This window comes from Rossellomorea vietnamensis (assembly GCF_001305855.1).
GTDB classification, from domain to species: Bacteria; Bacillota; Bacilli; order Bacillales; family Bacillaceae_B; genus Rossellomorea; species Rossellomorea vietnamensis_A.
In genome coordinates this window covers 1-57,671 of record NZ_LIXZ01000012.1, presented here as the reverse complement: position 1 = coordinate 57,671, position 57,671 = coordinate 1, and the positions used below count along the sequence as shown (strand labels likewise).

General features: G+C 41.2%; 55 protein-coding genes, 1 tRNA gene and 1 other annotated feature (1 of these 57 running past the window's edge). Of the genes, 49 read left to right on the top strand and 7 right to left on the bottom strand.

Going from position 1 to position 57,671, the window contains the following annotated elements; genetic code table 11:
* The 6 genes from AM506_RS14935 to AM506_RS14910 form a co-directional block, all read left to right on the top strand.
* Window positions 1-1,053, top strand: partial view of an NCS1 family transporter gene (locus tag AM506_RS14935; RefSeq protein ID WP_060673288.1) — the 3' portion only. It extends 420 nt beyond the left edge of the window; 1,053 of the gene's 1,473 nt are visible here — the last part of the coding sequence; its start codon lies beyond the left edge, outside the window; its stop codon occupies window positions 1,051-1,053.
* Window positions 1,054-1,097: 44 nt separating this feature from the next.
* Entirely contained in the window at window positions 1,098-1,307 is a 210-nt protein-coding gene (locus tag AM506_RS14930; protein ID WP_060673287.1) for a hypothetical protein, read from the top strand.
* A gap of 16 nt (window positions 1,308-1,323) precedes the next feature.
* Window positions 1,324-1,503, top strand: coding sequence for a hypothetical protein (locus AM506_RS14925; RefSeq protein ID WP_060673286.1), 180 nt, complete (start codon window positions 1,324-1,326; stop codon window positions 1,501-1,503).
* A 59-nt stretch (window positions 1,504-1,562) separates the two neighbouring features.
* Window positions 1,563-3,164, top strand: coding sequence for a PucR family transcriptional regulator (locus AM506_RS14920; RefSeq protein WP_060673285.1), 1,602 nt, complete (start codon window positions 1,563-1,565; stop codon window positions 3,162-3,164).
* A gap of 165 nt (window positions 3,165-3,329) precedes the next feature.
* Window positions 3,330-4,796 (top strand): CoA-acylating methylmalonate-semialdehyde dehydrogenase, encoded by a 1,467-nt coding sequence (locus AM506_RS14915; protein WP_060673284.1) that lies wholly within the window; start codon window positions 3,330-3,332, stop codon window positions 4,794-4,796.
* A 21-nt stretch (window positions 4,797-4,817) separates the two neighbouring features.
* Entirely contained in the window at window positions 4,818-6,173 is a 1,356-nt protein-coding gene (locus AM506_RS14910; RefSeq protein ID WP_060673283.1) for an aspartate aminotransferase family protein, read from the top strand.
* A gap of 33 nt (window positions 6,174-6,206) precedes the next feature.
* Here AM506_RS14910 and AM506_RS14905 read toward each other — a convergent pair whose 3' ends face one another.
* A complete protein-coding gene (locus AM506_RS14905; protein ID WP_060673282.1) occupies window positions 6,207-7,133 on the bottom strand; it encodes a VanW family protein in 927 nt (308 codons plus the stop codon).
* A gap of 131 nt (window positions 7,134-7,264) precedes the next feature.
* Between AM506_RS14905 and AM506_RS14900 the strand changes: the two genes are divergently transcribed.
* From AM506_RS14900 to mutL, 4 genes are all read left to right on the top strand, one after another.
* On the top strand, window positions 7,265-8,083 hold the full coding sequence (locus AM506_RS14900; RefSeq protein ID WP_235576120.1) for a hypothetical protein: 819 nt from the start codon (window positions 7,265-7,267) through the stop codon (window positions 8,081-8,083).
* Between the two features lie 118 nt (window positions 8,084-8,201).
* Complete coding sequence (locus tag AM506_RS14895) at window positions 8,202-8,819, top strand: DedA family protein (protein WP_060673281.1); 618 nt, start codon at window positions 8,202-8,204, stop codon at window positions 8,817-8,819.
* Window positions 8,820-8,984: 165 nt separating this feature from the next.
* Window positions 8,985-11,606 (top strand): DNA mismatch repair protein MutS, encoded by a 2,622-nt coding sequence (gene mutS / locus AM506_RS14890; protein ID WP_060673280.1) that lies wholly within the window; start codon window positions 8,985-8,987, stop codon window positions 11,604-11,606.
* 12 nt (window positions 11,607-11,618) lie between these two features.
* A complete protein-coding gene (gene mutL, locus AM506_RS14885; RefSeq protein ID WP_060673279.1) occupies window positions 11,619-13,490 on the top strand; it encodes a DNA mismatch repair endonuclease MutL in 1,872 nt (623 codons plus the stop codon).
* Between the two features lie 41 nt (window positions 13,491-13,531).
* Here mutL and AM506_RS14880 read toward each other — a convergent pair whose 3' ends face one another.
* The gene (locus AM506_RS14880) at window positions 13,532-13,978 is read right to left on the bottom strand and encodes a DUF4385 domain-containing protein (RefSeq protein ID WP_060673278.1); all 447 of its coding nucleotides are present in this window, start codon (window positions 13,976-13,978) and stop codon (window positions 13,532-13,534) included.
* Between the two features lie 231 nt (window positions 13,979-14,209).
* Between AM506_RS14880 and AM506_RS14875 the strand changes: the two genes are divergently transcribed.
* The 6 genes from AM506_RS14875 to spoVK all read left to right on the top strand — a co-directional run bounded on the left by AM506_RS14875 (window position 14,210) and on the right by spoVK (window position 21,511).
* Window positions 14,210-15,664, top strand: a complete 1,455-nt coding sequence (locus tag AM506_RS14875) for an FAD-binding oxidoreductase (RefSeq protein WP_327205546.1) — start codon at window positions 14,210-14,212, stop codon at window positions 15,662-15,664.
* A complete protein-coding gene (locus tag AM506_RS14870; protein WP_060673277.1) occupies window positions 15,661-16,221 on the top strand; it encodes an MFS transporter in 561 nt (186 codons plus the stop codon). Before AM506_RS14875 ends, AM506_RS14870 begins: the two co-directional genes overlap by 4 nt.
* 129 nt (window positions 16,222-16,350) lie before the next feature.
* Window positions 16,351-18,735, top strand: coding sequence for a penicillin acylase family protein (locus tag AM506_RS14865; protein WP_440480354.1), 2,385 nt, complete (start codon window positions 16,351-16,353; stop codon window positions 18,733-18,735).
* Window positions 18,736-18,954: 219 nt separating this feature from the next.
* Window positions 18,955-19,914, top strand: coding sequence for a tRNA (adenosine(37)-N6)-dimethylallyltransferase MiaA (gene miaA, locus AM506_RS14860; protein ID WP_082386389.1), 960 nt, complete (start codon window positions 18,955-18,957; stop codon window positions 19,912-19,914).
* A 27-nt stretch (window positions 19,915-19,941) separates the two neighbouring features.
* A complete protein-coding gene (gene hfq, locus AM506_RS14855; protein WP_034759923.1) occupies window positions 19,942-20,175 on the top strand; it encodes an RNA chaperone Hfq in 234 nt (77 codons plus the stop codon).
* Window positions 20,176-20,554: 379 nt separating this feature from the next.
* Entirely contained in the window at window positions 20,555-21,511 is a 957-nt protein-coding gene (gene spoVK / locus AM506_RS14850) for a stage V sporulation protein K (RefSeq protein ID WP_060673276.1), read from the top strand.
* A 52-nt stretch (window positions 21,512-21,563) separates the two neighbouring features.
* On the opposite strand, the gene AM506_RS14845 is transcribed toward spoVK, so the two are convergent.
* The gene (locus tag AM506_RS14845; protein WP_060673275.1) at window positions 21,564-22,172 is read right to left on the bottom strand and encodes a trimeric intracellular cation channel family protein; all 609 of its coding nucleotides are present in this window, start codon (window positions 22,170-22,172) and stop codon (window positions 21,564-21,566) included.
* A gap of 200 nt (window positions 22,173-22,372) precedes the next feature.
* On the opposite strand from AM506_RS14845, the gene hflX reads away from it, so the two are divergent.
* The 4 genes from hflX (at window position 22,373) to glnA (ending at window position 26,849) form a co-directional block, all read left to right on the top strand.
* Entirely contained in the window at window positions 22,373-23,629 is a 1,257-nt protein-coding gene (gene hflX, locus AM506_RS14840; protein ID WP_060673274.1) for a GTPase HflX, read from the top strand.
* A gap of 14 nt (window positions 23,630-23,643) precedes the next feature.
* On the top strand, window positions 23,644-24,912 hold the full coding sequence (locus AM506_RS14835; protein ID WP_060673273.1) for a methionine gamma-lyase family protein: 1,269 nt from the start codon (window positions 23,644-23,646) through the stop codon (window positions 24,910-24,912).
* 148 nt (window positions 24,913-25,060) lie between these two features.
* Window positions 25,061-25,477: a MerR family transcriptional regulator gene (locus AM506_RS14830; RefSeq protein WP_060673272.1), complete on the top strand. Its 417-nt coding sequence runs from the start codon at window positions 25,061-25,063 to the stop codon at window positions 25,475-25,477.
* 37 nt (window positions 25,478-25,514) lie between these two features.
* Entirely contained in the window at window positions 25,515-26,849 is a 1,335-nt protein-coding gene (glnA, locus tag AM506_RS14825) for a type I glutamate--ammonia ligase (protein WP_060673271.1), read from the top strand.
* A 187-nt stretch (window positions 26,850-27,036) separates the two neighbouring features.
* Here glnA and lexA read toward each other — a convergent pair whose 3' ends face one another.
* A complete protein-coding gene (gene lexA / locus AM506_RS14820) occupies window positions 27,037-27,657 on the bottom strand; it encodes a transcriptional repressor LexA (protein WP_060673270.1) in 621 nt (206 codons plus the stop codon).
* A 154-nt stretch (window positions 27,658-27,811) separates the two neighbouring features.
* Here lexA and yneA point away from each other — a divergent pair, with 154 nt between their 5' ends.
* The 7 genes from yneA (at window position 27,812) to AM506_RS14785 (ending at window position 33,618) form a co-directional block, all read left to right on the top strand.
* Window positions 27,812-28,138, top strand: coding sequence for a cell division suppressor protein YneA (gene yneA / locus AM506_RS14815; RefSeq protein ID WP_060673269.1), 327 nt, complete (start codon window positions 27,812-27,814; stop codon window positions 28,136-28,138).
* Between the two features lie 11 nt (window positions 28,139-28,149).
* Window positions 28,150-28,800: a YneB family resolvase-like protein gene (locus AM506_RS14810; RefSeq protein WP_060673268.1), complete on the top strand. Its 651-nt coding sequence runs from the start codon at window positions 28,150-28,152 to the stop codon at window positions 28,798-28,800.
* A gap of 106 nt (window positions 28,801-28,906) precedes the next feature.
* On the top strand, window positions 28,907-29,140 hold the full coding sequence (locus AM506_RS14805; protein WP_060673267.1) for a DUF896 domain-containing protein: 234 nt from the start codon (window positions 28,907-28,909) through the stop codon (window positions 29,138-29,140).
* A gap of 187 nt (window positions 29,141-29,327) precedes the next feature.
* Window positions 29,328-31,331 carry a transketolase gene (gene tkt / locus AM506_RS14800; RefSeq protein WP_060673266.1) on the top strand — a complete coding sequence of 668 codons (2,004 nt, stop codon included), beginning with the start codon at window positions 29,328-29,330 and terminating at the stop codon, window positions 31,329-31,331.
* A gap of 234 nt (window positions 31,332-31,565) precedes the next feature.
* Window positions 31,566-32,003: a sporulation inhibitor of replication protein SirA gene (sirA, locus tag AM506_RS14795; protein ID WP_060673265.1), complete on the top strand. Its 438-nt coding sequence runs from the start codon at window positions 31,566-31,568 to the stop codon at window positions 32,001-32,003.
* Between the two features lie 84 nt (window positions 32,004-32,087).
* Window positions 32,088-32,309 (top strand): YneF family protein, encoded by a 222-nt coding sequence (locus AM506_RS14790; protein WP_034759902.1) that lies wholly within the window; start codon window positions 32,088-32,090, stop codon window positions 32,307-32,309.
* Window positions 32,310-32,496: 187 nt separating this feature from the next.
* Window positions 32,497-33,618 carry a CamS family sex pheromone protein gene (locus tag AM506_RS14785; RefSeq protein ID WP_060673264.1) on the top strand — a complete coding sequence of 374 codons (1,122 nt, stop codon included), beginning with the start codon at window positions 32,497-32,499 and terminating at the stop codon, window positions 33,616-33,618.
* 89 nt (window positions 33,619-33,707) lie between these two features.
* On the opposite strand, the gene AM506_RS22215 is transcribed toward AM506_RS14785, so the two are convergent.
* Window positions 33,708-33,887 (bottom strand): aspartyl-phosphate phosphatase Spo0E family protein, encoded by a 180-nt coding sequence (locus AM506_RS22215; RefSeq protein WP_082386387.1) that lies wholly within the window; start codon window positions 33,885-33,887, stop codon window positions 33,708-33,710.
* Between the two features lie 266 nt (window positions 33,888-34,153).
* Here AM506_RS22215 and AM506_RS14780 point away from each other — a divergent pair, with 266 nt between their 5' ends.
* The 4 genes from AM506_RS14780 to AM506_RS14765 all read left to right on the top strand — a co-directional run bounded on the left by AM506_RS14780 (window position 34,154) and on the right by AM506_RS14765 (window position 36,593).
* On the top strand, window positions 34,154-34,861 hold the full coding sequence (locus AM506_RS14780) for a cytochrome c biogenesis CcdA family protein (protein ID WP_060673263.1): 708 nt from the start codon (window positions 34,154-34,156) through the stop codon (window positions 34,859-34,861).
* A gap of 126 nt (window positions 34,862-34,987) precedes the next feature.
* On the top strand, window positions 34,988-35,347 hold the full coding sequence (locus tag AM506_RS14775; RefSeq protein ID WP_060673262.1) for a response regulator: 360 nt from the start codon (window positions 34,988-34,990) through the stop codon (window positions 35,345-35,347).
* Between the two features lie 121 nt (window positions 35,348-35,468).
* The gene (locus AM506_RS14770; RefSeq protein WP_060673261.1) at window positions 35,469-35,948 is read left to right on the top strand and encodes a CcdC family protein; all 480 of its coding nucleotides are present in this window, start codon (window positions 35,469-35,471) and stop codon (window positions 35,946-35,948) included.
* A gap of 165 nt (window positions 35,949-36,113) precedes the next feature.
* Window positions 36,114-36,593 carry a site-2 protease family protein gene (locus AM506_RS14765; RefSeq protein WP_060673260.1) on the top strand — a complete coding sequence of 160 codons (480 nt, stop codon included), beginning with the start codon at window positions 36,114-36,116 and terminating at the stop codon, window positions 36,591-36,593.
* Between the two features lie 150 nt (window positions 36,594-36,743).
* Here AM506_RS14765 and AM506_RS14760 read toward each other — a convergent pair whose 3' ends face one another.
* Window positions 36,744-37,169 (bottom strand): DUF2621 domain-containing protein, encoded by a 426-nt coding sequence (locus AM506_RS14760; RefSeq protein WP_060673259.1) that lies wholly within the window; start codon window positions 37,167-37,169, stop codon window positions 36,744-36,746.
* A 198-nt stretch (window positions 37,170-37,367) separates the two neighbouring features.
* Between AM506_RS14760 and AM506_RS14755 the strand changes: the two genes are divergently transcribed.
* Entirely contained in the window at window positions 37,368-38,690 is a 1,323-nt protein-coding gene (locus tag AM506_RS14755; protein WP_060673258.1) for an ATP-binding protein, read from the top strand.
* A gap of 58 nt (window positions 38,691-38,748) precedes the next feature.
* Here AM506_RS14755 and AM506_RS22555 read toward each other — a convergent pair.
* A tRNA-Sec gene (locus tag AM506_RS22555) sits at window positions 38,749-38,844 on the bottom strand.
* A 294-nt stretch (window positions 38,845-39,138) separates the two neighbouring features.
* On the opposite strand from AM506_RS22555, the gene AM506_RS14750 reads away from it, so the two are divergent.
* The 17 genes from AM506_RS14750 to AM506_RS14670 all read left to right on the top strand — a co-directional run bounded on the left by AM506_RS14750 (window position 39,139) and on the right by AM506_RS14670 (window position 57,643).
* Window positions 39,139-39,663: a hypothetical protein gene (locus AM506_RS14750; protein WP_060673257.1), complete on the top strand. Its 525-nt coding sequence runs from the start codon at window positions 39,139-39,141 to the stop codon at window positions 39,661-39,663.
* Window positions 39,664-39,802: 139 nt separating this feature from the next.
* Window positions 39,803-39,940, top strand: a complete 138-nt coding sequence (locus AM506_RS14745) for a YvrJ family protein (RefSeq protein ID WP_060673256.1) — start codon at window positions 39,803-39,805, stop codon at window positions 39,938-39,940.
* Between the two features lie 155 nt (window positions 39,941-40,095).
* On the top strand, window positions 40,096-41,241 hold the full coding sequence (locus tag AM506_RS14740) for an exonuclease SbcCD subunit D (RefSeq protein WP_060673255.1): 1,146 nt from the start codon (window positions 40,096-40,098) through the stop codon (window positions 41,239-41,241).
* On the top strand, window positions 41,238-44,372 hold the full coding sequence (locus AM506_RS14735) for an AAA family ATPase (protein ID WP_060673254.1): 3,135 nt from the start codon (window positions 41,238-41,240) through the stop codon (window positions 44,370-44,372). The genes AM506_RS14740 and AM506_RS14735 overlap by 4 nt, the downstream gene beginning before the upstream one ends.
* Window positions 44,373-44,520: 148 nt before the next feature.
* Entirely contained in the window at window positions 44,521-45,600 is a 1,080-nt protein-coding gene (locus tag AM506_RS14730) for an endospore germination permease (protein ID WP_060673253.1), read from the top strand.
* A 56-nt stretch (window positions 45,601-45,656) separates the two neighbouring features.
* Window positions 45,657-47,135 carry a spore germination protein gene (locus tag AM506_RS14725; RefSeq protein WP_060673252.1) on the top strand — a complete coding sequence of 493 codons (1,479 nt, stop codon included), beginning with the start codon at window positions 45,657-45,659 and terminating at the stop codon, window positions 47,133-47,135.
* Window positions 47,116-48,276 (top strand): Ger(x)C family spore germination protein, encoded by a 1,161-nt coding sequence (locus AM506_RS14720; protein WP_060673251.1) that lies wholly within the window; start codon window positions 47,116-47,118, stop codon window positions 48,274-48,276. The genes AM506_RS14725 and AM506_RS14720 overlap by 20 nt, the downstream gene beginning before the upstream one ends.
* Window positions 48,277-48,385: 109 nt before the next feature.
* Window positions 48,386-48,682, top strand: a complete 297-nt coding sequence (locus AM506_RS14715; RefSeq protein ID WP_060673250.1) for a hypothetical protein — start codon at window positions 48,386-48,388, stop codon at window positions 48,680-48,682.
* A gap of 154 nt (window positions 48,683-48,836) precedes the next feature.
* Complete coding sequence (locus tag AM506_RS14710; protein ID WP_060673249.1) at window positions 48,837-49,433, top strand: SCO family protein; 597 nt, start codon at window positions 48,837-48,839, stop codon at window positions 49,431-49,433.
* 424 nt (window positions 49,434-49,857) lie between these two features.
* Window positions 49,858-51,747: a selenocysteine-specific translation elongation factor gene (gene selB, locus AM506_RS14705; protein ID WP_060673248.1), complete on the top strand. Its 1,890-nt coding sequence runs from the start codon at window positions 49,858-49,860 to the stop codon at window positions 51,745-51,747.
* A gap of 96 nt (window positions 51,748-51,843) precedes the next feature.
* Window positions 51,844-52,395, top strand: coding sequence for a VanZ family protein (locus AM506_RS14700; protein WP_060673247.1), 552 nt, complete (start codon window positions 51,844-51,846; stop codon window positions 52,393-52,395).
* Window positions 52,396-52,524: 129 nt separating this feature from the next.
* On the top strand, window positions 52,525-53,736 hold the full coding sequence (gene cls / locus AM506_RS14695) for a cardiolipin synthase (RefSeq protein WP_060673246.1): 1,212 nt from the start codon (window positions 52,525-52,527) through the stop codon (window positions 53,734-53,736).
* Window positions 53,737-53,852: 116 nt separating this feature from the next.
* Entirely contained in the window at window positions 53,853-54,032 is a 180-nt protein-coding gene (locus AM506_RS14690) for a hypothetical protein (RefSeq protein ID WP_060673245.1), read from the top strand.
* 218 nt (window positions 54,033-54,250) lie between these two features.
* Entirely contained in the window at window positions 54,251-54,907 is a 657-nt protein-coding gene (locus AM506_RS14685; protein ID WP_060673244.1) for an HAD family hydrolase, read from the top strand.
* Window positions 54,904-55,557, top strand: coding sequence for an NUDIX hydrolase (locus AM506_RS14680; RefSeq protein WP_082386386.1), 654 nt, complete (start codon window positions 54,904-54,906; stop codon window positions 55,555-55,557). The genes AM506_RS14685 and AM506_RS14680 overlap by 4 nt, the downstream gene beginning before the upstream one ends.
* A 92-nt stretch (window positions 55,558-55,649) precedes the next feature.
* The gene (locus tag AM506_RS14675; protein ID WP_060673243.1) at window positions 55,650-56,276 is read left to right on the top strand and encodes a metal-dependent hydrolase; all 627 of its coding nucleotides are present in this window, start codon (window positions 55,650-55,652) and stop codon (window positions 56,274-56,276) included.
* Window positions 56,277-56,342: 66 nt separating this feature from the next.
* Window positions 56,343-56,585, top strand: a binding site (T-box leader).
* A 59-nt stretch (window positions 56,586-56,644) separates the two neighbouring features.
* Window positions 56,645-57,643, top strand: coding sequence for a tryptophan--tRNA ligase (locus AM506_RS14670; RefSeq protein WP_060673316.1), 999 nt, complete (start codon window positions 56,645-56,647; stop codon window positions 57,641-57,643).
* The last annotated feature ends 28 nt before the right edge of the window (window positions 57,644-57,671 follow it).

Sequence of the window (57,671 nt, the reverse complement as noted above, 5' to 3'; positions counted from 1 at the left end):
TTTCTGATTTTTGCTATTCTTCAATTGGTGAATACTGCGCTTGGGATTAAGGCTGTAGAACGTTTTGCAGACCTTGCTGCCCCAGTCATCATTCTCATCTCAGTCTGGATGTATTCGTCATTGTCAGACTCCGCAGCTTCTCATGGAAGAGATATATGGAGCTGGGTTGAAAGTCCGGTGACGGGAGCAGCCACTTTTACCGCTTTCCTTGTCGTGATTTTTAGTAATATGGGATTTTGGGCAACACTTTCAGCAGATATTCCTTCCATTTCACGCTTCATGAAGGCTCCAAGCAATGAAAGGAATTGGTTCAAGAGAAACCGGAGTGCTCTTATTGGTAATCTTATAGCCCTGCCGATAACTCAAGCATTTATGGTATTAATCGGCGGTATTTCGTATATAGCCGTTCTGAATTATGATCCTGTAGTTGCCCTGCAGGAGGCAGCAAGCGGATTTGTCTTGGGAATCCTGCTCCTGATGATCGTCCTGGCACAATGGTCCACGAATATTGCGGCCAATATAGTACCTGCAGCTACCATCTTTTCAAATGTTGGGGGGCCAAAGTTTCCATTTTGGGCCGGTGTGTTAACTGCCGGGGTCGTAGGGACGATCGTCCAGCCATGGAACCTTTTCGATATCATCATTCCCGTTCTTCTGTTTGTAGGGGGGATTTTATCCGCGATCGTCGGAATATTGATATCAGATTACTATTTTATAAGAAAACGCCGGGTCAATGTGCCGGCATTATATGAAGATAGTGGACAATTCAGCTACATGAAAGGAATTAATCTTGCGGGCTTCATCTCATGGATCTTTGGGGCAGTCGCTTCATATTTTGTTCCTAACTTTTCGTTTTTGGTTGGATTTGGTATAGGAGCCCTCTGCTATTACGTATTGGCTAAATATTGGTGGTTCAAAAAGTATGAGCAGGCCGAGCTTTCCGATCCCAGTGATGAGAAATATCTGGGCATGTCGGTAGGACGTGATTGGATCATTGAAGAATCAGAAGAAAACGTTATCGAAAAATCCCCAACGGGCACAAGCTTTTCTTGAATGGGCTACAGTGGTTCCAAATAGGAGAATGGGAGGGTGTTGAAATGTCCGATTATCAAGAGTTCTTAAGTGAAAGGGATAAGATTGATTTTCTCCTGCAAAAGGGCTTTAAGATAGAAAAGGTCACCGAAAATCTCAGTGGAGCTTTTGTTGTTTTTAAACATACAGAAAATAAAAGAAGCGCTACTTTGCATGTGAAAACGGCGAATGCGCGAAAGTATTTTTCAAATCTTTTATTTCATACCCATCCTTGAAAGGGGGCTAAGCGGCATGAGGGATCTGTCCGCAGATAAAGATTTGACGCTCTGCCCCAGAAATATGCAAACGACGGATGAATTAATACACTGGGTATTATCCGTCTTGTCTTCGAATCACTTGACTGAAGAACAATTAGTGAAGTGGTGGGGTGAAGAGATACAGTTTGCAATCCCCCATACTGAAGCGGATTGAAGGATTGGTTCTTCCAATCCTTTTTCTCCATTTACTACGCCGAATAAAAGGAGAGAAAGATGAGAAGTCATTACTATTTTTCAGTGAAAGATATCCTGGAAAGAAAGTACTTTGAACATGCTAAGGTTATGGCTGGGCACAGAGGTCTCTCCAGACAAGTAAAATGGGTCCACATTGTCGAAGTCACTTCCATTAAAAATCTTCTTAACGGGAACGAATTGATCCTTTCAACTGGTCTTGCCCTAAAGGAGGAAGGCAGTTTCCTTTCTCTCATACATCAGTTGGGAGCCTGTGAAGCAGCAGCACTTTGTATCGAACTTGATACAAATATCTCTACCATACCATCAGCTGTCCTCGAGTGGGCGGATGAATTTGATTTCCCCATTATTGTTTTTGAAAAAGAAGTTCCCTTTGTCAGTATCACTCAGGATATACACGCGGTTATAATCAATCAGCAATATGAGATGATCAAGAAACTTGATTTCTATGCTCAGAACCTGAATAAATTGCTGCTTTCAGTTAAACACTGGAGGGATATTCTTCAAGTGTTACATAAAGAATTGGATGTTCCGGTACTTTTTCAGTTGAAAGAACAAGATGTAAAGGTTCATCCCTTAATGTGCTCCTCTGAAGAAGAGCTCTTCCTACAAAACTACTATAGGGACAAAGACAGTAAGGATCATCATATTGTTTCGACGAAAGTCATTCTGTTTGATCAGGAGTATGCGGAGCTGTGCATCTATCGGTACAATCACCCGTTTAGTGAATATGAGCTATTAATCCTTGACCGGACGTCCACTGCCCTTGCTCAATATTTGATGAGGGAATTGTATTTTGATGAACAAAAACGCTTGGAAGAATCAAAGTGGATCATGTCGTGGTTAAAAGGAGATCAATCATACGACAGACTTGCCACTTTTATGGATGAACTAAACGTATCGGTCCATGGGGGTGTCGTATGTATTTGCAAGACGAATACACTGGATGAGAAAGAAATGCTTGATTTCACCTTCTTTAACCTTGTAACAAAAAGTATATTTGAGCAATATGGATTCAAAGTGGTGCCCGAAAGGATAGATCATGATTTAATCTTCATACTTCTTGATACCAGGAATGCCGGTAATTGGAAGGGCAGATTGATAAAAGCATACGGAAAAATAGGAAGATCGGGATTTTTTGAAAAGTCGTCACATTCAGTATTCGCCACAGGTAAATATCAATTCGAAATGATGGATATCCATAAAAGCTATGAAACTGCGAAAGATACCCTTGCATTTCGAACAAAAGTCGAAGGTGGAGACCACTATTATTTCTTCGATGACCTACATTTATTCAGGTTGATCTCAATCGTTAATGAAAATGTGAACATGGGGGAAATGATCGAAGAGTTTCTTTCTCCATTGATAGATTATGACCGGGAACATGATGGGAATTTAATGATGACACTTAAAGTTTTCCTATCTTGTCAGGGATCAAAACAAGAAACCTCTAAAAGGTTATTTATCGTAAGACAAACGCTCTATCATCGATTGAAAAAAATAGAAGATTTGCTGGGTGAGGATTTCATGAGATCGGATAAACGGGTGGCAATCGAATTTCTATTGGCCGCTCATGAGTATTTACAGCCTCAAAGCTTATTGAAGAAGACCAAGATACAGTAAATCAAGCAATTAGTTATAGTGTCAAGCGTAATACCCTGGTTATGTTACACAATGTCTAATGAATGACCAGACGTTTTCTTTCATAATGAAAGTATCAAGTATACAGAAAGTTCTGAACTTCTTTGGGAATATCTTATCGAAAAAAGGAATAAGGAGGAACTGAATATGACTGTAATAAAAAAGGATGTAGAAGTTTTGAAAAATTATATTGGTGGTAAGTGGGTGGACTCCCTCAGCTCACAAACATTGGAAGTCTTAAATCCTGCCAAAAACGAAGAAATTGCAAGGGTGCCGATATCCACTAAGGAAGATGTGGCGATGGCTGTGAAAGCTGCGAAGCTTGCCTCAGAAACGTGGAAAAAGACCCCGGTGCCAAAACGTGCGCGAATTCTCTATAAATATCATACATTGCTTTCTGACAATCACGAGGATCTGGCCAGACTGGTGGTACAGGAAAATGGAAAGTCATTCAAAGAAGCGTATGGTGAAGTACAGCGTGGATTAGAATGTGTGGAATTTGCATGCGGTGCACCCACACTCATGATGGGAGAGACGCTCAGTGGGATAGCGGAAGATATCGACTCCGAAATGTTCCGCTATCCACTCGGAGTTGTAGGAGGGATCACTCCATTTAACTTCCCTATGATGGTCCCGTTATGGATGTTCCCCCTTGCCATCGCATGTGGAAATACGTTCGTATTGAAGCCGTCTGAAAGAACCCCGATCTTAGCCAATAGACTTGCAGAGTTGTTAACAGACGCGGGTATGCCCGACGGGGTCCTCAACGTGGTGCACGGCGCCCATGATGTGGTGAATGGCTTACTGGAGAATAAGGACATTGCGGCCATCTCATTTGTCGGTTCCCAGCCGGTTGCCAAATATGTGTATCAACAGGCCGCCTCACAAGGAAAAAGGGTCCAGGCACTATCGGGAGCAAAAAATCATCATGTCGTCATGCCTGATGCGGATTTCAATAAAGCGGCTGAACATATCATCAGTTCAGCATTTGGCAGTGCAGGACAGAGATGCATGGCATGCAGTGCAGTAGTGGTCGTCGGTGACAATGAAAAGTTCGTGAAGGCTTTAAGTAAAAAAGCAGACGAATTATGTATAGGGAATGGGATGGATGAGGAAGTTCTGCTAACTCCGGTCATTCGAAAGGAAAATCGGGAGAAGACCCTCGGTTATATTGAAAAAGGCATACAAGAAGGAGCGTCACTCATTAGGGACGGCCGTCAAGAGATGGAAGATTTCAAGGAAGGGAACTTCTTGGGGGCGACGATCTTTGACCAAGTGACACCGGAAATGACGATCGCGAAAGAAGAGATGTTTGCACCTATCCTCAGTCTTTTAAGAGCTGAAGACCTGGACCAGGGACTGGATTACATCCGCCAGTCAAGATACGGTAATGGTGCAACGATCTATACGAAAGACGCCGGCGCCGTAAGACAGTTCAGGGAGGAAGCAGACGCAGGGATGCTGGGAATTAATGTGGGGGTTCCTGCAACTATGGCATTCTTCCCATTTTCAGGGTGGAAGGATTCTTTCTACGGAGATATGCATGTAAATGGTAAAGACGGAGTAAATTTCTATACTAGGAAGAAAATGATCACTTCTCGATTTGATTTTTAATCAGGGTTAGGGGGAATCTTCATGGTAAAAGCTGGTCACTCTCAAGATGTATGGTTAAAGCAGGACGAGAAACTCATTTGGCACTCCATGAAACCATATAATCCCGAGGGAACGATGGTTGTCACAGAATCTCACGGGTCGTGGATTACTGATCAGGAGGGACAGAAGTATCTTGATGGTATGGCAGGATTATGGTGTGTTAACGTTGGGTATGGACGACAGGAGTTAGCGGAGGCTGCTTACGAGCAGCTGAAGAAAATGGCTTACTTTCCACTAACACAAAGTCATCAACCAGCCATTGAGCTTGCAGAGAAGTTAAATCAATTACTTGGTGATGACTATGTGATTTTCTTCTCTAACAGTGGATCAGAAGCCAATGAAACGGCCTTTAAAATCGCCCGCCAGTATCACCAACAAAACGGTGATCACGGAAGATATAAAATTTTCTCCCGATATAGAGGATATCACGGTAATTCTATGGGAGCATTGGCTGCTACAGGGCAGGCTCAGCGGAAATTTAAGTATGAGCCATTGGCGCCTGGATTTCACCATATTGCTCCTCCGGACGCATACCGCGACGAAGTGACGGGGGGAAATCCCCATGACCTTCCGGGGGTGAAGGCAATTGATCAGGCCATGACGTGGGAACTAAGTGAAACAGTCGCTGCACTGATCATGGAACCAATTATTACAGGCGGAGGAATCCTCATGCCGCAGGATGGCTATATGAAGGCGGCCAAAGAAGTGTGTGTGAAGCATGGTGCTCTCTTAATAGTGGATGAAGTGATTTGTGGCTTTGGACGGACCGGAAAGGCATTCGGCTTTATGAATTATGATGTGAAGCCTGATATCATTACAATGGCCAAGGGTATCACCAGTGCTTACCTCCCATTATCCGCCACAGCTGTAAAACGAGAGATCTATGAAGCTTTTAAGGGATCTGAAGAATATGATTATTTCCGTCATATTAACACATTCGGAGGAAATCCTGCAGCTTGTGCGCTTGCTTTGAAGAACATTGAAATCATGGAAAACGAGAAACTCTTTGACCGGTCAAAAGACCTCGGGGAAAAAACGTTAAATTCCTTGAAAAATCACCTCCAGGATCACCCCAATGTAGGGGACGTGAGAGGGAAGGGATTATTGATCGGAATTGAGATGGTGACTCATAAGGATACCAAGGAACCATTGGAGCTGGATAAAGTAAACGCAGTCATCGGATATTGTAAGCAGAATGGAGTCATCATCGGAAAAAATGGTGCTACAGTGGCAGGGTTCAATAATGTCCTGACCATATCACCTCCATTAAATATCGAAGAAGAAGATCTGGAACGGCTGGTATCGACTGTCATTGAAGGGATTCAACACCTTAAATAAACTGGGGAAAGGCGTCTGCAAGTGCAGATGCCTTTAATTTTGTATGGAATGATCGACTTGTTTTTCCTCTGGTAATTTATGGGAGGCGCTGGGGACCTTTCTTTTTTTCACATTGATAAGATCTGATGAATGTACGGTTATGATCACTTGTCCACCTGCAATTTTTGCCCGAATGAGAAGCGGCTGATTATAAGCGTTTTTAAAGGTGAAATCGGGACCGTACCAGCTCACGGTTGCATCCCTGCCCTCAGGGACATATGGCACTCGTTTCGAGTGATGATACCTTTCCAATATGGTTACGCCCGCTTGATCCACCGCATTATATAAGGTCGAGGATACCTGGCAGATACCACCGCCGATATCCTCAGAAAGTTCCCCTCTTACAATGACGGGGGCTTTTTTATAACCCTTTTCTTTCGTTCTTTTTCCGACCACGCCATTAAAAGAGAACACTTCCCCTGGAAACACGACCGTATTGTTGATTTTCTTGGCTGCCAGGCTAATATTTTGCGTTCGCTCTTCATTATGTTTATTAAAGAACGTAACATACTGACCTATTTTTTGTGTTCGTATGTGAGCGAGAATTTCACTATCCACCTTTGGATATAACGTCAATAAAGGAGGTTCGATCAATCCCGATCCCTTTGAGAACAAGAAACCTTCGACCAGATTACGAAATTTCCTTTCATGGAGCTTATATCCTGCCACTTCGGGGACTATCCGGTCAAGTTCATTAATATAGGCATTATGTGGAGGGGAGTAGACCATATTCTGAACTTGGGAAACAAAATCCTCATAGTGTTTCTCATTCATTAATGGTTCATCCACCAATGGTACTTCCAGGTAGTGACGGTCAACTGAAACGGGTGTGTGATTTGGTGATTGAATATGTAGGTGATCATGACTTCCCATTGCCGGAAACACTAACAGACCTATCGCAGTCAGTTTAATCAAAAGCATTTGAATCCTCCCTTTCCTTGGTAGTATCCGTATAAGAGAGTTATTTCATGTTCGGATACCACTTCCAAAAATTGAGTGAATGAACCGGCAACAGGGGGACCAAAACTAAGGAAAAAAATGAGGTTTCGTACATGCTTTTTATGATGAGATTCATAATCGTCCTTTCAATGCTCCTTGTCTTTGGAGCAAAATCGGCCGAAGCCATACCGAGTTTTCAAGTTGAGATTCTTCCATGGGAACAAGTAAAGGGAATCATTCCAAACCATTCTTATTTTACAATCATTGATGTAGATACAGGGTTGTCTTTCAGAGTGCAGAGAAGGGCAGGTAGTAAACATGCGGATGTGCAGCCGGTCACAGAAAAAGACACGAAAATAATGAAAGCCATTTACGGAGGAGAGTGGAGTTGGGATCGTCGTGCGATTCTGGTATTGGTTCATGACCAGCTCATCTCTGCTTCCATGAATGGAATGCCTCATGGTGCCGGAGCACTCCAAAATAATTTTCCAGGGCATTTCTGTGTCCATTTCTACGGCAGTACGACGCATAAGACGCCCACCCCAGACTTAGCCCATAAAGTCATGATATTGAAAGCTGGTGGCAAACTGGACAGGTATTTATACCAATTAGATCCATATGAATTGATCAGTGTACTGGAGATTGCCTTTAATCAACAGGATGAAAGACTTCTTTCCCAAATAATGACCGGAAACAATCGTTCATTAAAAAAGACACTTGCTTCGGTGAATCATATCCAGATTACCCAAAGATCGATCCTACCTGTAGAGGATTTACCTGTCCTTGTGGCGATGAAATTACAATTCAGGGTGAAATGGATTCGCTCCAATCATTCTCAAGACGAAAAAAATGTTGTATTTTATTTACACAGGGATTCATTGGAAAATCAGTGGAGAATAGACGGCCGTACATTCGTTGACGAAATTCAATAATGGACTCCCTACGTTAGCATTAATTCCCTCCAGTGGATGAAATCTTATCCTTCAAATGCGTTTTTAATAAACAAAATAGGGAAAAGGGTATATAAATGAATCGTGGAGGGAAAGACCGATGTTAGAGTTTGTCTTGAAATTAATTAAGGAGTTAGGAATGTGGGGTTTATTCGCTGGAAATGCGATTGAAGCGTCCTCTTTGCCTTTTCCAGGCGCCCTAGTGACCCTGGCTTATGGATACGTACTTGATCCCCCCCTGCTAAAGCTTTTTATTTTAGCCCTTACAAGCAGTGTCATCTATACCATTTTTAGTTTTATCCCCTATGGTATTGGATACAAGCTGAAGGATAAAATCAAAGAGAAAACCAGCTCGAAGAAAATTGAAAAAGGGCAAAAATGGTTCCGGAAATGTGGTTTGTGGAGTATAGCGATTACGAGACCCCTCGGCATCGGTAATTATGTCTCATATGTTGCAGGTATCAGTAAAGTGAATAAGTGGAAATTTGGAGGCTTAACTTTCATAGGGATATTTCCGATTACCCTGACGATGTTAATAGTCGGGAAAAATGGGAATTTGAAATCTGTGCAATCATTGATAAGTCAGATTCAGACCTATCTTCTCATCGGAGGGGCGGTGCTCATTGTCGGTTATCTGTTATATAAATTCATGTATAAACCAAAAGCAAAGTCCAATTGTTTGCACGATGAATCAAGCATCGCCAAGCAGGCAGAATAGATAAGGTGAAAGTTCGCTCCTGAATATAGGAAGCGGATTTTTTTTGAAGAAAAAGGGCCATTTCAAATGCGCTTCCTCAATCTGCTACATGCTTCCACCCTGATCCGTATGATATAATGAATAGTCGAGAATAGCAGATTTACTTGGAAAGGTTTGAATGAAACCATGACACAATATACTCCAATGATAAAACAATACTTACAAGTAAAGGCAGAATACCAGGATGCCTTTTTATTTTTTCGTTTAGGCGATTTTTATGAAATGTTTTTTGATGATGCCATTGCGGCATCCCAGGAACTTGAAATAACCTTAACAAGCCGTGATGGGGGTGGAAAGGAACGAATTCCCATGTGCGGTGTACCTTATCATTCCGCTCCTAATTACATAGAGCAACTCATTGATAAAGGTTATAAAGTAGCGATATGCGAACAGACGGAAGATCCAAAGCAAGCCAAGGGTGTCGTGAAGAGGGAAGTCGTCCAGCTCATTACACCCGGTACGGTTATGGATGGGAAAGGTCTGAATGACAAAGAAAATAACTATATTGCTTCAGTAACCGATTTTGAAGATGATACGTTTGGCCTTGCTTATAGTGATCTGACAACCGGGGAAACCAAGGTGACGGTCGTGTCAGATGGACTGCAGGCATTGATGAATGAATTATCCACCATTGGGGCGAAAGAAGTTGTCATTCATCCTGAACTTTCTGATGAGGTTCAGGGGAGAATCAAAGAAAGAACAGATGTTACATTATCGTATGAGCAGGACTCCGGTCTTGGGCATAGCTTCACTCATCTGGTGGAACCTCTGAAACAAGAAAAACTCATAAAAGCCTCTTCCCTCCTGTTTCATTATTTATTCCGGACACAGAAAAGGAGTTTGGATCATCTGCAAATCGTGGAGACGTATCAGCTTCACCAATTTATGAAAATGGACTATTATTCGAAACGTAATCTGGAATTGACAGAGACCATCCGTTCCAAAGGGAAAAAAGGGTCACTTCTTTGGCTTTTGGATGAAACGATGACAGCGATGGGGGCAAGGCTTTTAAAGCAATGGATCGATCGTCCACTCATTCATAAACAGGAAATCGAAAGACGTCAGGCAGTGGTGGAAGTATTATTGGAACGTTTCTTTGAAAGGCAGGACCTGAGAGACCGCCTGAAAGAAGTGTATGATCTTGAGAGACTGGCGGGCCGCGTCGCTTTCGGGAATGTAAATGGTCGTGATTTGATCCAGTTGAAAAAATCCCTGCAGCAAGTACCCGTATTAAAGCAATTGATCCAATCATTAGAGAATGATGCAACCGATGAGCTTGTCGCCAGGCTCGACCCATGTGAAGAGTTGACAGACCTTCTCGAAAAGGCATTGATAGAAAATCCTCCATTGTCCATAAAAGAAGGAAGCCTGATTCAGGATGGGTATCATGCCGAACTGGATCAATATCGTGATGCAAGCAAAAATGGTAAATCGTGGATTGCAAAGCTTGAACGGGACGAAAGGGAAAGGACTGGAATCAGGTCCCTTAAAGTAGGATTTAACAGGGTATTTGGTTACTACATCGAAGTAACGAGAGCGAATCTGCAGCACTTGGAAGAAGGACGCTATGAACGGAAGCAGACTTTAACAAATGCTGAAAGATTTATCACACCAGAATTAAAAGAGAAAGAATCCCTTATCCTTCAGGCTGATGAAAAGAGTGTGGATTTAGAATATGAATTGTTCCTGGGGATACGTGAAAGGGTTAAGGAATTTATCCCCCGCTTGCAAAAACTAGCGAAACTCGTCAGTGAACTGGACGTTCTCCAGTGCTTTGCAACCGTCAGTGAGAAACGTCATTACACACGTCCTTTGTTCAATGATGAGAGAAAAATCTTCTTGAAAGATGGAAGGCATCCCGTTGTCGAAAAGGTAATGGGCGCACAGGAGTATGTTCCGAATGATTGCTATATGGATGAGGAACGGGAAGTCTTTCTTATTACCGGTCCGAATATGTCGGGTAAAAGTACTTATATGAGACAGGTGGCGCTAACGAGCATCCTCGCCCAAATCGGATGTTATGTGCCTGCAAGCGAGGCGAACCTTCCTGTATTCGATCAAGTATTCACCCGCATTGGAGCAGCGGATGACCTGATTTCCGGACAAAGCACATTCATGGTAGAGATGCTTGAGGCGAAGAATGCGATCATTCACGCCACTCAACAAAGTCTGATACTGTTTGATGAAATTGGACGGGGCACTTCCACTTATGATGGGATGGCACTGGCACAAGCGATCATTGAATACATTCATGAACATATCGGGTCGAAAACCCTTTTCTCTACTCACTACCATGAATTGACGGTTCTTGAGGAAGAATTGCCAAAAGTGAAAAATGTTCATGTCAGTGCGATGGAGCAAAACGGAAAACTTGTTTTCCTTCATAAAATCAAAGAGGGTGCGGCAGATAAAAGTTATGGAATACATGTTGCCGAACTCGCTGAACTGCCCCAAGCCTTAATTCAAAGAGCGAATGAAATTCTTCTTGAGCTTGAAAGGAAGGAAGAGCCCTCATCTTTCACCGAAGTAGCCGCTTCAAGGGAATCGGCTGCAGAAAAGCAGGAAACAAGTGAAGAAGATTTGGCACAGCTGTCCTTCTTTGGTACTGAGAAATCAGAAAAGAAAGCAACGTTGAATACAAAAGAAAAGAAATGTATAGAGGAATTAAAAAAATTGGATATCCTCGAAATGACGCCATTAGATGCGATGAATACGCTATACGGAATCCAAAAAAAGTTAAAGCATTAAGGAGGTGGAACTGTGGTGAAAATATTTCAGCTTGATGATTCCCTTTCTAATAAAATTGCGGCCGGGGAAGTGGTGGAACGACCGGCTTCTGTGGTGAAGGAACTCCTTGAAAATAGCATTGATGCCGGTGGGACCGTCATTGAAATCCATATCGAGGAAGCAGGTTTACAATCCATACGCATCATCGATAATGGCGACGGAATTGAGAAGGAAGATGTCCAAACAGCCTTTAAGCGGCATGCAACGAGTAAAATCAAAGACGAAAATGACCTTTTCCGCATCCGGACATTGGGATTCAGGGGAGAAGCCTTGCCGAGTATCGCTTCTGTTTCTCATTTCATGTTAAAAACAAGTACGGGTGAAGGTCCGGGTACGAGCATTGAACTCCAAGGTGGAGAAGCAAAATCGATTGAAAGCACATCGTCTAGAAAAGGAACAGATATCACAGTTTCACAACTATTCTTCAATACACCTGCCCGGTTAAAATACATGAAGACCATTCATACGGAGCTTGGGAATATAACGGATGTCGTGAACCGGATCGCCCTTGCTCATCCTTTTGTCTCGATCAAGCTTCTCCATAACGGCAAGTCGCTTTTGCACACGAATGGAAATGGTGATGTCAGGCAGGTCCTTGCAGCCATTTATGGAGTCGGGATAGCGAAGAAAATGGTGCCGATCGAAGTAGAGTCACTGGATTTCAAAGTGAAGGGCTATATATCCCTTCCAGAGGTCACCCGGGCATCGAGGAATTACATTTCGACGATGATCAACGGGAGATTCATTAAAAACTATGCATTGGCGAAAGCGATCGGAGAAGGATATCACACTCTTCTTCCCATCGGACGTCATCCCATCGTGCTCCTTAGTATCGAGATGGATCCGATCCTGGTGGATGTGAATGTGCATCCTTCCAAGATGGAGGTCCGCATCAGTAAGGAAGCAGAGCTCAATACGTTGGTAACCGAAGGAATCAAGAAGGTGTTTAAAGGAAAGGAACTGATTCCATCAGGATCCATCCCACCAAAACCGGCTCAGCCAAAATCGGAGCAGACATACATGGATCTTGAACACGCGGCTAAGCGACAAGAAGTTAGATATGATAACAGAGAATCCGTCCGGGAGCGGCTGCTGCCTAAAGAAGAGATGGTAAAGCTGTATGAGCCCGAACCACCTGTCATGGATACGAGTGAACCATCGAGTATCGTATCTGATGAAGAACTTCTTCAAAGGTACTCTATCGAGGAAGAGGAAGCCCGGGAACAACCCGTTCAAGCCATCGACGATGAAACGGAAACACCGCGGGTTCCCACTCTTTATCCTGTCGGGCAAATGCATGGCACATATATATTTGCCCAGAATGAACGCGGTCTTTATATCATTGATCAGCATGCAGCTCAAGAACGGATCAAGTATGAATTTTATAAAGAGAAAGTGGGGGAGGTCGCGAACGAGCTTCAGGAGCTCCTCGTCCCCCTAACCCTTGAATTTTCAACGGATGAGTATATTAAAATCAATGAATATCGTTCTCTACTTGAAGAAGTAGGGGTTTTCCTTGAGGATTTCGGACACAACAGTTTCATCGTACGCAGTCACCCACAGTGGTTCCCTAAAGGGGAAGAGCAGCAAACCATCGAAGACATGATTGAGCAAATCATCAAGATGAACAAAGTTGATATTAAAAAGCTGAGGGAAGAAGCAGCTATCATGATGAGTTGCAAAGGGTCCATCAAAGCAAATCATCATTTGAGGAATGAAGATATGCAGGCGCTGCTGGATGAATTAAGAAGAACCAGCGATCCATTCACCTGTCCCCACGGTCGCCCGATCATCATTCATTATTCGACCTATGAAATGGAAAAAATGTTTAAACGGATTATGTAGTGGAATGAATGGGGATGAGCATTTTCAACGCTCATCCCCATTCATCCATATTTGTTCTGGTGTTCCTTTTTCCTTTTCAGATAGTCATCATCTTCTCTTGCCAGTTTCCATTTTGCTTCAAAAATGGCGGCAGATTCAGCTTTCTGTTCATCTATTTTCCGATCGTTGATATCCCCATCCTTATTGTACTTTTTACCATCAGGATAATTGGCGTACCTTCTTGCCCTCGTGTAGCCCATCTGAAGGAATTTCCTTGCCATATCCATGCCCACAAAATCATTCTCCTCTCTATATTGAAGAAACATGGTATAGATGGTATTTGAGGATTCTTCTGCAATATTCGGTGTTTTGAAACGCCATTCGGGAAGGATTTCACTTTTATAGGGCTCTACAAGTAAAACGCCCTGCTCCCCGCGGCCTACACGGTATTTTTCAGGATGTTTACGGAAATCAATGGATTCAAAATCCAGGCTATAATCAAATGACATGTCCCTCACCTCCTAACCGCCATTTACCCATAATCCTCATAGGAATAAACGAAGAAAAATCCACTCCTTCTATAAAATTAACGATAATAACATTATGGTAACTAAGTAGATCTCTTGATGAAAGGCTTTTGATTAATTCAATCAAAGGCTTTTTATTTTTGTGAATTGTATTGAAAAAAACTCCTTTTAGTGTAAAATTACACTAAAAGGAGCGAGGGTGGTGGAAATGGAATGATAGGACGTGTGAAGAGTAAGAACAGGATATGGATGTTAATTGTTCCAATTGTCTTCTCATACATACTGATATTTCAGTGGGAATTGAATGGGAGAGACTCGAAAAACATCATTACGGATGTAAGCCGATTAATGCCGACAAAAATTGATAAAATCGTGAAAGGCAGTCAAGAAGAAGGTATAGTAGAGGCGCTTTCTAAAGCAAAAGAAGAAAATCTAAAAGTATCGATTGCTGGAAAGAGACACAGTCAAGGAGGGCATACCTACTACCCAGATGGGATGGTATTAGATATGACGGATTTCAACGAAGTGCTTGGTGTGGATCCATCGAATAAAACCGTTCATGTGCAGAGTGGAGCTACTTGGGATGATATACAAGAAGCGATAAATCCCTATGGACTTTCAGTGAAAGTGATGCAATCGCAAAATATATTCACAGTAGGCGGATCACTATCTGTAAATGCCCATGGAAGAGATATAAGAAATGGTTCGTTAATTGAAACGGTGAATTGGTTCCGGCTTTTAAAGCCTGATGGTGAGATCATCACCGTTTCAAGAAGTGAAAATGAAGAGTATTTTCCGTTAGTCATTGGGGGTTATGGATTATTCGGTGTAATCTTGGACGCGGAACTACAACTTACATCTGATGAGCTTTTGGAACTGGAAACCGAGGAGTTGAACGTTGAAGAATATGAAGATTATTTTAATCAAAACGTTTTAAAAGCCGAAAACGTAAAAATGCATTTAGCTCGATTGTCAACGGCTCCGGATACATTTCTCCAAGATATGTATGTTACTAATTACAAGGACAGTGACAATCAAGAGAAGTATATTGATTATAATACTCTGAAAAAAGATCAATTTACTGGTTTAACAAAATTCTCACTTGGACTTTCAAGAGATTTCGATTGGGGGAAAAATCTCTTTTGGGATATGCAGAAATCATTTTTTGATAAAAGCGATGGTAAACTGGAAACCCGAAATAATGTGATGCGTTCAGAATCAAAGTTTTTAGAATACAAAGGTGAAAATGACACAGATATTTTACAAGAGTATTTTGTTCCAGTTGATGAGTATGAAGAGTATATCGATGATTTACGAGTGTACTTGGCCCATGAGGATATAAATCTCATGAACATCACAGTGAGGTATGTGAATCAGAGTGAAGAAGCAGTATTATCCTATGCGAAAGAAGATATGTTTGCACTAGTACTATTAATTAATCAGGGCCTGGGTGACGAGGAAAGAAAGCAGACCGGTGATACCATTCGTGGCATGGTTGACATCACCATTGCACATGGGGGAAGCTATTATCTTCCTTACTATCAATATCCCACAGACGAACAACTACACGAGGCTTACCCAAATGCGGAACAATTCTTTCAAAATAAGCGGAAGTATGATCCAGATGAACGGTTTGTGAATATATTTTATGAGGTGTATGGAAAATGAGATGGTTAATTCTTTCTCAAAGTTTTGCAATGGTAGCTGCAAGTGTGTCATTCCCATTTTATTTACTTTTTATTCGAAATATCGGAAGTGATTTTTCGAGTTTTGGATTTGCTTACGGATTATTTACGTTAAGCTCAGCAGTTGGCCATCGAATCATAGGCAGGTTGTCGGACTTAATTGGTGGTCAGATCCTTCTTATTGTTTACAGTATAGGAATGAGCTTCCTCTTTCTGTTCATCCCTTCTACAGGTTCAATTCAAGAAGTATACATGATTCAGGTATTACTTGGTATGTTAGGCGCTTTGCAAAAAACGTCAGAGAAAGTGGTGATCAGTGACATGACAGTGCATGCTTCTAGAGGGAAGAGCATTGGACAGTATCACTTTTGGACCGCTCTATTTTCAAGCATTGCAGTGATGGGGACAGGGTTCTTCTTGGAATATTTCACAATCAATTTCTTATTCTATGCTTGTTCGCTTTTCTTTTTGATTAGTGGACTAGTCATCATCATTTTCGGGTCAAAATTGAAACGGGATGTTCCCTTGTCGGTTGACTAGGTGAATAGCAAAACCTTCATGATAAAATTCTCCTGCAGAAGAGAAGGATTTACTCTCTTAAAGAGCTAATATTATAGAGGTAAGATCATTTTTCAGAAAATTCCATATATAACACTGGGGGAAATCATGATGAACGGAGGCATTGAGCTTCAGCATAAGAAAAAGAATAAGCGTCTTAGAATAACACTCTGGACCGCAGGAAGTGTATTGTTTATCCTGCTCGGTCTATTAATCTTTGCAAATTATTACATCGACAGGTCTCTTCCCGTTACTTCAGGTACCATTACACTGGATGGCTTATCAAAGGAAGTAAAAATCACAAGAGATAAAGATGGAGTGCCACATATTCGGGCTCAAAATGAAAAAGATCTCTATATGGCACAAGGGTATGTTCAAGCCCAGGATCGTTTGTTCCAAATGGATCTAAGCAGGCGCCAGGCATCGGGAAGATTGAGTGAAGTTGTCGGAGAGAAGGCGGTTGATAGAGACAAGTTCTTCCGGACATTTGGTTTGAGGAGGGCAGCGGAAGTATCCTTTACTGCCTATCCGGATGAAGCAAAGCAGCTTCTCGAGTGGTATGCCGAGGGAGTCAATGCGTATATGGAAGAGGCGAAAGACGGGGGGAGTCTTCCCATTGAATTCACCCTACTCGGTTACAAACCTGAGAAATGGACACCAATTGATTCTTTGACCATCGGGAAATACATGGCTTTCGACTTGGGAGGGCATTGGCAGGGCCAGGCCTTCAGGTATTGGGCATTGGCTAATCTACCGAAGGAAAAGGCTTATGACTTGTTTCCATCCTATCCGGATGAAGCACCTACCATTCTATCAGATATTGGAGAGGTACAGTTTAATTTAAAGCAATCATTCGCTTCAGCAGTCATACCGCCTGAATTTAATGGAAGCAATAACTGGGTTGTCAGCGGCGATAAAACGAAAAGTGGAAAACCGTTACTGGCAGATGACCCACATCTATCCCTGGGAACACCTTCCATATGGTATCAAATGCAGCTTGAATCACCTGAAGTCAATGTGAGCGGGGTGATCTTTGCCGGAATACCCGGGATCATACTTGGTCATAATGAACAGATTGCTTGGGGTGTGACGAACACTGGACCTGACGTACAGGATTTGTATGTAGAGAAGCGAAACGAAGAAGATCCCGATCTATTTTTGTATGACGGGAATTGGGAAAAAGCTACCATCATACAGGAACCAATTAAAGTGAAGGACAGCGAAACCATTCCATATAAAGTCACAATAACAAGGCATGGTCCTGTGATTTCGGAATTTGCCCATCAAAGTGATGCAGAGGAGGTGCTGGCCATGCGTTGGACAGCACTGGATCCAAGTCTTGAACTTTCTGCCATCATCAATATCAATAAAGCAAAGAATTGGGATGAATTTGAGGAAGCTCTGAAGGACTTTCATGTTCCTACCCAGAATTTCGTATTTGCTTCGAAAGATGGCACGATTGCATATAAAGCAAATGGAAAGATTCCAATCAGGAAAAAAGGGGATGGGCTGCTGCCTGTTCCAGGATGGGACCCTGATTATGACTGGCAGGGCTTCATTCCTTTTGACGAACTTCCGAAAGTGATCAATCCTGAATCAGGATATGTGGCAACAGCGAATAATAAAGTGGTAACAGATGATTATCCTTATCATATCAGTCATCACTGGGCACAACCGTATCGATATATGAGAATTTCAGAATACTTAGAAGGAAAAAGTGATCTGACGATTTCTGATATGAAAGCATTGCAAATGGATCAATTGAATTTACATGCACGTGAATTTGTTCCTATCCTCACTAAGGATCTGGAATCCGTTTCATTGAATGGTGATCAAAGGAAAGCCATTGAAATGTTGAAATCATGGAATTATTCGGACGATAAAGATTTGGCTGCCCCCCTGATTTTTCATCAGTGGATGAACGAAATATCAACAGGACTTTTTCAAAAGGATGTACCTGATGAAATGATGAAGCTGTTCGAAGGCCGTCAAAGCGTTGTGGATGAACTTATCCGGAAAGCACACTCAGGGGACGAGTCCCGATGGTTTGTAGATCGGGGCGGATATGAATCGTTTTTGACTGCGTCCCTTACCAGTGCCTTAAGTGAGCTGGAGGAAGCATACGGACCTTCCATGGAAGAATGGGAGTGGGGAATGTACCATAGAGTCTACTTTGAACATCCATTGTCAAGCGCTTCCCCTATTTTAAAAAGGTTCTTAAATGACAAAGATCCTGTACCTGTTGGTGGGAGCAGGGTCACAGTGGAAGCTGCAAGTTATAATGACGAAGGGATCGTCAACCACGGTGCCTCGTGGAGATTCGTCATCGACACATCAGATATGGCGAATGGGTATCATATTGTCGGACCTGGACAAGCAGGTCATTACAAAAGTGAGTGGTACCAGAATCAAATTGACGCATGGGTGAAGGGAGAGTATCATAAAACCTCACTTGAGAACTCAAAAGGAGATCAATTGATTTTACAGCCAAAGTAAGCCTAAACTGCTTGAAGGGTTTCCCTTTGAGCAGTTTTATTATGCTTTATATAAACGTTTTATTATAGAAACAAACGGGTACACTCACATCATAGTGAATAGATTGTTTTTGATTAAGACCGGTAAGAATGGAAATACTGACAAGATGTGATTTCAAACCCTCTATTATTATGGTACGATAATATGTAAAGAATCAGTTACATAGAAAGCAGTGAACGTATGACAAGAATGGAGAAAGAGAAACTGATTGTCGTTATTGGTCCCACTGCTGTAGGGAAAACCAATACAAGCATAAGTCTCGCTAAACGATTTGATGGAGAAGTCATTAGTGGTGACTCCATGCAAATTTATAAAAAAATGGACATTGGAACCGCCAAAATCACCACTGACGAGATGGATGGCGTACCTCACCACTTGATTGACATTAAAAATCCTGAAGAACCATTTTCAGTGGCAGAGTTTCAAAAGCTGGTAAGGAAGAAGATCTCAGAGATTCATTCACGGGGTAAAACTCCCCTGATAGTTGGAGGGACGGGTCTTTATATTCAGTCGGTCCTATATGATTATCAATTCACTGAAACACCAGGCGATGAACACTTTCGGGCTGAGTTAGAAGCAGAACTTGAAAAGTATGGATCTGAATGGCTTCATCGTAAGCTTGTTAAGGTCGATCCCGACTCTGCCGGGAATATTCACCCGAATAATACGCGTCGTGTGATCCGTGCTTTGGAAATTTTCCATTGTACAGGTAAGACGATGAGTGAGTATCAATCTTCCCAAACCCATGAGCTTCAGTATGATGTGGCCTTGATTGGTTTGACCATGGATCGGGAAAAGCTTTACAAAAGAATCAACCTCAGGGTAGACCTGATGATTGAACAGGGACTATTAGAAGAAGTGAAAGCGTTATATGATGGAGGCGTGAGAAACGTTCAGTCTGTTCAGGCAATCGGATATAAAGAGCTTTACGACTACTTTGACGGAATCGTAAGCCTGGAAACGGCAATAGAAAACCTGAAACAAAACTCCAGAAGGTACGCCAAGCGTCAGCTTACCTGGTTCCGAAATAAGATGGAAGTTGCCTGGTACGACATGACTGAGGAAAGTTTGCATAGCAAAAATATTGAGGACATTTCAGAATTTATTGCAGGAAAGCTACAATTAAAGTCGAATAAGTAATGTAGAGATAGAAGAGGAGGACTAACCATGAAACAATCTATTAATATCCAAGACCAATTCCTTAATCAATTGAGAAAAGACAGTTCACTTGTAACGGTATTCCTTTTAAATGGTTTCCAGATTCGCGGCCAGGTGAAGGGGTTTGATAATTTTACCGTCTTGTTTGAAACGGAAGGCAAACAGCAACTGGTATATAAACATGCCATCTCAACATTCGCCCCACAGCGAAATGTTCAAATAAATTTTGAAGAACAAAATTAATGATCATGTGAAAGCTGCCCTTTGTGGCAGCTTTTTATAATGGAGCGGTTATGATGACTGTAAGAATAATTAATGAAATGTACGATTAGTGAATAGGATAATATGAGAGGCATTTTTATTCATCACTCTATCTCTTCATTAAAGATAAGATGACCCCTGAATTAGTAATCATCAAGGGGCTTAAGTAGGATCTGACAATGTCTGGATAGTGAGTAAGTAATGAAATCATTCTCAGCGTAATTCTATTTATTTCTCGGGAAAGCGCAGGAATAGACAGGATTCTTTTTATTTGTCGAAAATAATCGGATGGAATTGTAGGCGTTTATCACCCTTATATCCTAGATGCGTATATTGTCTTTAGAATGGTGAGGTGAAATCTTTGGATCAACCAATGAGAATGAAAAATAATGGTCAAATCAGCATTGTATTGAATTCTCAAAAAAGGGGTTCAATACGGGAAACGGTGGATTCGACTCCTCAGTCTCTCCCTCAAGAGCATGTAGCGTTGAAAGAAATCGAAGAAGAACTTGGAGCTCTTGTCGGAATGGAAGAAATGAAAAAAATGGTGAAAGAAATTTATGCATGGATATATGTGAATAAAAAACGGGAAGCCATGGGACTGAAGGCAGGAAAGCAAGCTCTTCATATGATGTTCAAAGGGAACCCGGGAACTGGTAAAACGACTGTGGCAAGGATCATCGGAAAACTGTTCTTAAAGATGAATGTACTTTCAAAAGGACACTTAATCGAAGCGGAGAGGGCAGACCTAGTCGGGGAATATATCGGTCATACTGCTCAGAAAACAAGAGACTTAGTGAAAAAAGCACTCGGAGGGATCTTATTCATTGATGAGGCTTACTCATTGGGTAGAGGCGGTGAAAAGGATTTTGGTAAGGAAGCAATCGATACCCTGGTCAAACATATGGAAGATAAGCAGCATGACTTTATCTTGATCCTGGCAGGGTATTCAAGGGAAATGGAACATTTCCTTACCTTGAATCCGGGTCTTCAATCACGATTTCCCCTTGTATTTCACTTTCCTGATTATTCTGTGGATCAATTGATGGAAATCGGTAAAAGGATGTTAGATGAAAAACAGTATCTATTGAGTCATGATGCTGAAAGGAAGATCCGGGAACATTTGCATGCTGCTAAAAACACCTTATCCCCCATGGCATTTTCCAATGGAAGGTATGTTCGGAATGTACTGGAAAAGTCGATACGTGCCCAAGCGATGCGACTCTTATTGGAAAATTGTTATGATCGACATGATCTCCTGACTATCCGGAGTAATGACCTTGTGTTTACTAAAACGGCATCGGATCATCATACTTAATAAATCAAGAGACAATAAAAAAATGCATTCAACTCTGAATGCATTTTTTTTATTAAACATGGGCCCGCAGACTTCTATTCGGTAATCTCCATTTATATAGGTAAGAGAGTACTCTTAAAGCGGTCGTAATGATGAATAGTGAATATAACTCGTAGGCTGAATTCACGATTCCAAGTCCGATTGCCGCTCCACATAGAACTGCCCAAACAGCATAAATTTCCGAACGCAGGACCAATGGTTTCCGGCCGGCCAGAAGGTCACGTATGATTCCACCGCCACTCCCGGTTAAAACCGCAGCTACAATGATTGCACTGATGGGGTGATTCATTTGAGAAGCATATAACGCTCCTTGAATAGCGAAAGCCGATAGACCGATCGCATCAAAGAAATTCCCCCACTTCCTCCAATGCTTCAGAAGATTATTTGGGAAAAGAAAGACCGCTGTTATGGAGAGAAGGGCGATCTGAAACAGCATCCCCTGCTCCCATAAAGCGGAAACCGGTACACCAATCAGTAAATTCCGGATGGCGCCTCCTCCGAATGCAGTGACAATACCTAATATATAAACACCGAGGATATCATATTCCTCTTCCATGGCAATGATAGCTCCTGAAATAGCAAAAGCAATGGTACCGATGATACTCAGTACTTCCCACGTCATACACATTCCTCCTCACCCTATTACAATATGCTACATGCCATTATGTAGAATCTTGAAGTAGTGTTATGTCATAATCAAACATACTGATTTTAACACGTATATGCTTATTTGCAACCATTTTTCATTGCTTTTTACATAGAGTTTACGAAGTGGATTTGATATGATGGGAAATAGATTGAAAGGACGAGAAAGAAGGTTGTATATTGAAGAATGAAAATAGAGAAAAAGTCATTCTGGTAGGATGTCAACTTGACGATGATGACGTGCGTTTTCAATATAGTTTAACGGAACTTGCGGAGCTGACAGCAACAGCACAAGGTCAAATTGCTGCCACCCTCTTTCAAAAACGTGACAGGATACATCCGAGTACTTATATTGGAAAGGGTAAAGTGGAGGAACTGGTCCTGTTGGAAGAACAGTTCGAAGCGGACATCATCATCTTTAATGATGAATTATCCCCCAGTCAAATACGGAATTTATCAAAGGAATTAAAGGGCAGGGTGATCGATCGCACACAACTGATTCTGGACATATTTGCACAACGTGCCCGCTCGAGAGAAGGGAAATTACAAGTAGAGCTTGCCCAGCTGCAGTACTTGCTCCCGAGACTTATCGGTCAGGGGGCGTCCCTCTCAAGGCTGGGTGGAGGGATAGGCACCAGGGGTCCTGGTGAAACGAAGCTCGAAAGTGATCGTCGACACATCCATAAAAGGATTGACGATATTAAGAAGCAATTACAAACCATTGTGGATCATAGAGAGAGGTACCGCGGGAGAAGAAAGCGGAACAAAACTTTCCAGATTGCACTGGTCGGTTACACAAACGCTGGAAAATCCACGATGTTCAATCGAATGTCAATGGCCGATTCTTATGAAGAAAATCAATTATTTGCGACTCTTGATCCGATGACCAGGAAAATGCCTTTACCCAGCGGATATTCCACGTTACTGACAGATACAGTAGGGTTCATTCAAGATTTACCGACCACGCTGGTTGCGGCATTTAGATCCACTCTTGAAGAAGTAAAGGAGGCAGACCTTCTTCTTCACGTCGTGGATAGTTCAAATCCTGATTACAGTCAACACGAAAAGACTGTAGAGTCCTTATTGAAGGATCTGGATATGGATGGACTGCAGCAATTAACGGTATATAACAAACGGGATGAGATGGATCCCGAATTTGTCCCCGACACTGAATCCGACTGTATCCTCATCAGTGCCTTGAACGAAGAGGACAGAGGAAAGCTATTGATTAAAATAGAAGAAATCGTGAAAAATCATATGATCCCGTATCATGTATTTGTTCCTGTAAATGAAGGAAAGATACTATCCCAATTAAAAAGTGAAACAATCTTGAGGAAATTGGAGTTCCGAGAAGTGAATCAAGTATATGAAATGACCGGATTCCATCTTGAAGATCATCCAATCGCAGGGAGCATCAAGAAATTCAGAAAGTAGAAGGGAAACCACACATGTTTGAACAATTAGTAAATGGAACGTCATTACAATCACTTGTAACGAAAGTGGAAGCAGATATCAAAGATATACACAAAAAGATCGATGAACGCTCTGAAAGCAACCAGTTCAACGTTTTAAGATCATTTCAAAAGCATCGGGTAAGTGATTCTCACTTTATACCGTCAACAGGATATGGTTATGACGATGCAGGAAGGGACACCCTGGAAAAGATTTACGCAGATGTATTTGGAGGAGAAGCCGGGCTTGTGCGGCCGCAGATCATTTCTGGTACCCATGCAATCTCCATCGCTTTGTTCGGGATACTCAGGCCTGGGGATGAACTAGTGTACATAACAGGAAAACCTTATGATACATTAGAAGAAATAGTAGGAACCCGGGGAGAAGGGACAGGTTCACTTAAAGAATTCCATATTGGCTATCAGAGCGTTGATTTAGATGAGTCTGGAAAAGTCGATTTCGAAAAGGTGGCACGGACCATCTCAACCAAAACAAAAATGATTGGCATACAGCGTTCAAAAGGTTATGCCAACCGTCCATCATTTACAATAGAAGAAATAAAGGAAATGATTGATTTCATTAAAGAGATTGACCCTGGAATTATTGTATTCGTTGACAACTGTTATGGGGAATTTGTAGAAGTGAAGGAACCATGTCACGTCGGGGCGGATCTGATGGCCGGCTCCCTTATTAAAAATCCGGGTGGCGGCCTTGCGAAAACAGGAGGATATATCGTCGGGAAGAAGGAATATGTAGAAGCCTGTTCCTACCGTATGACCTCCCCGGGGATCGGGGCGGAGGCAGGGGCGTCTCTTTACAGCCTTCAAGAAATGTATCAAGGGTTCTTTTTAGCACCTCACGTGGTGGCACAATCATTAAAGGGCGCGGTTTTCACTTCTGCTCTACTGACTGAGCTTGGGATGAATACGAATCCTTCACCACAAGCCAGAAGAACGGATTTAATCCAATCGGTACAATTTGATGACAGAGATAAGATGATCGCTTTCTGTCAGGCCATCCAATCAGCCTCGCCGATCAATTCTCATTTCACGCCATATCCGAATTATATGCCAGGCTATGAGGATGATGTCATCATGGCTGCAGGAACGTTCATTCAGGGAGCGAGCATTGAACTATCAGCAGATGGACCTATAAGACCACCTTATATCGCTTACGTTCAAGGCGGGTTGACCTATTCCCATGTGAAAATCGCTGTTTGCTCTGCAGTGGACAATTTGATTGAAAAAGGTTTAATCACTATATAAAAAGGATATTAAAGTAGTAATTGGATAGTCTATAATGGACTATCCAATTCTTTTGATTACTTATGTAAGAAAATCTAACATTTAATTGACAGAACTCCTAACATTACATATAATGAACTCAAGAAGGAAATCAAAAGGAGGAATCAAGATGAGCGGAAGTGAAATTCGTCGAACGATGGCATTATTTCCAATTAGTATTGTCATGCAGCTCACGGACTTAACAGCTCGTCAGATTCGATACTACGAAGAGCATCAGCTGATAAACCCGGCACGGACCGAGGGGAATCGCCGGCTCTTTTCCTTGAATGACATTGATAAGTTATTAGAAGTAAAGGATCTGTTAGATCAAGGTATCAACATGGCAGGGATCAAGAAGATTTTTTCAGTGTCCGGTCATAATGAAAGCAAAGTCGTATCTGACGTAAGTAATGAAAAGGAAGAAAAAGCAAGACAGGATCTATCTGACGACGAGCTGCGTAAATTACTACGCAATGAATTGATCCATTCCGGTCGGTTCAATCGATCTTCTCTGCGTCAAGGAGATATGTCCCGCTTCTTTCATTAAATAAAACCTTTAATAAACTTGAGGAGGAAATACGTAAATGGCAAAGTATACTCGGGAAGATGTTGTAAGATTAGCGAATGAAGAGGGAGTTAAGTTCATTCGACTACAATTCACTGACATTTTAGGGACGATCAAGAACGTAGAAATCCCTCTAAGTCAGCTTGAAAAAGCATTAGATAACAAGATGATGTTTGACGGTTCTTCAATTGAAGGATTCGTCCGTATCGAAGAATCAGATATGTACCTATTCCCTGATTTGGACACATGGTTGGTTTTCCCGTGGACAGCTGAAAAAGGAAAGGTAGCCCGTCTGATCTGTGATATTTATAATCCTGACGGCACTCCATTCGAGGGTGATCCTCGTAACAACCTTAAACGTATTTTAGGGGAAATGGAGGAACTTGGATTCACTGACTTCAATCTTGGACCTGAGCCGGAATTCTTCCTCTTCAAATTAGATGTGAATGGTGAACCTACATTAGAATTAAACGATAATGGTGGTTATTTCGATTTGGCTCCTACCGATTTAGGGGAAAACTGCCGTCGAGACATCGCTCTGGAACTTGAAGAGATGGGCTTTGAAATTGAAGCATCCCACCATGAAGTAGCACCAGGTCAACATGAGATCGACTTCAAATATGCAAATGCATTAAAAGCATGCGATGATATTCAAACATTCAAACTGGTAGTAAAAACGATTGCCCGTAAACACGGTTTGCACGCTACATTCATGCCGAAACCGTTATTCGGTGTAAATGGCTCAGGCATGCACTGTAATATGTCATTATTCAAAAATGGAGTGAACTCTTTCTTTGATGAAAAAGGTGACTTACAACTAAGCGATACTGCCCGTCAATTCCTTGCAGGTATCATCAAGCATGCCACTGCGTTTACAGCGATTACTAACCCGACTGTAAATTCCTATAAACGTTTAGTTCCAGGATATGAAGCACCTTGCTATGTTGCCTGGTCTGCGCGTAACCGAAGCCCATTAATCCGTATCCCGGCTTCCCGTGGTTTGAGTACACGCGTTGAAGTTCGCAGTGTCGACCCTGCGGCAAACCCTTACCTTGCAATGGCTGTATTACTTGCTGCTGGATTAGATGGAATCAAGAATAACCTTCCTGCTCCTAAGCCAATTGACCGTAACATCTATGTAATGGACAAAAAAGAGCGTGAAGAAGCAGGTATCGTGGATCTTCCTGCAACATTATATGCTGCTCTTGAAACCTTAAAAACAAATGAAGTCATCGTTAAGTCCCTTGGTGAACACATATTCGAACATTTCGTGGAAGCGAAAGAAATCGAATGGGATATGTTCCGTACACAAGTACACCCTTGGGAACGTGAGCAATATATTCAAATGTATTAATTATCATGAACCCTCAACACGCGTTGGGGGTTTTTTGCACTTACGTTCAGCCCACAGTGGTAGGCTGAAGGCAACAATAACAAAAAAGCCTGGGGATGGAATGTTTCGGCTTCCAACCTCAGGCTTCTTTTTCATTATAGTGTAAGTGGCTGATAATAGTATCAGTTATACATATTGGATGCCATTATCAATGAACTTGACGATATACTCCAACCACTTTGCCTAAAATGGAGACGTTTCGCAAAATGATCGGTTCCATTGTTGAGTTCTCGGGCTGTAGGCGGACATAATCCCTTTCTTTAAAGAAACGTTTTACCGTTGCTTCATCCTCTTCGGTCATGGCCACGACAATATCTCCGTTGTTCGCTGTCTGCTGCTGGCGAACAATGACAAAATCCCCATCCAAAATTCCGGCTTCAATCATACTGTCACCCATGATTTCAAGCATAAAGACCTGTTCATCCGAAGGGGCCATCCGCTCGGGCAAAGGAAAAAATTCTTCCACATTTTCAACAGCCGTAATCGGTTGACCGGCTGTTACTTTACCGATTAAAGGAACGTTAACTACACGTTGTCTCGGAATCGTATCTTCTTCAAGGTCCAGAATTTCAATCGCTCTCGGTTTAGTCGGATCGCGACGGATCAGACCTTTGCTTTCCAGTCTAGCTAAATGCCCATGTACGGTGGAACTGGAGGCAAGACCGACGGCTTCCCCGATTTCACGTACGGAAGGGGGATACCCTTTTTCTCTGACTGCAACTTTAATATATTGTAGTATGTCCTGCTGTCTTTTCGACAATTTTGTCATGTTCACGCACCTCTATTATAGATCTTATGTTCCCATTATAGCATGTCACTACTATTGATACAAACATAAGTTCGAATTTTGTTGACACCAAACGAGTGTTCGTATTACAATGAAAACAACAAAACAGAACAAACATTCGTATGGGGGTAATTTTATGTTAACACACATTTGGAATCGATTCTCTTACATTATTATATTATTTGTATTAGTCCTTTCAGCAGCTTGCTATTTATTGATCAATATGACGAATCAACCTTCTTACCAAAGCATCACAGTAGAGGATGGGGATACTCTTTGGACTATTGCCAAACAGTATAATGAAGAATATTCTATGACAATGGAAGAATTTATCGCCTGGGTGGGCGAAGAGAACGGTTTGAACTCTTTTGCTATCAAACCTGGTGAATCACTTGTGTTACCCATTGAAAATCGAACAATATCAACTCAATCAGATTTCGAACTGGTCATGAACGAAGAATAGAGGGATGGAAGATGAAAGCTGTCATTTACTGCAGGGTAAGTACCAAGAAAAATACACAGGAAACATCTTTAGAACGACAGGAAGAAGAACTGGTTAAATTGGCACGTGATCATCATTATGAAGTAAATGCAGTCATCAAGGACCAGGCGAGCGGATTTGAATTGGACCGTCCAGGCGTTCTAGAACTTTTAGACCTGGTCAGGGATAAATCAATTGAGGCTGTGCTTATTCAGGACGAGACAAGAATCGGAAGGGGAAATGCCAAGATTGCCCTTATTCACTGTCTGTTAAAAGAGGAAGTGAAAATCATCAGTCAGACGCATAGTGGAGAATTACATTTATCCGAGTCCGATTCGATGGTGATCAACATTGTCAGTATGGTGGAGGAATATCAACGTAAGCTTCATAACCTAAAAATTAAGCGGGGAATGAAACGAGCTGTCGAAAATGGGTTTCAGCCTCATAAAAATTTAAAAAACAAAGGAAATGTCGATGGAAGGGAGCGTATTGAAGTGCCGGTAGAGGAAATTGTGCGTTTAAGGAAAAATGAATTAACTTTCGCTGAGATTGCAGCTACTCTTAGGGGATTCGGATACGATGTATCCAAAGCTACGGTACATAGGCGCTTCAAGGAATATATGACGTCTCTTGATCATGCATAATCCTTGTTTTATCTCCTTTAATCTAGTAACATGACGGTAGTGTTATACACTGCCTTTTAGTAATGTTTTGGAGTTTGCAGACTATGCAATAAAGGAGTTTTTATAGATGCTTTCAAAAACAAAAATGAATAGAATCAACGAACTTGCGAAAAAGTCCAAAAGTAGCGGACTAACTGAACAGGAAGCGAAAGAACAGACCAAACTAAGAAAAGAATATCTTGAAACGTTCCGTCAATCGATGAAGGGTACAATTGAAAATACAAGAATATTTGATCCCGAAGGAAATGAAGTAACGCCTAAAAAGATTAAGGATATACAGACTAAGAAAAAAATGCATTAATCAAAAAACTTCCAGGCCCATTTTGAAAGGGCCTGGAAGTTTTTTGATTGATTACTTTCCCTTATAAAATTTGAAGGGTTTTTATTTTCAACGTTCATAAAGTCATGTTATCATTCAAGATAGTTGTATAAACTATCAAAGAAGATTAATATTAATAAGGTACATTAAAAGGAAGGATGTCTGACATATGTTTGATAACACAGATCAATTAGCAATTAATACAATTCGTACATTATCAATCGATGCGATTGAAAAAGCAGGTTCCGGTCATCCGGGAATGCCTATGGGAGCAGCTCCAATGGCATATGCACTTTGGACAAGGTTCATGAATCACAACCCTAAAAATCCAGAATGGTTCAACCGTGACCGTTTTGTCTTATCTGCGGGACACGGTTCAATGCTGTTGTACAGCCTGCTTCATCTTTCTGGTTACGATGTTTCAATGGATGATCTTAAAAACTTCCGCCAATGGGGAAGTAAGACTCCTGGACATCCGGAGTATAAGCATACTTCTGGTGTAGAAGCGACAACTGGTCCACTCGGACAGGGGATTGCTATGGCAGTTGGTATGGCATTAGCTGAGAGACATTTGGCCACTACATACAACAAAGACCAATATAATATGGTAGATCACTTTACATACTCCATTTGTGGTGATGGGGATTTAATGGAAGGTGTTTCCTCCGAAGCTGCATCATTGGCTGCTCATCTAAAATTAGGACGCCTTGTTGTTCTTTATGATTCCAACGATATTTCACTAGACGGAGATTTGGATAAATCCTTCTCCGAGAGTGTTAAAGGACGTTTTGAATCGTATGGTTGGCAGTATATCCGTGTAGAAGATGGAAATGATCTTGACGAAATTTCCAAAGCGATTGAGGAAGCTCAAGGGGATACATCCCGCCCGACAATGATTGAAGTAAAGACAGTCATTGGATACGGAGCTCCGAATAAATCAGGTAAATCTGCTGTTCATGGTGCACCTCTTGGTGAAGATGAAATGAAGCTGACGAAAGAAGCTTACAAGTGGACATTCGATCAGGATTTCCACGTTCCTGATGAGGTATACAGCCGCTTCGAGGAAAAAATCCAACAAGCTGGCTCTGAGAAAGAACAAGATTGGGCTAACCAATTCATTAAATACAAAGAGGATCACCCTGAATTAGCCACTCAATTAGAAGCGGCAATCAAAGGGGAACTCCCACAAGGATGGGATAAGGACATCCCGGTATATGAAGTAGGAAAAGCATTAGCAAGCCGAGCTTCTTCAGGAGAAGTGTTGAACGCAATTGCGAAAAATCTTCCTTCATTCATCGGTGGTTCCGCTGACTTGGCAGGTTCCAACAAAACAATGATCAAAGATGAGAAAGATTTCACACCTGAATCCTATGAAGGCCGTAATATCTGGTTCGGAGTACGTGAATTCGGAATGGGTGGTGCCATGAATGGTATGGCTCTTCACGGAGGGCTTCATGTATTCGGAGGGACGTTCTTTGTATTCAGTGACTACTTAAGACCTGCTATCCGCTTGGCGGCTCTAATGGGCTTACCTGTGACGTATGTATTCACACACGATAGTATCGCAGTTGGAGAAGACGGACCTACTCATGAGCCTGTTGAACAGCTTGCTTCCCTTCGTGCAATGCCGAACCTGTCAGTCATTCGCCCTGGTGACGGTAATGAAGTGGCTGCTGCCTGGAAGTTATCGTTAGAATCCAAAGATCAGCCTACGATGCTGGTTCTATCCCGTCAGGACCTTCCAACGCTTAAAGGTACGGCTGATAAAGCTTATAATGGGGTGAACAAAGGGGCATATGTTGTCTCAGCTTCGGGTAAAGAACAGCCTGACGCCCTGTTGATTGCGACTGGTTCTGAAGTGCATCTTGCTGTAGAAGCGCAGAATGCCCTTGAAAAAGACGGCATCAGTGTTTCTGTTGTGAGCATGCCATCTTGGGATCGTTTCGAAAAGCAATCAAAAGAATACAAAGAATCCATTTTGCCTAAGAGCGTGAAAAAACGCCTGGCTATTGAAATGGGATCTCCAATGGGCTGGGATCGCTACGTTGGCGATGAAGGTGACATTCTGGCGATCAATGGTTATGGAGCATCTGCCCCAGGAGCGAAAGTTATGGAAGAATATGGATTTACTTCTGAAAACGTGGTATCTAGAATCAAAGCTTTACTTCAATAATCGTGATTGGAAAAGGTCAGCTCCTTACACTCTCTAAGGAGTTGGCCTTTTTATTTATAGTGAGGAGTAGAGGTGGAAGAGATAGGGTACAGAACAAGTGCCTTGAAAATACTTCGATACATTCAGAAGATAGAATAGGTTCGACAAAACTAGTGCAGATTTTCAACAATTTATGACAATGACTCCCTTCTAGTTGATTTATACTATATGAAAGAAAGGTAGGAGGGAGTAAAGGTGCGAAATTATCAAATCTATTGGATTGAAGAGTTGTTTGTTCAACATTACTATGGTCGTGAAAGAATGTTCTATCAATTGTTTTCTGATTGGGAAGCGAGTACAGGTGATCTTCACGATATCGTCTCGAAACAAGTAGATTACATTACGAAACCAATTCCATACCTTCCTACCCAAAGACTGCTTCAGCACGAAATAACGAAGGTTGAAGGGGCAGCCTGGATAAACTCCGTTGCGACAATCGAAAGAGAAGAGTCAGGCGCAACACTCGTTTTGAATGAAAAGTCAATGTCTCTGAGTGCCTGGGGACACGATGAATCTGAATATGTATTTTTTGAAATTTTAAGAAGGAATATGGGCCAGCTATTGGCAATGGATATCAAAAATGAACGTTTTGGCTGGTTAAAACCGATAAAACAAAGAAAGTTTATATATTAATATGAAATTTGGACCAAAATATTGTATAATGTTTCAGGGTTTAGTACACTTTTAAAAGGACAACATGAAGGAGGAAGTAAGAGTATGGGAACGACTGGATTACTTATTCTAGTAGGAGTTCTGGCATTACTTGCCGGAGTTGCACTAGGATTTTTCATTGCTCGTAAATATATGATGAGCTACCTTAAGAAAAATCCACCAATTAACGAGCAAATGTTACGCATGATGATGATGCAAATGGGGCAAAAACCATCCCAGAAGAAAATCAATCAAATGATGAATGCAATGAATAAGAACATGAAGTAATAGATGGAAGCACTCAGGTGATGAGTGCTTTTTCTATTGTTTGGGCATCCTGATGTGAAGGAGTGCGCAGGAGATTCAATAGATTTATTAGGATAATGGGATTATTTTCGTGAATTTATAAAAACTTAAAGATTATCAGGCGGAATGAAATGTAATGTATGATAAAATATAGTCCGGAGGGAGTCATATGAAAAAATGGATGATTGTTTCTCTGTCTACTTTGATTCTTATTGCCGGATGCAGCAATAAGCCTCAGGAAGTGATAGATGATGAAACGCTTGAAATTCAAAATAGTGCAGCAAGTGACGCACGTGAATATTTAAATTATAAAATTGACAAAGAAAAAAAATCGGTGAATCGCGGCCTGATTACAATGACGATCAATAACCGCAGTGATATGGATGAAATCGAGACAGGCCTTATGTCATTATCCACTGAACATTTTGACCCTGAAAAATATGTGTATCAAGAGGGGCAGTATTTAAAGAATTTAAATTCCTGGTTAGGGAGGAAGTCAAAAACCAACAAGGCTGGCCTTAATCCGGAACTAAAAATTACAGAGGATATGTCATGGGAACAGCAGATGGAGTTGGAAAAGAAAAATCCAATGTACCTTGCTTATATTCATGAGCAGAATTATGTAGACTCAGAAGGGAACATCAAGGGGATTTCCCTTGGTCTTGCGATGAATTCCACCGATTATATCAGGGTGGAAGATGATAAGAAGCTTATGCATTTTGACGAAGCCAACATTACCAAGAAAATGATGGAAGAATACGGAAGGAAGGTCGCCGATACAGTCGTAAGTCGTGTAAGGGCAAACAAAGAATTGAAAAATGTGCCCATTATGATATCGATTTACAAACTACAACCTTTGAACAGCGTTGTTTCAGGTAACTATATCGCCTCCACCTATTTAGATGAGAACGATAGGAGAATCAAAAAGTGGGATGATGTATCCGACAAATATTATTACTTCCCGAGTGACGAAGGCGAAGAGAAGGACCGGGATTTATACAACAGGATCCGGGATCTTGAAGATTATGTTTCAAAGTATTTCTCTCATCAGGATATTGAATTTGTGGGTAAAGGATTATATAGGAAAGATACGCTAAATAAATTGGTCATCGATGTACATACAGGTATGGTGAAAGAAACCGAATTAATAGGGTTTGCACAGGCGATTGGTCCTGAAATCGTCGATTATTTTCCTCACACACCGGTTTATCTTTATGTGAAAACTCCTAAGGGCCTAAAAGCCACCATCGTCAAAGAAGTGGACCAGGAACCGTTTGTTCAAATTCACTAAGAATGATTCTATACAAAAGAGCCTCTCTTACCAAAATTAGAGAGGCTCTTTTCTTATATTAGTATCATTTATTTAGATGAAAGGTTTGTTCAGCTCATTTGTGGTGAGTAACATTTTTTTATGTATTGAGAGTTGTAGCTATTTAACAGACGATCAAGTTCCTGACTAAATTGAATAGCTTGAGGTGAAGTCAGTCCATTTTCAGCAACAATATCAATTAATTGAGCACGCTTTTTTTCAATTCGTTCTAGAAGCTCTTTTTTAGACACGGCTGTTTCCTTTCTTTTGTATGTCCTGACAAGTGGAATACAAAACTAGTAATAACTGTAACTTTTTATTAGTATAACGAAAATAGACCATTTTTTCAAAGTAAAATTAATGGATTTTAAAAAAGAAAAGAGACTTTAATACAATTGAAAGAGTAAATGGTGATTGTAATAAGATGGTCACAAATCTTTCACATAAACATTCCTCATAGTTTGAAGCATTGTTTGATAGAATAGACATATATACTAAAATTGTAGGAGATGTGGAAATGTCTGATATTAATCTTTTTTTAGCATTCGGGGCAGGGTTCTTAAGCTTCATTTCCCCTTGCTGCTTACCTTTATATCCCGCCTTTCTTTCATACATAACCGGGATGAGTGTCAATGAATTGAAAACGGATAATGCCATGTTGCAGAGAAGAAGTTTACTGCATACATTATTCTTCTTAGTTGGTTTCTCAGCCATTTTTATCGCGATTGGGTTTGGGGCTTCCTTTATAGGGAACTTCTTTTTAAATTATAAAGATCTTATTCGACAGCTTGGGGCTATTTTTATCGTCATATTTGGCCTGGTCGTCATTGGTGTGTTCACACCGGAATCCTTGATGAAAGATCGTAGATTTGAATTCAAGAATAGGCCAGCGGGCTTTATCGGTTCGATCTTGATCGGTATGGCATTCGCAGCAGGGTGGACACCCTGTACGGGTCCGATCCTTGCTTCAGTCCTTGCGCTTGCCGCAACAAATCCCGGCTCAGGCGTCATGTACATGACAGCATACGTATTAGGCTTTGCCATTCCTTTCTTCATTCTGTCATTTTTTATAGGACGAATGCAGTGGATCAGAAAGAACAGTGGAAGAATTGTAAAAATAGGAGGATACGTCATGATTGTTGTAGGGATCATGCTGTTCTTCGACTGGATGACCGTCATACTTGCTTACTTTACGTCTGTGTTTGGAGGCTTTCAAGGATTTTAATCATAATCAGGTGTTAATTAACAGAATAAATTGAATCAATATTACGATTTATGGTATAGTTTAATTGGATGAATTAGGTAAATAGACTCAATTGACATCGATAGTGTGTACGAGGAGGAAACATCTGTGGCAACGATACTAGTAGTGGATGATGCGAAATTTATGAGATTGACTCTTGGAAACATGCTTTCATCCAGCGGGCATGAAGTCGTTGGGGAAGCTGAGAATGGCCATATTGCCGTGGAAAAGTATCGTGAGCTTCACCCTGACCTGGTAACGATGGATATCACCATGCCGGATATGGATGGAATTGAGGCGGTTAAGAGAATTCTTATCGAATTCCCTCAGGCTAAGATTATCATGTGTTCTGCGATGGGACAACAAAAGGTTGTAGTGGATGCAATTGAAGCGGGGGCGAAGGACTTCATTGTTAAACCCTTTGATGAAGTGCGTGTAGAAGAAGCCATCAAAAGAGTGTTAGGGTGATAAACCGAGAGAGAAAAGAATCTTCCATTCATTCTCTCTTTTTTCTGTTTTCGTTTTTCCTGCATTTGGGCTATAATAAGGGAAGGTATGAAAGTAGATTATAAAAGGATGATGATGCTTTATGATGATTGCTTCATCCATTGTCGCGATTTGCATGGGATTTATGGTGATATTTATCAGGATGAAGGCTCAGAAAAGGCCGGTAAGCGGTAAGAAGATTATTTTACCACCTCTCTTTATGAGTACGGGTGCGTTGATGTTCTTATTTCCTCTATTTCGGGTCAGTGTGAGTGAGTTTTTAGAGGCGATTACTGTCGGGATGGTATTCTCTTTGTTGTTGATCAAAACATCCAAGTTTGAAATTCGTGAAAATGATATTTATTTAAAGCGTTCTAAAGCTTTTGCCTTCATTTTGATCGGACTTCTGTTAATTCGAATTATAGCGAAGTCGATCCTTAGTACTTCAATTGATTATGGAGAACTGAGCGGGATGTTCTGGATACTTGCTTTTGGCATGATCGTTCCATGGAGGATAACCATGTATTTTCAATATAGAAAGCTGCACCAGGAAAATCAGGATTTAACGACGAATTCAATATAATCCACCTTTAAAAAGCAGGGATGCACGCCCTGCTTTTTTATTTTGCACATCTTACTGAAAGATGACGGTTTTATGACAATGCTAATGAATATGCATAAGGGTAAAGGTTTTAGGGCAAAGAGAGAAAAGATGAATGAATAATAAATGATATTGGTGGGATTACGATTGTTTACATTAGCAGATATCTGGACTTTTTTCCTGGCCTTCTTTCTTACATTGCCATTGGTCACTATTTTACACGAATTGGGTCATATCCTGATTGCACGCATATTTGGAGCCAAGATTAAATTTGCCATTGGAACCGGTAAACACCTGATAAATATTGGTCCTTTAGAAGTGAAGAGAATGTACTTCATGGAAGGATGGTGTCAATATCGGGAATTGAAATACAACAAGGTATGGGTGCATGTGCTTATCTATTTATCAGGAAGTTTATTCAACCTGGTGGCGATTTTATTCATTAACTATTTAATATATGAAGGTGTCATTCCTGTTCACATCTTTTTCTACCAATTTGTGTATTTCTCGGTATATTTCATCTTTTTCTCGTTGTTTCCTTACAGGAACGGAGACGGTAAACCGAGTGATGGCCAAGCGATTCTTGACGTCATCCGCTTTGGCAAAGCAGAGGATCCCATTGATTAATTGACCATATAAAAAAGGTAAACGATTAGCGTTTACCTTTTTTTGCATTCTTCCATTTTACAAATAATATAGCAGCCCCAACAATAAAAATTAAATATAATATAATTGGAATCACAAGTATCGAGCCCATTCTATTCCCTGCCTGTTTTATTAGAATAAATGTTCATACGGTGTAACTTCTATCTGCATTTCATCAAGTTTTTTTCTTAGGAATTTATGATCCCGCTTTGGCGTTGCCAAAATATATCCCCTTATGACTAATTCTTTCGTTATGGCTGAAGCTCTCTCTTTTAAAGCTAATTCGCCAATTTTTCCAGCGATTTTTTGCTTGGCTACGTCTCTGAATAATTCTGGTACCGGGGTTACCAGCTCATTCAACATTTTCTTTTCATCTTCACCCCATAGGTGGATGGTTTCATTCACATAATGTTCTTCCCAATCCAGATCAGACTTTCCGTCCTCTTTTGGGAATCTCTTTAAGAACTTCCGGAACATAAAGAATCCACCGATGGCAAAAGAAGCCACTAAGAAAACGACCCAGAAAAGGATGAAATATAAGAACCAACCTTCAAGCATGTTTTTCACCTCAGTTTAAAAGCATATCCTATTCAATTATAGACAAGGACTTTGCCCATGACAAGATTATCGTCGTTTTTATAAAAGAACTCTATACTGTTATTAATTAGAAATGATATACTAATAAATAACAAATATCGTGAAAATTCTTTCTATTTCGATTGTTTTTTAAGCTTGTGCGATTAGGAGGTTCGCAGGATGAAATATAGTGGCAGGATCATATCGTTACTTACTGGACTTTTATTAGTCATTACGTGGGATTTTATTTACTACTTTGTTCTCCATTATCCAGTAGATCTAAAGGTGGATATGGTTTTTACCCTATTGATCCTCTTTATCAGCTACTATATGGGGAAAAGTTATGATATCAGCCATAAGACGCTGGCAGCCCTCAGAACGAGTGAAGAAAGAGTAAAGCTGCTTAACGAAGAAATGCAGCACGTCCTTCAAAGTATTGATGAAGTGGTTTTTCACACAAATTCAAAGGGGGAATTTCAATTCCTCAATCAGTCCTGGGAAGAATTTACGGGATATACGGTCAAAGAAAGTCTACATAAGAATGCCCTCCATTTCATTTCCCTCCATGAACGTCATGAAATTCTCCGACTGATAAGGCAAAGCATCGGTTTACATAGGGAGAAAACCAGGATGGATATCCCCTATCAAAAAAGGGACGGCCAGTTTCGTTGGGGAGAGGTCAATATTAAACTGAACTATAATGGAAATGGTGAGTTACTGGGTACAGTGGGGACCATTTCAGACATTACCGAGAGAGTACATAACGAGGAAGAATTGATGGAAATGAATGAAACACTGGCTATTGAATCTCAAAAACTTTCAGTTGCCGGTCAATTAGCTGCAGGGATTGCTCACGAAGTCCGCAATCCATTGACTTCAATTAATGGATTTCTGCAGTTGTTAAGAGATGATGCCGATGAGAAAACGAAGGAATACTTAGGGATTGTCTTTTCTGAAATCAAGCGGATCGAACTTGTACTGAGCGAGCTGTTAATTCTTGCTAAGCCGCAATCTGTTACGTATAAACGAATTAATATCATCGAAACACTGGATCACGTTTCGAAATTGCTGAATACGAATGCCATCTTATATAATATCGAAATTCAAACGCATTTTCATGAGAGGGAGTTGTATATCCGCGGGGACGAAAATCAATTAAAACAGGTTTTTATCAATTTATTGAAAAATGCCATAGAAGCTATGCCGCATGGAGGGACGATTACCATTCATGCAGATTTCAATTCACATAATAAGGTGCAATTGACATTTAAGGATGAGGGTGTAGGGATGAAAAAGGAAACCCTGGATAAACTGGGCGAGCCTTTCTTCACGACAAAAACAAAAGGAACAGGTCTCGGCCTTACTATATGCTTAAGGATCCTGCGAGATCACGGTGCGGATATCCGGGTACAAAGTGAACAGGGAGAAGGTACAACCTTTCATATAATGATTGATGGAGTACAGGCGTCAGAGAGAAAGAAACGGGAAGCGCTGCAGAAATAGAGAAAAAGAACCCTTATGGAAGGGTTCTTTTATATGAATAGGAAATTGCCCTTTTAAATGGCGGGACTGCCTGGGAATCGAACCCAGCGGAGACGGCACGCGCCTCCCTAAAGTTTTGAAGACTAAGGCAAGCACCAGCTCAACAATCAGCCCCGTAAGGTAAGGATATATAAGTTATACCACGGGAAGAAAACTTGTTCAATTGTTTTGAAAGTGGATTCATACGAACGTCCTAGTTATATAACGGACTTCAGGATACTGAAAACAGTTTATTTGAAATATTTACAAGATTTAAACTTTGTAGAAATCTGCAAATATTTCTTTACCATAGGTTTATCTCCATGATAAGATACTTTTTGCCGGCTTATTGTAGACGAAGTAAGCGTTTCCTGTTGGAGCTGCTTATTGTACTTGAACATATAGATATAGACAGAGAGGGGAAACAAGTATGAAAAAAGTATGGGTATTAGGTCTTGGTTTATCATTGGCACTTGCAGGATGTTCAGACTCTGGTTCTGATAAAGAGAAAAAGGATGAGGCGTCAAGTGCTGAAGAGAACACGGATACGGCTGGAGAATTAATGGATTACTACCTGAATTTAACAACGACCGTAAACGGTGTTGATATTGATCTAAATGGTTATGAAGCAGCAATGGCGGGTGAAGAGCCTCCTGCTGGAGATGAATTGGCAGCATTGAAAGAATCTGCTCAAACATCAGCGAAAGCATCTGCAGAAGCAGTAGAAGGAATGAAGATCCCCGATGGTCTTGGAGACCAAAAGGATGCAGTGGAATCTTTCCAATCGACACTGGCAGAATCGTATACTATGAAAGCAGATGAACTGGCTAAAGAAGGCGAAGCAGATTTCACAGCAGCTGATGAAAAATTGAACGATGCAGAAAATAAAATCAAAGAAATCCTTGATGAAGCTGGCCTGGTAAGTTCAAGCTTGATCAGCGATTTAAACGGTTAATAGTAAAGTAAATAGGTCTATTACGACCACTTTTAGATGAGGGAAAGCGAGTCCGATTTGTCAGGGACTCGCTTTTTTTTCTGTCTATGTACCCATTTTCTCTCAAACTACCTATATATAGGATGAGAGGAGGGAGAGGATGGAGTCGATTATTTCCTTAGTTTCTGAAGTAGGGTTTCCGATTGTGGTCACGATGTATCTTCTTTATCGAATCGAGACAAAGCTTGATGCTGTCATCACTTCGATTCAAACACTGCCTCAGCAACTCAAAGAATAATGGAAATGGGACCGCTCTATGTGGTCCTATTTTTTATGGAGACTGACAAAAGAGCAGCGCCCGAGCCCCTATCAATGTTTTCCTTACACGGAGACCCTGTGAGTTTGATATAATTCAGTTAGAAAACAAGAATGTCCAGAGAGGAGAAAACCGTAGTGAAATTCATTCATACCGCTGATTGGCACCTGGGTAAATTGGTGCATGGCATATATATGACAGAAGAACAACGATACATATTGGAGGAATTCATAGACCTTGTGAAAGAGGAAGAACCAGATGCTGTCGTCATTGCCGGCGATCTTTATGATCGATCTGTGCCACCTACAGAAGCAGTGGAGCTATTAGATGAAGTATTATTCCGGATAAATGTAGAGCTCGATACACCGATTGTAGCCGTTTCAGGCAACCATGATAGTGCAGAGAGGCTCTCATTTGGATCTTCATGGTATAAGCATAGTCAATTTTATTTAAAAGGGAAGGTCACGGCAGATTTTACACCGATCCATATAAAAGGAGTAAACTTTCACTGCGTTCCCTACGCTGAACCTGGTACAGTCAGACAAATACTTGAAGATGACTCGATCAATAGTCATCATGCAGCAATGGAAGCCATCGTAAAGAGAATCGAAGCACAAATGAACCCGGATGAACCCCATGTGTTTGTTGGTCATGCATTTGTACTGGGAGGAAAAACGACAGATTCGGAGCGGACTCTTTCAGTTGGGGGATCCGGGTGCGTGGGGGCGGACGTGTTCCAGCCATTCCATTACACTGCACTCGGTCACCTTCACAGCCCCGATGCCATTAGGCATGACACAATCAGGTATTCAGGTTCTCTGTTGAAATATTCTTTTTCAGAAGCTGCCCAAAGGAAATCTGTCACCATTGTTGAAATGGGGGAGAATGGGACCTTTGATTTGAGGGAAAAGGTACTTCAGCCTAAACAGGATATGAGGGAACTGCAGGGGCATATGGAAGAGTTGCTCGATCCGGCTTTTTATCAGTCCCAGAAGGTGAATGACTATTTGAAAATTACACTTCATGATGAAGGGACATTAATCGATCCGATCAATCAACTGAGACAAGTCTATCCAAACGTACTTCATCTTGAGCGAAAGAGAGATCTGACCGATGCCAAGAAGAAAACTTCGTTTCAAGTATTGGAGGATAAAAAACGGTCTGAACTTGACTTGTTTAAAGAATTTTACAAGGACATGACGACGGGTGAATTCACTGGTGAAAAGGAAGATGTGGTACGGAACGTGATTGATCTCGCCAGAAGGGAGGTTGATCCTGCATGAAACCACTTAAACTAGTAATGCAGGCGTTTGGACCGTATGCCGGCAGAGAAACCATTGACTTCCGCGAGCTGGATAACCGCACTATGTTCGTGATTTCCGGTAAAACAGGGGCGGGAAAGACAACGATTTTCGATGGGATTTCCTACGCGATCTACGGGAAGGCCAGCGGAGAAGACCGAAATCCGACAGAATTAAGAAGCCAATTTGCGAATAATGATGATAGTACCGAAGTAGATCTTTTATTCAGTTTACGTGGGAGAACGTATCGCATTTGGCGTTCACCACAGCAGGAAAAAAAGAAAGCACGGGGTGAGGGATTTACTACCATCAATGCCCGATCTGAATTATATGTATACGATGAAGACGGGAAAGAACAGCTTCTTGCGGCAAATGTGAGAGAAGTGGATGAGAAAATCAAAGAGTTGATCCAACTTGATGCCAATCAATTCAGACAGATCCTTATGATTCCACAGGGGGAGTTTCGGAAACTCCTTACATCGGATAGTAAAGATAAAGAACTCATATTGCAACGCCTGTTTCATACGGAGCTTTACAAGATGATTCAGGAAAAACTGAAAGCCGAGGCTGACGAGTTGAAAAGGTCTGTGGAATCTTCAATAGAAGAACGGACAAGGGAATTAGTAAGAATCCATTTTGAAGAAAATGAAGAACTTCAATCTCTTTTATTGGAAAATCCGTTAAATGATCATCGCATTCTGCACCTTCTATCCCCTCAGATTGAAGAAATGGAAAAGAAGGAGAAGAATCTCAGACAAAAGTATGAGGACGTTCAAGGGAAGCGGGATGCTCTTCAGAAGGATCTTGCAGAGGCTAAAAGTCTGGTTGATCAATACGATCTTCAGGAAAAACTTAAGAATCAAAAAGACTCCCTTTTAGCATTAAAGCCTGAAATCGAATCGATCGACCACCAGATTGTTTTGGCCAGGAGAGCTTCCCATTTGGTCCAACAAGATGAATATTGCCACAAACTTAATCGGAATCTCAATGAACTGAAAAGTCAATTAGCAAAACTATCCGAAGAAAAACATACAATCTCTGAAAAGCTAATGAGAGCAACGAAAATTTTTGAAGAAGAAACAAAAAATGAACACCTCAGGGACCAAGCTTCAAAAAGAGTGACTCAACTGGAAAATATGGAAAAAGATATAGATTCGTTAGATACGTTAATGAACGAAACGGATGAATTGAAAAAAAGGTACGAAAAACAGCAGGATATTGTAACAAAACAGAATGAGCAGGTCTCATTTTTACAAAAAGGAATAAAGGAACGGGAAGTACGTGTCAAAGCAGGAGAAAGCGGTCAGGAAAATGTATTTCAACTTGAAAAAAACGTACATGAGAAACTCTTCCTGCTGGAGCAGATAGATGAAATGGATCATTTGGAACAAAATCTTCAACGTGTCTATAACCAGCGCGATCAATTAAATAATCGTCATAGGCAACTTGGGGATCGTCTTCAGGATGCCTCTGAAACGCTGGCATTTTTGGAGGGGAAATGGAATTCTGCTCAAGCAGCATTGCTCTCGAAAGGATTATCAGATAATGCTCCGTGTCCGGTCTGCGGATCAGAACATCATCCAAACCCTGCCGTAGAGGAAGAGTCCATCCCTTCAGCGGAAGATCTTAAGGTAGCCAAAGCTAAGCATCAGGAATTGGAAACGGAAGAGAAAAAATTAAGCCTCGTCATTGCCCAGGAAGAAACGAAAATACAAAGTATCCAAGAGCAAATCGAGAATATCAGCAAGAAAATAATTGAAAAGAAACGTGACTTTAATCAGGTTGAAATCGGGGAGACACGTTCGTTGTTGATGAAAGAAATCGTCTCATTGAAGACGGATATCGCTTCGAAGAAAAAAGAAGTGGAACAGGTAAGAGTCATGGGGGAAGAAATTAGAAAGGGAAGAGAAAAGCTTGAAGAACTTGAAGGGGCTAGAGGGAAGAATCAAGAAATGCTCCAAGAACTCAATACTCTCTTTCACACTAAGAATACGACGCTGGAAAAGGTAAAGGAATCCATTCCTCTTGAACTCAGGACAAAAACTCAATTTGAACAAGTATTACAGAAAGAGAAACGTAGACTGAAAGAATTAAAGACGTCCTTTGAACAGGCTCAAAAACAGTATTATGAGCTGATGAACCAGAACAGTGTAAAGGAGTCTCAAGTCAGAGATAAAGAGAACCATATAGAGAATGTGAATGTAGAGATGAATGCTGAAAGAAAGGCTTTCCTTGCCCTTCTCACAGAACAGGGATTCTCCCATTATAAAGCCTTTCTGGAAGCGAAAAAGTCTGAAGCGGAGGTCACGGTCCTTCAAGAAAAAGTGAAGAAGTTCGGCGAGGATCTTCGTTCAGTTACTGATCGTCTAACTGATATTGATCAAATCTTAAAAGATAAAGAGCGGCCGGACCTGCACAAGATCGAAGAAGACATAATCAAGATTACAGATGAATTGAAAATGGTAAATGACCATCTAAACAGGGTCATGACGAATAGAAAGGAAAATGAACTCATCCTCACCAGGGTGACAGCCATAAATGAAGGGATCAGGGATTTAGAATCAAGATATCAAACGGTCGGACATTTAGCAGAAGTTGCAAGAGGTCAGAACGCGAACAGGATCACATTTGAACGATACGTTCTGGCATCTTTCCTAGAAGATATCCTTGGAGTCGCAAATGAGAGATTAATCAAAATGACTTCAGGCAGGTATCAGTTGATCCGAAAAACGGACCGAAGCAAAGGAAATGTACAAAGTGGGCTGGAACTCCTGGTCTTTGATCAATATACAGGTCAGGAAAGACATGTCAAAACATTATCCGGAGGGGAAAGCTTCAAGGCCTCCTTGGCTTTAGCCCTCGGACTTGCTGATGTGGTCCAGCAATACGCTGGCGGGGTATCCTTAGAAACGATGTTCATAGATGAAGGGTTCGGGACACTCGATCCAGAATCACTTGATCAGGCAATCGAAGCATTGATGGATATCCAAAGCAGCGGGCGTTTAGTAGGGTTAATATCACATGTTCCGGAGCTGAAAGAAAGAATTGATGCACGACTGGAAGTCATTTCATCACAAAACGGAAGCAGGACGGAATTTCAGTTTTTAGCTTAAGACAACATCACTTATTTAAAAGGTCAGGGATTATCATCCTTGACCTTTTTTATATAAAATTTTTTCGGGAGATCATTCTACAATGTTTTTAATGACGATAACTGGGACATAAATAGAGGTAAAATGACTAATCAAGTGGAGAGTTCAAATGAAAAGTATCCGCAAAATCTTAATCCCGAGACAGTTACTGTTGCTGTTAATCCTCTCAACAGGCTTATTGAATCATGTCATGTTGATTCCGAGTATCTTTCAGGCAGCAGGGCGGGATGGGTGGATCAGTATCCTTGCTGCCTATCCAATCCTTCTCCTCATGACGTTTTTAATCTACTACATCATCAAGCATTCCCCTAAGGAAGGCTTCTTTCATTTGCTTCAACAAAAATGGCCTAGATGGGCCGTCTTATTATTTTCTCTACCCATCTGCCTTTTTTTATTCTCAAGTGCATACATAACCTTTGTTGATTTAATACTATGGCTAAGTGCTTATTTCCTGGCTGATGTGCCTTCTTTCATTGTATGGGGAGGTATTTTAATCATTTGTTTCCTTATCACATGGGCCGGGATTAAACATATGGCGATCGCTAGCGGGATATTGCTGCCCCTTGTTATGATCTTCGGGTTTTTCATTGCGATTACGAATACGAATTTAAAGGATCCAAGCTTATTATTTCCAATTATGAGCAATGGATATGAGCCTGTAATAAAAGGGATGATCTATGTATTGAGCGGGCTGCTGGAAGTATATTTGATTGTACTGATACAGCCATTTAGTGAGGATAAAATGAAGATGCATCATTTAATCGTTCTTGGATTGATTATTATGGGCCTGATGTTCGGTCCCCTTACTGCATCCATTATGGAATTCGGACCAGTAGAATCGGCGAACTTAAGATACCCTGCGTATGAGCAATGGAGGATTCTTTCCATAGGCGAATTCATCACCCATCTTGATTTCTTTGCCCTCTATCAGTGGCTGAGTGGGGCACTTATTAGAATCAGCCTGTTTATGTTCTTATTGGGTGCACTCCTCATTAAAAAGAAGGATCAATATCGTATCTCTTTAAAGGTATTGGTACCGATTTTCATTGTCTTTTTTGGACTGGTCCTGTTCAAAACTGATACATATGATTTTTATTTGTTTTTGTTTAATATATTTTTTCCACTGACGGTCATCCTTTTCAGTGTACAAATCATTGTTTCAGCGATCATATTACGATTAGTAAAATAAAAAGATGGGTTCACCACGAATAAAAACAGAGCGAATTAAGTAAAGGATGTTCTTGAATGAAGAGAGCCACTAAAGAAGAGACAACAAGTAAGGATTCCAAAGGAGCAACCCTGGAAGAATTGAAGGAATTATTCTCACACAGTCAGGATCTATTGATAAAGGCCCATTTCTTTAATGGAACGGAAACGAACATCGTATATTTTGATAGTCTGGTGGACCGGCATTATTTAGATCAATTTATTTTTCCAAAGGTTAAAGAAGCCCCACATGAACCCTTTGCAGAAAAAATCATGAGTTTGTTTCAGGCAGAGGAAATCACGCAGAAATCCATAGAAGAATTGGCTTCCGCTCTATTTTCAGGGTTTATCCTTTTCTTTGTTGAAGAAAGGGTTTTATCCATTCATGCAGGGAATTTACCGAAAAGATTGCCGGAAGAATCAGCTTTGGAGACATCGATTCGGGGACCTAAAGACGGATTCGTTGAAGACTTGAATACAAATATTTCTTTAATTAGAAGGAGACTGTTCACCCCCTCCCTTTGTGTGGAAAAATATAAAATTGGGACAAGGTCTCATACTGACATAGCGATTTTGTATCTGGATGATGTCATCGATGAGAGTGTTCTGGAGGAATTATACAGCAGGCTAAATAAGATTGACATCGATGTGCTGACGGGGAATCAACATCTTGAATCACTTATTGATGATAATCCTTATTCGATATTCACAAGTTTTGACTACACTGGCAGACCCGATTTCATCGTAGACTCGTTAAATCAGGGAAGGTTTGCACTGATTGTAGACGGTTTCCCGACTATTTCTTTAGCGCCGGTCAACTTATTGTTGCAAATTAAGTCGCCGGAAGACGCAAGCATCAATTATGTGTATGTGTCGCTTGAAAGAATCATAAGGATGGTGGGGATTTTAATTTCTGCATTCTTACCAGGACTTTGGGTGGCTTTCTCCGCCTATAACATAGAACAAATCCCTTATCTACTTGTGGCAACCATCTCGATGTCCCGGTTCGGACTGCCTTTGTCAGCTCCTGTGGAAATGTTTATTGTTCTGTTTTTATTCGAGTTCTTCAATGAAGCGGGTGTCCGTCTTCCGAGAGCGATCGGACAAACCGTTTCGGTGTTAGGGGGATTGATAGTAGGGGATGCGGCCATCAGGGCAGGAATGACATCTCCCACCATGCTGGTCATTGGAGCCATTACATATATATCTTCCTTTACACTGGTCAATCAATCCCTGAAATATGGAACGACGGTACTGAGATTCATTGTATTACTGGTAAGTACGTTCTTTGGCTTGTTCGGTGTCGTCATGATCTTCATTCTGACAGTGATTTATTTATCCACCCTTTCATCTTTCGGTGCCCCATATCTAGGAACGGCTGCTCCTATAGGGTGGAAGGAAACCATTCGATCCTTTTTCAGGCTTCCGATCCAGCTCTATAAGGAAAGAACCTCATCGACGAATCCAAATGACAAGACGAGGAAGGGGATGAGTCCGAATGAACAACAAGACAATTAAATTAATGATCTTAGTCTCGATACTGGCGCTAGCAGGATGTACAGGATCCAAAAACATTCAGGACTTAACCTATATCGTCGCCATTGGGTTGGATTATGATGAGACGAAAGACGAATATACGGCTTATATTCAGGGATTGAACTTTGCCAATGTTGCCAAGCAGGAAGGGAGCAGATCAACGGATCCAATTCCAACGTTTGTCGGTTCGGCAAAAGGGAAGACTCTGAATATGGCTGTCAGTAATCTGTATAAAGTATCGAGGCCACCGTTGTTTTTTGGTCACACGAAAACACTTGTCTTGTCCAGGAACCTTTTGAAATATAAGTTCAGAGAAGTGTTGCAGGACGTGGGCAGAAACCGTTCCTTACGGCCGAGCCTCGAACTGTTAGTGACGGACACAGACATAGAGGAGATATTCAGTACGAAGGGATTATTTGATTACCCTCCCGTTTATACCGTTCTCCTGACCGAGGAGAAATCAGAAGGAATTCAAAATGACATTGATTCAACGAGTTTAATGCATTTTTTAAGAGAATATTATGAACCGATGGGGACGGCCATGATTCCGAATATTAAAATCGACCATCATTCATGGTATGCAGATCAGGAGGTTGCTTCTTTATATCTGGATGCATATAGTGTCTTTCAGGATGAAACATTGAAAGGAGAGATATCCGCAACTGACTCGATGACAGTGGACTGGCTGCAGAATAAGAGGAATACCCTTGACTATGCTCTAGAAGAAGGGGGAGAAATTCTGTCCACGTTCAAACTGTCTGCCGGTAAGCCAAAGATGAAATACGAGGAAGACGGTGCTAATTTCCCGAAATTTTCTCTAGAAGTAAACGTAGAAGCGGAATTGTTAGAAAAAATAAAGGACATTCCTTTTGAGGAATTACATGCTAAACTTCAGGATTCATTGGAAGAAAAAATAAAAAAAGTTTATCAAAACGGAATTGAAAAAAATATGGATCTTTTCGATGTTGGTGAACGGTGGTATCGATTTCATCCAGTCAAGTATCATGAATTGGAAAAGAGTGAAGACAGATTTTACCTATCAGACTCTTCTCTAAAACAAGTAAAGGTGAAAGTCGAGATTAAACATTTCAATGCCTATCGATATTTGAAAGAGACCAGATAATATTGAAAGATGGAAGGAAATAACCATATTAATTTCCGTTTTCTCTTTCCTTTTCCAAAGAGATTGCATAACATGAAGGTAGGTCTTGGAGATAGGGGAGTCATCACTAATGCAAATAAGCATTTATATATTGTTATTAGTAGTATCTGCTGTTGTGGCAATTGCCTGGAGCTGGAAGAGATTATTGGATTTTAATTCGTATAAGAAACCATTTTTAGAAGGAGTCGCACTTCAATTTGTTTTTCTTATCTTTGCGTCTGTATGGTGGCTTATAACCGAGGATATTTCAAACGGGGTAATTGGTGTATTCTATTACTTCCTCGCCTTCCTTACCATAATGGTCGTTCATGGATTCACACTGCACTATCTCTTTTCAAAGAAGAAGATGAGGGAACGTGATGAATGAAAGCTATAAAGCTGGATGCCTGTCCTACAAGAAATAAGCTCAGGAAGAGAGGTTTCACAAAATAGACAATGAATCTTCTCTACAGGAATTGTTTTTTCATCCTCTTTTTACTAACATAGAATGGGAGAGACAGATAAAGTCGGAGGAGATAAAGATGTCAAAAACCAAAACATTCATTGTGGTGATGACCATCATCGGGATACTCCTTGCAGGTTGCAGCAACAGTGACTTTCAAGCAGAAACGGATTATGAAGTGAAGGAATTTTCCTATACGAATCAGAATAATAAACAAGTCAGCTTAAAAGATTTAAAGGGACAGGTATGGATTGCCGACTTCATCTTTACCAGTTGCGAAACAGTTTGCCCGCCAATGACCTTCAACTTGACAAAGCTGCAAAAGAAGTTAAAAGAAGAAGGGGTAAAGGATTATAAAATCGTTTCCTTCAGTGTCGATCCGGAAACAGATACACCAGACGCATTAAAAGAGTACATATCAAACTTCGAAGCAGACACAAGTAAATGGGAGCTATTGACCGGTTATAAATTCGATGAAGTGAAGGACCTTGCGGAACACTCCTTCCGTTCAATCGTAGCGGACGACCCCAATTCCGATCAGATGATTCATGGGACCAGTTTCTATCTGGTGAACCAGGAAGGCACCGTCGTGAAAACGTATAGTGGCAATAGTGATGTTCCATATGATGAAATCGTTCAGGATGTGGAAACACTAATTAAGGAAGGATCAGAATAAATTCCTCTACGAGAATCACAGTATGCGTGATTCTCTTTTTTTGATTTTCCATTCCACTATTAGGTTGCTAACGATTATAATGATGAAAAGGGCTGAGTAGCTGGCAGAATGAAAATTTTCAGATGAAAATTTGCAGGATCATTTCATGGCGAGAATTTCATCCGTGTGGTGCCATTAAGAGGAAATATGATAATGTAAAGGCATCTACAGATAAATGATAGGATAGCAGGTGAGCGGATATTCGAAATTCCAAGGTAATGCTGATAGTTGATATATTAATCACATTATTCATATTCATATGGGTAGTGAAATCCTTTTCAGATGGGGAAGTATGGAGGGGAGTTGTGTTTGCCGTCTGTTTTGCCATCATGGCAGGAGTACTGGCCTTCAGATTCAAGACGAAAAGATAGAAAGTGGTGAGAGGATGAGAAAGGACCATTACACGATTGGGATGGCCGGACATATCGATCATGGAAAAACGACTCTCACAAAGGCTCTGACGTCGGTTGACACCGATCGCCTTAAAGAAGAAAAGGAGCGGAGTATCTCAATTGAACCTGGATTCGCTCTTTTGTATGAGGATGATACGGTTGAGATTTCTGTAGTGGATGTGCCGGGTCATGAACGCTTCATTCGTCAAATGATCGCAGGGGTAGCGGGAATCGATCTTGTTGTATTGGCAATCGCCGCAGATGAAGGAGTGATGCCCCAAACGAAAGAGCATCTTGATATTCTTTCCCTTCTTGGAATAGGTCAATGCATTGTCGTCTTGACGAAATTTTCTAAAGTCGAAGCAGATTTAATAGAGATCGCCCGGGAAGAAGTCATCGAAGAATTGAAGGATACCGTATTTGAAGGCTCTCTCGTTCTAACGGCAGATGGTTTAACAGGCGAAGGAGTGACGTCTCTTAAAGACACCATCATTTCTTCCTTGAAGAGTCTGCCCTCAAGAAATACAGCCGGGGAATTTCGATTACCTGTTGATCAGGTCTTTACTGTGAAGGGGCAGGGAACGGTGGTAAGAGGAACGATTTATGAAGGATGTCTGGAAACTGGTCAGGATCTGATCATTCTACCACTTGGGATACATACGAAAGCGAAACAAATTCAAGTTCACCACCATAAGGCAGAAAAGGGATATGCCGGTCAACGGGCTGCTGTCAACCTCCCCGGAGTGGACTATAAATCACTTAAACGGGGAAATGTACTTGTCTCGTCCCCTCACCTTTTAATGACAAACACAATTGACGTATGCCTATATGTTCTACATAATGCCCGACATGCTATCAAGCAGAGAATGAGGGTCATTATACATACAGGAACGTCTGAGGTGATGGGGAAGCTTGTGTTCTTTGACAGAAATAAAGTGGAAGCAGGAACAGACACCGATAAGATCCTATGCCAGATTCGCCTTGATGAATCCCTCATGGTTAAACGTGGAGACCGATTTATTGTCAGGAGACCCTCACCGGTTGAAACCATCGGTGGAGGGTTGATTATTCAGCCGAACGGAGGCAATTACCGGTTTGGAGTTGAAACGATTGACTACCTTAACGCCCTGATTAAAGGAACTCCAGGTGAACGTGCGCTGAGAGTACTTGATCGATATAAATCCCTTCGGAGGGAAAGTTTGATAAAGGAAGGATCCCTTTCAGAAGAAAGTATGACTGAATTACTAGGGGAACAGGAATGGATTCTACTTTCTGATTCATCTATAACCCATTGTAAGATCGTGAAAGAATGCAGAAATGCGATAAATCATTTCCTATTGACGTTTCATGAGAATTTCCCCTTATTGAAGGGAGTCAATCGTGCAGAATTAAAGCAACACTTTAATGAATACCCTGGAAGTCTGGTAGATTATGTGTTGGAGCAGGGGAATGGGGTCCGGGGAAATGACCTCATTCAGTTAATTGGCTTCACACCCCATCTGCCACCTGCATGGGAGAAGCGGTGCATGCAGCTTCTCGATTTACTGGATAGGGACGGTACACAGGTAAGAGACATGGAAGAGTATTTTGAAAAGGTGGGAATACCGGAGAAATGGCATTCGGACTTCACTCGTTTTTTCGTACAGGAGAAGAAAATAGTACCCCTGGACGAAAAGAAAGCCTATTCCATTGGGGTGTTTAACGACGCAATCATTCGCTTGAGGAAGCATACGGATGATACATTTCAGGTAGGTGAAGCGAAAGAAGTACTGGGCTTATCCAGAAAATATAGTATTCCTTTTTTAGAAAAGCTTGATAAAGAAGGGTTGACGCTGCGTATAGAAGGGAAACGAAAATGGATTGGCTATCTTGATTTAGAATGAGTGGGAAACGAAGTATATTTCGGTTGATTAAAACAAAATAAAGTACAAATTGCTGCAATTCATTATGTAGCATAGTAGAAAGTAGGATAGGAAATTATGAAAGAATTATGGAGCGCATTTGGCTGGGTTCTTCCGATTATGATTATTGTGACGGTTACCCTTATCTTTGCGATCTCCTTTTGGAAGAAAAAAAGGGGGAAGGGCAGGTGGCTGAACCTACTTCCTGTATTATTTACGTGTATTTCGATTGGCGGCATCTGTTTGATCACATTGACTCCCCTGGATAACGTTTCAGAGGGATCTGTGAATTTCGATCCTTTCTCCAATTTAAAGTTGAATTTATTGTACCGTAATCATATGGATGTACCGATCCGTAATCTCCTTGCCAATATTATATTGTTTATTCCATTCACTTTTTTTCTTGCCTGGTGGATGAGACATTCGAAACAATTGATATTGATGGTCACTTTTCTTGGAGGGATTTTTTCATTTGGAATTGAGTTTGCACAATACTACTTGGCTTTAGGTAGAGCAACGGATATTGATGATTGGATGATGAATACATTGGGATCGTTCATAGGTGGTATTCTATTCGTCACGGCTCGCTATATCTATACATTGTTGAAAATCAATAAGATAATCAAGTAAGAGCGTCGACATTGTGTTGACGCTCTTTTATTGATATTTAACGCCTCTTCATCTTTAAACTTTCACGGCGGATGTATAGTCCTTCCCCATAAACAAAAGCTAACGATACCATGAAAAGGGGGGATTCTCGTGTTGAAAAAAGCGATAATAGCAATGATGGTCATCACCGGGTTATCAGTGGTATTGTTCCTCATCATGCAATGGGATGTAAGACAAGGGGTGAAAAACTATACGAGAACCCACCCGATGACAGAAACCCTATCAAGCAATGCTTCCATTGACATTTTTAATACAGGAAAAAGCTTTTATGAAAACCTTTTTAGTGATATTGAGACAGCTGAACACAATGTTTGGATCCATTTTTTTATTATTCGGGATGACGAGATCTCTCAGGAGTTCTTTGATTTGTTGATAAAAAAAGCTCAAATGGGTGTGGATGTTCGTTTATCTGTAGATTTTCTTGGATCAGACATCGATAAGAAATACATCAAGAAGATGGAAAAGGCCGGCGTAAAGATTGTCAAAAGCAGACCCATTATGTTTAAGAATGCGTTCTATTCCCTTCACCACCGCAACCATCGCAGGCTTATTTCAATAGACGAAAGCATTGCCTATATTGGAGGATTCAACATGGGGGATGAGTATCTGGGAAAAGATCCAAAGCTTGGTTACTGGAGGGATTATCATATTCGGTTGGCAGGCGATTCGGGAAAGGAAGTGTATAAGCAGTTCAAAAGAGATTGGATCGAGGATGAGGGTGAGAATATAAAGAGTGATCTTCCTCCATACACGTCAGCCGGCAGTGGAGGGGATGTACATTTCATCTTCTCAACCGGAAATCCTCTCATTGAAAAAACCATTGATTGGATTAATGAAGCAGAAAAGAGTGTGACCATCACGACCCCATACTTTATCCCAAATAATAAGCTTATCTCTGCATTGAAAGAAGCAGTGACGAGAGGGGTCGAGGTGAATATCCTTCTACCCGATGATACGGATGCCTGGTTCACCAAACCTGTCAGCTACCGGATAGAAAAAAGCCTCTTAGAAGAGGGAGTGAATATATATCTTTATCAGAAGGGATTTTTTCATGGGAAGGTAATGGTAGTTGATCATGCATTGGCAGACGTGGGAACAGCCAATTGGGATCCACGCAGCTTTTACTTAAATGATGAGAGCAACTGCATCATTCGGGATGAAGAAGTGGCGAGGCACTTGGAATCCCTTATCGAAGTGGATATGAAGGATAGTGAAAAGCTTACCATGGAAGCTTTTGATGACCTGCCGTTCTGGGAAAAAGCCTTACAAACTACCCCGCGCTGGGTTTATTATTATTTTTAGTCGCGTCTACGATTCAAGGTGTACTGATGTTAAAAATTTTTGTTGAATAAGAAAATATGGTAAAGTGTTCTCATATAGTTTAAATGTAAACACCTTATTAAAGAAAGGGATTGTCCATGAGCGAGCTCTTGTTTATAGCTTTGTTTGTTCTTTCGTTAATGGCATTTACGTTTTTTAATGTGTCCAAGAAGAAACATGTTTCAAAGAATCACAGGTCGATAGCAGTCACCATTGTCATCTTCTCTGTGATCGGCATGATGTTGGCGGTCCTTTTTTACCTTCCGAACGCTTCTTAGAAAACGGAGAATACTGTAAAAGCAAAAGACACAAGAGGAAGGTCTCACGTGTCTTTTTTTATGCGTCTGCATAGTGAATCCATTTAATCCTTTTTATGGATTGTTTGCTTATCAGGGGGCATAAATTTGGGATGATTAGATATGGTTTTGTTAAACCCCGGGAAAAGTCAAATCATCATGGATACTGACTGTGCGTATGGCAATAAAGGAGAATACAGATGAAAGCAGCAATGATTTTTGATATGGATGGTACATTATTTCAGACAGACCGAATACTTGAAGCTTCACTTCATGATACCTTCCAAATACTTAGAGACGAAGAAATGTGGGAGGGGGATACGCCTCTTGAAACATATAGAGGAATAATGGGAGTCCCCTTAACGGAGGCGTGGAGGACTTTATTGCCCATACATCCCACTTATGTACATGAAAGAGTGAATGAAGAATTTCAGGATAAATTGATTGAAAACCTCTTGGGTGGAATGGGTGCACTCTATCCCCATGCAGAGGACCTCTTATCCTATTTATGCAAAAGGGGATTTCCGATTTTTGTGGCAAGTAACGGCTATCCCCGTTATCTGCAGACAATCGTGGAATATTATGCGTTGGATCGATGGATCTCATCCTGTTATAGTATTGTGGATATTGACTCTGAGGATAAGGGTGAGTTAATACGGAGAGTGAAGGAGGATCATCATCTCAGTCATGGGATTGTGATCGGAGACAGACGCTCGGACTTCAAAGGAGCCGAGGAGAATGAGTTTCTTTCCATCGGATGTGCGTTTGATTTTTCACAGGAAAATGAATTGCATGAAGCCGATGTAGTGGTCGGTGATCTGATAGAAATCAGAGACTATTTGGAGAAAGTGAAATGATGAATAAGGACAGGAGTGATCAGATGGAGGAGGAAAAGCTGGCCGTTTTGAATGAATCCGGTGAAAGAATAGGGGTCAGGAGCCGTTCGGAGATCCACGCGAAAGGGTATTGGCACGAGACCTTTCACTGCTGGTTTGCAGGTTATAATGCCGATTTGAAGGAAACCTTCATTTATTTTCAATTAAGAAGTGACAATAAGAAGGATTTTCCTGGCCTTTTGGACATTACGGCAGCCGGACATATCTTGTCCGACGAAAAGATTGAAGACGGTGTAAGGGAAGTCCATGAAGAGCTGGGAATCAACGTCCAGTTTGAGGAATTGGAGGATCTGGGAATTGTAAAAGGGGAACTCATTCAAGGAGAAATGATAGACAGGGAGCATACAAATGTTTTCCTTTATACGAAGCCGGTCTCATACGCGGAAATTCAGCTTCAGCCGGAGGAAGTAGCAGGGATCTTCCGTTCTACCCTGGCTGATTTCAAATCACTGATTCAACAGGATAAAGCCGAAATCGAATTGGAAGGATTTGTTGTCACCCAAGAAGGGGGTAAGAACTATGTCAACCATAAGGTGGGTTATCACCATTTCGTCCCCCATGCAAAGTCCTACCTTTTAGAAATCATTGATCGAATAGAACGGAAAGTGTAAGAAAGTAATGCCTCTTTCCCATAGCCAGAATGGATTATTAAGGCTATCATAAATATCTGGATACATACTGTGAAAGAGAGTAGGAGCTAATATTGAACGGCACAGCGCATATGGCAATTGGAGCAGCAACAGGTTTTATCGTGGCGAACTCATTTGGTTCTGGGCCGGGTACGACAGCGTCACTTGTAGCAATTGGCGGGGTATCCGGACTCATGCCGGATTTGGATATTGACGGAAAGCTTAGTAACAAAGTTACGTTCTCCCCCAAGATGATCAGGTCGGTGGCACAAATCATCGGATTTCTCATGATGGTGTACAGCTACCTGGAAGGCAGTGGGAAAGAACGGTGGCTTGGGATTGGTTATGGGGCAGGAATGATGTTTCTCACAAGCTTCATTACCCAGAGAAGGATGCTGATGATTACTGGTATAGGTGTGACAGCATGTGGCTGGCAATTAAATGAAATATGGTTATGGCTGCTGGGCATTTATATACTTATTGCTTCATTCGTGTCCCATCGCAGTTATACCCACTCCGTACTAGGAATGATCTATTATGCTATCGTGGCTCGTTATCTCGAGTCCTCTATCATGATTGATGGCGTATTTGAAGCATGTGTCATCGGATATGCGAGTCATTTGATTGCGGATATGAAGTTTCTTCCTTTTAATAAGAGAGGCATAAAGCTCTTCCTTCCTCTTTCGTCTAAAGAAATATAAAATGTGTTTACACCCACTTGACCATTATTTACCTATACATTAAAATAGTGGAAACAATATAAAAGGTTAAGTGCGATGAAGAAGAAGAGTAGACGATTGAAACTTTTAAGAGAGCTGATGGCTGGTGAGAATCAGTATGCTGAAATCGTTGAATGGGCTTTTGAGCATCCAGTCTGAAATAAAGTAGGTTTTGGCGGAAGGTCTCACCGATAAAAGGGACGATGTATCGAAGGCGACTTCTGTACAGATGAGTGCGTTTACTAAAGTGTAAGCGAATGAAGGTGGCACCACGGGTTTTCCGTCCTTTTTTAGAGGATGGGAAGCCCTTTTTGTGTTTTTTATTATTTTCAACGGAGGGTATGATGGGTATGAAAAAACAAGTTCTGACTGGTATCAAACCAACTGGTCGTATACATTTAGGGAATTATATCGGGGCGATTAAACCTGCATTGGGATTGGCAGAGAATCAATCTTATAATACCGCTTATTTTGTTGCGGATTATCATGGTTTGACAAAGATTCACGATCCACTTAAAATGAAAGAACTTTCCTATGGGGTGGCGGCAGCGTGGTTAGCTTTAGGGTTGAATCCAGATCGCGCGATTTTTTACCGTCAATCTGATATACCTGAAATCTTTGAACTGAGCTGGATCCTTTCCTGTTTTACACCGAAAGGATTAATGAACCGTGCCCATGCGTATAAATCAATAGTTGAAGATAATCAAAATGGTGGCAGAGAAGTGGATTCAGGGGTCGATATGGGTGTATTCACCTACCCGATATTGATGGCAGCGGATATCCTCCTATTCCAAACTGAATTGGTTCCCGTTGGAAAGGATCAAATACAGCATGTTGAAATTGCAAGGGATATAGCAGAAAATTTTAATAAACAATATGGTGAAACATTTGTTCTTCCCGAGTATGTCATACAGGAAGAAACATCTGTCCTCCCGGGACTTGATGGACGAAAAATGAGTAAAAGTTATAACAATACAATCCCATTATTCGAGGAACCAAACAAGCTTCGAAAACTAATCAATAAAATCAAAACGGATTCCTCTCTTCCGGAAGAACCAAAGGATCCCGGCTCATCTGCCATTTTCTCATTGTATAAAGAATTCTCATCGTCCGAACAAACCGAAACAATGAGAAAGAGGTTTCAATCCGGAATTGGCTGGGGCGAAGCGAAAGCAGAATTGTTTTCAGTGATGAACTCGTTTATAAAAGAACCCCGTGACAGGTACAACGAATTGTTAAGTGACAGAGAGGTATTGGATCAGATTATGCAGAATGGTGCTGAGAAGGCAAGAGAGAAGATCATCCCTTTTATGAAAGAAATCAAACAAAAGATTGGTCTGTATCATTGATCAATACATTTATTCTAGAAAATAATAT

Coding starts and splice junctions, on each gene's coding strand:
- AM506_RS14865 (WP_440480354.1), top strand. CDS start 16,351: ATGAACGGAGGCATTGAGCTTCAGCATAAGAAAAAGAATAAGCGTCTT.
- AM506_RS14905 (WP_060673282.1), bottom strand. CDS start 7,133: ATGCTTTTGATTAAACTGACTGCGATAGGTCTGTTAGTGTTTCCGGCA.
- AM506_RS14900 (WP_235576120.1), top strand. CDS start 7,265: ATGCTTTTTATGATGAGATTCATAATCGTCCTTTCAATGCTCCTTGTC.
- AM506_RS14715 (WP_060673250.1), top strand. CDS start 48,386: ATGCAAATAAGCATTTATATATTGTTATTAGTAGTATCTGCTGTTGTG.
- AM506_RS14920 (WP_060673285.1), top strand. CDS start 1,563: ATGAGAAGTCATTACTATTTTTCAGTGAAAGATATCCTGGAAAGAAAG.
- AM506_RS14680 (WP_082386386.1), top strand. CDS start 54,904: ATGATGAATAAGGACAGGAGTGATCAGATGGAGGAGGAAAAGCTGGCC.
- tkt (WP_060673266.1), top strand. CDS start 29,328: ATGTTTGATAACACAGATCAATTAGCAATTAATACAATTCGTACATTA.
- AM506_RS14720 (WP_060673251.1), top strand. CDS start 47,116: ATGAACAACAAGACAATTAAATTAATGATCTTAGTCTCGATACTGGCG.
- AM506_RS14750 (WP_060673257.1), top strand. CDS start 39,139: ATGAAAAAAGTATGGGTATTAGGTCTTGGTTTATCATTGGCACTTGCA.
- AM506_RS14910 (WP_060673283.1), top strand. CDS start 4,818: ATGGTAAAAGCTGGTCACTCTCAAGATGTATGGTTAAAGCAGGACGAG.
- AM506_RS14710 (WP_060673249.1), top strand. CDS start 48,837: ATGTCAAAAACCAAAACATTCATTGTGGTGATGACCATCATCGGGATA.
- lexA (WP_060673270.1), bottom strand. CDS start 27,657: ATGACAAAATTGTCGAAAAGACAGCAGGACATACTACAATATATTAAA.
- AM506_RS14755 (WP_060673258.1), top strand. CDS start 37,368: ATGAAATATAGTGGCAGGATCATATCGTTACTTACTGGACTTTTATTA.
- AM506_RS14700 (WP_060673247.1), top strand. CDS start 51,844: ATGAAAGAATTATGGAGCGCATTTGGCTGGGTTCTTCCGATTATGATT.
- AM506_RS14760 (WP_060673259.1), bottom strand. CDS start 37,169: ATGCTTGAAGGTTGGTTCTTATATTTCATCCTTTTCTGGGTCGTTTTC.
- AM506_RS14915 (WP_060673284.1), top strand. CDS start 3,330: ATGACTGTAATAAAAAAGGATGTAGAAGTTTTGAAAAATTATATTGGT.
- glnA (WP_060673271.1), top strand. CDS start 25,515: ATGGCAAAGTATACTCGGGAAGATGTTGTAAGATTAGCGAATGAAGAG.
- AM506_RS14830 (WP_060673272.1), top strand. CDS start 25,061: ATGAGCGGAAGTGAAATTCGTCGAACGATGGCATTATTTCCAATTAGT.
- AM506_RS14790 (WP_034759902.1), top strand. CDS start 32,088: ATGGGAACGACTGGATTACTTATTCTAGTAGGAGTTCTGGCATTACTT.
- yneA (WP_060673269.1), top strand. CDS start 27,812: ATGTTAACACACATTTGGAATCGATTCTCTTACATTATTATATTATTT.
- AM506_RS14895 (WP_060673281.1), top strand. CDS start 8,202: ATGTTAGAGTTTGTCTTGAAATTAATTAAGGAGTTAGGAATGTGGGGT.
- AM506_RS14725 (WP_060673252.1), top strand. CDS start 45,657: ATGAAGAGAGCCACTAAAGAAGAGACAACAAGTAAGGATTCCAAAGGA.
- AM506_RS14785 (WP_060673264.1), top strand. CDS start 32,497: ATGAAAAAATGGATGATTGTTTCTCTGTCTACTTTGATTCTTATTGCC.
- AM506_RS14780 (WP_060673263.1), top strand. CDS start 34,154: ATGTCTGATATTAATCTTTTTTTAGCATTCGGGGCAGGGTTCTTAAGC.
- AM506_RS14875 (WP_327205546.1), top strand. CDS start 14,210: ATGATAGGACGTGTGAAGAGTAAGAACAGGATATGGATGTTAATTGTT.
- AM506_RS14770 (WP_060673261.1), top strand. CDS start 35,469: ATGATGATTGCTTCATCCATTGTCGCGATTTGCATGGGATTTATGGTG.
- AM506_RS14925 (WP_060673286.1), top strand. CDS start 1,324: ATGAGGGATCTGTCCGCAGATAAAGATTTGACGCTCTGCCCCAGAAAT.
- AM506_RS14745 (WP_060673256.1), top strand. CDS start 39,803: ATGGAGTCGATTATTTCCTTAGTTTCTGAAGTAGGGTTTCCGATTGTG.
- AM506_RS14870 (WP_060673277.1), top strand. CDS start 15,661: ATGAGATGGTTAATTCTTTCTCAAAGTTTTGCAATGGTAGCTGCAAGT.
- selB (WP_060673248.1), top strand. CDS start 49,858: ATGAGAAAGGACCATTACACGATTGGGATGGCCGGACATATCGATCAT.
- hfq (WP_034759923.1), top strand. CDS start 19,942: ATGAAACAATCTATTAATATCCAAGACCAATTCCTTAATCAATTGAGA.
- AM506_RS14930 (WP_060673287.1), top strand. CDS start 1,098: ATGTCCGATTATCAAGAGTTCTTAAGTGAAAGGGATAAGATTGATTTT.
- mutS (WP_060673280.1), top strand. CDS start 8,985: ATGACACAATATACTCCAATGATAAAACAATACTTACAAGTAAAGGCA.
- AM506_RS14690 (WP_060673245.1), top strand. CDS start 53,853: ATGAGCGAGCTCTTGTTTATAGCTTTGTTTGTTCTTTCGTTAATGGCA.
- AM506_RS14845 (WP_060673275.1), bottom strand. CDS start 22,172: ATGACGTGGGAAGTACTGAGTATCATCGGTACCATTGCTTTTGCTATT.
- AM506_RS14685 (WP_060673244.1), top strand. CDS start 54,251: ATGAAAGCAGCAATGATTTTTGATATGGATGGTACATTATTTCAGACA.
- AM506_RS14805 (WP_060673267.1), top strand. CDS start 28,907: ATGCTTTCAAAAACAAAAATGAATAGAATCAACGAACTTGCGAAAAAG.
- AM506_RS14670 (WP_060673316.1), top strand. CDS start 56,645: ATGAAAAAACAAGTTCTGACTGGTATCAAACCAACTGGTCGTATACAT.
- miaA (WP_082386389.1), top strand. CDS start 18,955: ATGACAAGAATGGAGAAAGAGAAACTGATTGTCGTTATTGGTCCCACT.
- AM506_RS14730 (WP_060673253.1), top strand. CDS start 44,521: ATGAAAAGTATCCGCAAAATCTTAATCCCGAGACAGTTACTGTTGCTG.
- AM506_RS14880 (WP_060673278.1), bottom strand. CDS start 13,978: ATGTCATTTGATTATAGCCTGGATTTTGAATCCATTGATTTCCGTAAA.
- AM506_RS14735 (WP_060673254.1), top strand. CDS start 41,238: ATGAAACCACTTAAACTAGTAATGCAGGCGTTTGGACCGTATGCCGGC.
- AM506_RS14810 (WP_060673268.1), top strand. CDS start 28,150: ATGAAAGCTGTCATTTACTGCAGGGTAAGTACCAAGAAAAATACACAG.
- AM506_RS14835 (WP_060673273.1), top strand. CDS start 23,644: ATGTTTGAACAATTAGTAAATGGAACGTCATTACAATCACTTGTAACG.